A 54,585-nucleotide genomic window follows, 5' to 3' on the forward strand; every position below is an offset into this window, starting at 1 on the left:
GGACCGCACCGGGGCGCCGTGCTAGCGTCGCCGGGCTGTGCCGTGACCGCGCGGGCAGCGGGACCGGCGCCCGGGGCAGAGGAGTTCGTCCAGGTGAGCACAGCGGAACCGACGGAGACGCCGTCCACCGTCACGGACGGCACGGGCCCCGCCCACGGGCCCGCGCCCGCCGCACGGACCGGCACCGACCGTGTGCCGGCGCCACGCTCCGCGCCGCCCGCCGGGCCGGGGACGGAGCCGGGTCCGCCGGCCGGTGCGGAGGACGGGGCGGGCGGCCGCCCGGCGACGGAGCACCCGCGGGCCGCCCGGGTCTCCCGGACCCGCCACGCCGGCCTCGGCCGCCTCGGCCGTCTCCTCCTCCACCCGGTGACCGTCGTCACCGCCCTCACCGGCCTCCTGCACGTCCTGTGGTTCTTCGCGATGGCGAACAGCGGTGGGGACCTGGCGGCGCAGGACGCCTGGGCCGAGTTCGTCGGCCGGCACCCGGACTCGGCCTACAACCTGGCCTGGTACGGCGGCATGCACCCGGTCTCCTACAGCGTGCTGTCGCCCTACCTGATGCACGTCCTCGGCGTGCGGGCCACGATGATGCTCTCCGGCACGCTCTCCGCCGGGCTGCTCACCCTGATCCTCTGCCGCACCCGCCCGGGCCCCGGCCACCGCCAGGTGTGGCCGGCCGCCCTCGCCGGCGTCTTCGGCCTGCTCTGCAACGCGATCTCCGGCCGCGTCACCTTCGGCCTCGGCGTGCTGTTCGCCCTCGCGGCCGTCGCCGGTGTCTTCTGCCTGCCGCTGCGCGGGCGGCCACCGCGCTGGGCGAAGGCGTTGTGGGTGGCCCCGCCGGCCGCCCTCGCCACCATGGCGTCGCCGGTCGCCGGGCTCTTCCTCGGCCTGATCGCCGTCGCCCTGTTCCTCCAGCGCCGTCGTCCCGGGGCGTGGGCGCTGGGGCTGGGCCCGTCCGTCGTGGTCGCCGCCTCCGCCTGGCTGTTCCCGTTCTCCGGGACGCAGCCGATGGGCATCCTGACCGCCGTCCTGCCGGTGACGACGGCCCTCCTGGTGTACACGGTGAGCCCGGCGCGGTGGCGGACCGTCCGGACCACCTGCCTGGTCTACGCCGCCGCGACCCTGCTGGTGTGGGCGGTCAGCTCCCAGATCGGCTCCAACATCACCCGCCTGCCGATGCTGTTCGCCGGCGTCGCCCTGCTCGCCGCGCTGCCGACGACCGCGCCGCGCACCCGGCGGCGGTACGCGGTGCTGGCCTCCTTCACGCTGTTCACCGCCTGGGTCGGCGTCGGCACCGTCACCGACGTGATCAGCATGAAGCCGGACGCCATCTGGGCCCGCGACCTCGCCCCGCTGGTCGACCGGCTGCAGCGCGCCGACACCGGGGCGGGCCGCGTCGAGGTGGTCCCCGCCAGCTCGCACGCCGAGTCCTCCGCCCTGGTCCCGTACGTCAACCTGGCCCGCGGCTGGAACCGCCAGGCCGACCGGGAGCGCAACCCGCTCTTCTACGACGGCACGCTGGACGCCGGGAGCTACCGCGCCTGGCTGCGCCGCTGGGCCGTGCACCAGGTGGTGCTCCCGCTGCACGGGTCGCCGGACGGCGAGGGCGGCCGCCAGGAACGGCAGTTGATAGAGGGCGGCCTGCCGTACCTGGAGGAGGTGTGGGCCGACGACAACTGGCGGCTGTACGCCGTCGTCGACCCCACCCCGCTGGCCGACGCGCCGGCCGAGGTGCTGCGCGCCGACGAGGGCGAGCTGACCGTCCGGGTGCCGCGCGCCGGCCGCTACACGGTGCGGGTGGCGCACTCCCCGTGGCTGGGCCTCTACGACGCCGAAGGGGAACTCCTTCCGGCGCCCGGACCGGACGGCTCGAACACGCACGGCTGCCTGGCGCCCGGTGAGGAGGACGCCTGGGGTGTCGCCTGGACCGTCCTGGACGCCCCCGGCCCGGGGACCTACCACCTCGCCGCCCGCTACCGGATGCAGCGCGGCACGCCGTGCCCCGAGCCGGAGGACGCCCCGCAGAGCCCGTAGGCGTCCGTGGGGCGGACAGCCGGGCGGCCGGGCAGCGTGGTGGTGGCCGTCCGGCCGGGCCGCGGTGGCCACTGCCGTCGGGGTGGAGCGGATCGCTCAGGCCCCCGGCGGCGCCTCCACCGGGTACGCCACGTCGCACACCGGGTCCGTCGGCCCCGCCGCGGACCAGTCCGCGAAGTAGATCTCACGGCACGGCCCGGCGACCCGCAGGTCCCGTTCGGTGATCCACCGCTCCACCGCCTCGAAGGCGTTGAGGATCATCGGCTGGGCCACCTCGGCCTTGGTGATGCGGGCGTACGCCAGGTGCCGCGCGGGTTCCTCGCGCACGCCTACGCCCTTGCCGTGCCCTGCCGCCCACTCCCGTGCCGCCTCCGCGTCCCGCACCGGGACGCACACCTCGGCGGGCCCGTCGCTCTCCTGCGACACCTCCGAGTGGTAGACCACGAACGGCGCCGCCGCGACGCCTCCGCACTCCCCGGCCGCCACCGCGTGCAGCCGGTCCAGGGTGGTCCCGATCCAGGCGGGCAGCTCGCCCACCAGGACGTGCCGCTTCAGGGTGAGCACCGTGCACCCGGGCACGTCCGCCGTCTCCGTCGTGTACCGCTCGCTCATCAGGGAGGTCCTTCCGTCCAGTCGCGCACGGAGGAAGTCCACGAGGGCCCGCTGCCCGGCGAGCCGCGCCTCGACGTCCGCCCAGTACGCGCCGACTCGATCGGCCGCCGCCGGACCGTCCCGGCCCATCAGCTCCACCACCTCGGCGACCGCCGCCAGCGGCATGTCGAGATGCCGCAGGTGCACGATCGTCCGGGCGAGCTCCACCTGAGCGGGCCGGTAGGAGCGGTAGCCGCTCACCGGGTCGACGTGCGCCGGGGGCAGCAGCCCCAGCCGGTCGTACAGCCGCAACGCCTTCGCGGACAGCCGGACCCTGGCGGCGAACACGCCGATGCTGATCAGCTCGTCGTCGCCCGTGTCCATGCCCATGGCCTCCTCCGTCACCGGACCCTCGGCCCGGTGACGGGGAGACTGGGCCTTGACCCAGGGGCAAGGTCAACCACGCGCCCGCGGCCGTTCCCGACGGCCGGCCGCCGCCGGTCTCCGCCCGGCGGCCGCGCCCCTCGGCGGGCTATCGGCCGAGGACCTTCTCGATCGCGGAGACGACCTCGTCGGACTCCGGCTCGGTCTGCGGGGCGAAGCGCGCCACGACCCGGCCGTCCCCGTCCACCAGGAACTTCTCGAAGTTCCAGCGGATGTCCCCGCTGTGTCCCTCGGCGTCCGCGAAGCCCGTCAGCCGCCGGTAGAGCGGGTGCCGGTCCTCGCCGTTGACGTCCACCTTCTCGGTCATCGGGAAGGTCACGCCGTACGTCGCCGAGCAGAACTCCGCGATCTCCTCGGAGGTCCCCGGCTCCTGCCCCATGAACTGGTTGCACGGCACGCCCAGCACGGCGAACCCGCGCTCCGCGTACCGCTCGTGCAGCTTCTCCAGCCCGTTGTACTGCGGCGTGAGGCCGCACCGGGACGCCACGTTCACGATCAGCAGCGCCGTGTCCCCGGCGTACCGGCCCAGCTCCGCGGAACCGCCCGTGAGCGCACCGATCTCGACGTCGAACACCGAACCCTCAGCATTGGTCATGCCACGGAGCCTAACCGGCGGGACGTCGGGGGAGGGCGGCGACGTGAGGGTGCCGACTACGCTGCTCCCGGCGGGGCCAGGGGGGACCGCGCGGGGCGACTTCACGGGGGTGGGCGCGTGGCGGACATCGAGCGACCGGCCGGTCCTGCGACTGGGGCGGGGCGGGCACCGGACCCGGCATCGGCACCGGACCCGGCATCGGCACCGGACCCGGGTCCGGCCGCCGCCGTCGCCGTCACCCCGTCCCGGGCCAGGGCGGCGCTGCTCGCCGCCGACCGGGCCTTCCTCGCCGCGGCCGCCGCGCCTCCGCCGCCGCGGTGGTGGATCCCGTCGACGTCGGTCACCCTGGGCGCCGCCGCGGCCCTGGCCACGGCCTCCCCGCTCCACACCACGGACAGCCGCCCCACCCGTCTGGTCCTCCAGCTCGCGGTCTGCGCGCTGGTGCTCGCCTTCCTCGCCCTGTACGCCACGCGGGTTGCGGGCCGGCGGGTCCACCCACGGCTGCCCGCCGGCACCGCCGCGCAGCGCGTGCTCCGCGACGGCGCGCAGGTGGCCGCCGTGGTCCTGGGCGGCTTCTCCTTCGTCCCGCTCGGCCAGGACGGCGGAGCCCTCGCCCTGGGCGTCCTGATGGGCGCCGCGACGTGGTGGCGGGAGACCTCCGTGGCCGCCGGTCACGCGCGGCTCGCCTCCCGCCCGGCGGAACCGGAGGCGGCGCCCGTGAAGCGGCGCGGAGCCCCTGTCCCCGCCCTCGACGCCCTCCTGAAGGACCCGGTGCGCCTCACGGCCCTCGCCTTCCTCGCCGGGTGCCTCTCGGCGCGGCGAGAGGCGGTCCGTGACCACCTCACGGGGTCCGACGGGCAGACCGACGAGGTGCCCCCGGAGGTGGCCGACGCCGCCTTGGCGGTCCTCCGCGACGCCGGCCACCTCACCGTCCGCGCCTCCGGCGCCCGCACCTGGCTCGCCCTCACCGCCACCGGCCGCACCGCGCTCACCGGCCACCTCGCCGCCCTCCGGGCCCGCGCGCACGCCGCTCGGCCCTCGCCCTGATGCGCGCGGCACCGCCCCCGGTCACGGCGTCGGGGTACTCACCCCGACCTGAGTACGCGCACTCTGCGGGCGGACGGGGGCGGACCTCCACGATGGGCCCATGACCACGCGAACGATCACGTCCTCCGTCCTCCGCCACCTCTTCCCCGCGTTCCTCCTCGCCGCCTCGGCGGCAGCCCTGTGGGCCGCCTGGCTCGGCTGGGACCAGCACCGCGACGTCCACCCGGACGGCTCCATCACCGGACCGTACGAGGCCTGGCAGGTGATCGGCCTGGTCCTGACCCTGCTGCCGCCCGTGCTGTGGGCCGCCTTCCGCCGTCACGCCCCGGCTGCGGTGCTCGGAACGACAGCCGGCCTCGCCGTAGCCGCCTGGTACGACTGGTCGGACGACGCCAGCGGCCTCTTCGCCGTCGGCGTCGCCCTGATCATCGTCGGCTCCCTGGCCGCCACCACCTTCCTCTGCGCCGTCACGGCTGCACCCAGCGGCGCCAAGGCCCACCGCCCCGGCGCGTGAGCGGGGCGGAGCCCCTCCACGGCGCACACACCGAGGTCCCGGACCGTGAGCGGTCCGGGACCTCGGTGTGTGCGGGGCGGCGGCCGGGCGGTTTCTGCCGGGCCGGGCCGGGCCGGCCCGGGCGTCAGGCGGCGGGGCCGGAGCCCCGGCGGCGGGCGTGCGACGGCCGGGGGGAGGGGCGGCGGGCCGTGAGGAAGGTGGAGGACGGGGCGGCCTTCGCGGCCCGGCGGGCCATCGCGCCGGCCCGGCCCGCCCGCTCACGGCACCAGGCCGAGGTGGCGCGGTACGTGGCCGCGGCCTGACCGGGCGGGTTGTGGTGGGGGAGGAGCCGCTGCGGGTCCACCGCGGACGCGCGGGCCGCGAGCTGCTCCCACACCCGCGCCGCGGTCTGCGGGGGCACCGGCCCGAAACGCGTCAGCAGGACGGCGCCCACGCCGATGCCGATGCCCAGACCCACGTAACGCCGCACGGGACGGCCCTGCCGCCGACCGAGGTTCTTCGCCATGCCCGCACGCTACGGCCGCCGTGCAGGCCCTGACATGAGCGCTCGTACTCATGGCCCGTGGGCAGCCGCCCCGCGCCCGGCCCCAGCAGCCCGGCGCCCGGCCCAGCGGCCCGGCGCCCGCCCCCGCCGCGTCACACCCCCGTCGAGAGGGCCACGTGGCGCCACCGGTCGAGCTCGCGTCGCACCAGGTCCAGCTTCGCCTCGACGCGCTCCACCGCGTCCGCGCCCAACTGGAGCCGCAGCGGCGGCTCCTCGGTCTCGGTGAGGTCCACGATCGCCCTCGCCGCCTTCGCCGGGTCCCCCGGCTGGCGGCCGTCGTTCCCGGCCATGGCCTCCCGCACCGGACCCGCGCCGGCCGCGTAGTCGGCGATGGAGGCCGGCTCGACCCGGAGGCTGGAGGCGTTGAGGAAGTCCGTGCGGAATCCGCCCGGTTCGACGACGGTGACGTGGACGCCGAGCGGGGCCAGCTCGCCCCACAGCGCCTCCGTGATCCCCTCGAGCGCGAACTTCGACGCCCCGTACACCCCCACCCCCGGCGCGGTGGCGAAACCGCCGATGGACCCGATGGTGACGACGTGACCCGAGCGCTGCGCCCGCAGCGTCGGCAGGGTCGCCCGCAGCGTGTTGAGCACCCCGAACACGTTGACGTCGAACAGGGCGCGGACCGCCTCGTCGGAGACCTCCTCGACCGCGCCCACCAGGCCGTGACCGGCGTTGTTGACCACGACGTCGATCCGGCCGAACGCGGCCAGTCCCTCCTCCACCGCCGCCGCGAGCTGCTCCGGCGCCGTCACGTCCGCCCGCACCGCCAGCAGATTCTCCGGCCGCACCGGGTACGCCCGCAGCACCGCCGCGGTGTCGCGCGCCGCGGCGATCACGCGGTGTCCCCGCTCCAGCGCCTCCCGGGTGATCTCCGCGCCGAGCCCACGCGACGCCCCTGTCACGAACCACACGCCCATGCCTGTTCCCCGTCCTCTTCCGACGTCCCACCGGCCGGCCGAGAACCGGCCGATGGCCCGACGCTAGAAGTTAGAGTCGGCTCTAGATCAAGGGCCTGGCCGCAGTGATCGACGGAACGGAGGGCCGCTCATGGACCTGAGCATCGGTGAAGTGGCACGACGCAGCGGACTGAGCGTCCACACACTGCGGTTCTACGAACAGGAGGGCCTGTTCGCCAACCCGGTGCGCCGCCTGTCCAACGGCCGCCGGATCTACCACGAGGAAGACCTCGAGTGGCTGGCCGTCTGCACCAAACTGCGCTCGTCCGGCATGGCGCTGGCGCTGATCCGCCGGTACGTCGAGCTGGTCCGCCAGGGCCCCGGCAACGAGGCCGAACGGCTGGAGCTGCTGCGCCGTCACGAGGGACGGGTCGAGGCGCAGATCGGCGAGTTGCGGGAGGCGCTGGACGTCATGCGGTTCAAGGTGCGGATCTACCAGGAGCACCTCGCCCGCGGCGAGGCCGACCGTCTCTGGAACCCGGCCCGTCCGGCGCACGAGAACGCCGCCCCGGCCGGCGACGGGGCGGCGGACGGAGCGGCGGACACGACGGACGCGGTGGTACGGAACGGCGCGGAGGACGCGGCGGTACGGGACGGCGTGGCGACCGGATGAGCCGGTGACCGGGTCGCCGCCCCGCCGTCGTCAGGTCTTGCGGTAGCGCGCGCTGGCGAACGAGAAGCCGCTGAAGGCCACCAGCCCCACGGCGATCACGACCAGCAGCCACGGACCGGCCGAGGTCTGGGCGAAGGAACGCAAGGTGTCGTCGATGCCCTTCGCCTTGTCCGGGTCGAACCGGATCGCCGCGATCAGCGCGAACACCCCGATCGTGCCGAACAGGACGCCGCGCGCCACACCGCCGCAGATGCCGAGCACGTCGACCGTCCGGCGGACCCGCGGGCCCATCTGCGCCGTCTTGAGGTGCTTGCGGAACTTCCGCCGCACCGCCCGGATGAGGATCCAGGCGCCCGCGACGATCACACCGATCCCCACGGCGCCCACCAGCCAGCGACCCGCCGGCATCTCGAGCGCCTTGGCGGTGAAGTCCCGGGACTGCCGGTCGGAGGAGTTGCCGCCACCGCCGCCGCCCCCACCGCCCTGGTGCGCGGCGAAAGCCAGGACCGAGTAGGCCACGAAGCCGTAGAAGACGGCGCGGCAGGCGGAGAACAGACGCTTGCGCGCCTTGTGCCCGTCCGGCCCCGACGCGCCGAAGGCCGCCTCGGAGAGCCGCCACAGCGCCATCCCGGCGGTGGCGATGCCCAGCGCCCACAGCACCACCGAACCGAACGGCTTGTCGGCGATCTCGGCGAGCGCGCCGGAGCGGTCCGCCTGCTTGCCGTCGTCCTCGTGGAACGCCACGCGCAGCGCGATGAACCCGATGAGCAGGTAGAGCACGCCGCGCGCCGCGAAACCGGCTCGGGCCGCACGGTCCATCGCGGAGCTGTTGGCGGCGCGCCGAGCGGTGCTCCGGGCGCGCCACGTCGTCGATATACCCGTCATGCCGCCCGCTTGCCCGCTGCTTCCCCCCGGAAACGGAGCGGTGCGCGCGCCCGGGACGCCGGGCGCCCGGAATCAGCCGCTCCGGCGTGCGGTGCGGTGTGCGGCGCTGTGGGCGGCGCGGCGAGAGCCGTGGGCCGGCCGGGTCAGTGCGGCTGTGGGCAGCCGTCGTCCCGCAGGTGCAGGCGGCGCAGATCCTGGAGCGGGCCCGCCGGGAAGGGGTGCAGCACCCACCTCGCGCGGTAGCCGGCCTCGCCGTGCTCGGCGAGCACGCCCTGCGCCGCGTCCAGCACGGCGTGCGCGAACACCCCGCGCGGATGGGCCGACCGCCACAGCACCGTGCCCTCGGCGTCCGGAAGGGCCGGAACGACGCCCACGTCGGGGAACCGGTAGACGGTGACGTCCACCTCGTCCTCCCCGGCCGCCTCCCCGGCCCGGACCACCCAGCGCAGCTCCTGCGGCTCGGCGTCGAAGAAGAACCGCGCCGTGCGCCGCTCCCCGTACCCGCCGTACAGCAGACCGGCCGCGGAGACGAGGTCCGCCAGCGCGTCCGTGCCGTAACTCACCGTGAGCGAGGTCCGCCGCGATCCCTCGGCCAGATGACACCTGGCCCAACCGTGCTTCCGTAGTTCCCACTTGAGCTGGAAGGCGCCCGTTGACGCCTGATCGACCGGCACGAGGAGCAGGTTAGTGGCAGTGTTCCGGCGCAGCCAGGGGCCGGTCACGACGGGATGCGGACCGCGCGTTCCGGTCTGCCGCGCCCGGTCGCCCACGGCCACGCCCGGCCACGCTGCGTGTACGGCCGTCCCAGCGGAGGCCGGGCCCGAGTTGCACCCGGGATGCGCCGGTGCTGGTCTGGAAGTGGCCGGACGCCCACGGCACTTCGCCGCACGCGCGGGAGGCGGGTGTCCCCGGCAGCCCACCCGCAACGGCAGCCTCACCCAAGGCGCCTCCCGCACGGCAGCCCTTCCACAGGGCAGCCCGCCCGCAACGGCAGCTCCCCGCAACGGAGGCCGACGATGACCCAGGCCGCTCCCCACCGCCACCGCCGCCGCCGGCCGCGCAGGCTCCTGACCGTCCTGGTGACGACGGCCCTGCTGCTCCCCGTCTCCGTGACGGTGACGCTCACCGCGGCAGGCCCGGCCTCCGCCTCGTGCGCCGCGAGCCCGTTCGCGGGCCGGTGGCGGTCGCCCGACCCCCGGCTCAGCCGCATCGACATCTGGCACGGCGAGGACTGCCAGCTCTATGCCAAGGCGTGGTCCCGTTGCGAGCACGACGCGTCGCGCAACTGCAGCTGGGGCTCGCGCGGCAAGGCCCTCCAGGGAGGCGGGGGCCCGTCGTTCCGGTTCTTCTACTACAACTGGAGCGACGCCGACGAGGTCCTCCAGCTGAGGCTGCGGGACGGGTCCCACATCTCGGTCTGGGACCACGTCGACTACCACTCCGGCGCCGACGACAGCTACACGGTGCCGATGACGAAGTCCGCCACCTGAGGGGCGCCCCTGCCGCGCCGGGCACCTCCCGGCCGTCCGCGCGACGCGTCCCCGTCGCCGTCCCCGTCCTCGCTCCCTCCGCATCCGCGCGTGCCCGCGCGGGCGAACCACGCGCGTACGGGCACGTCGCGTACCCGCGCCCGCATTCCCGCCCGCACCCGCGGGCGGAGACGCGGGACGCACCAATCCGCGGTCCTCCCGGCAACGGATCACCCGTGCACGCCCTGCCTTGCCCCGCACCGCCACGCCCACGGGAGACGTATTCGTGAAGGAACCAGTGCACATCGCCACCGGCCGCACCGCGAAACCGGACCTCCAGCAACTGCTGCGCGAGGTGGCGCTGGGCGACCACGAGGCCTTCGCGGCGGTCTACGACGCCGTGGCCGGCTCCGTCCTCGGCGTCGTCCGGGCCGTCCTGCGCGACCGGGCGCAGTCGGAGGAGGTGGCCCAGGACGTCCTGGTGGAGGTGTGGCGCACCGCACCGCGGTACCGCCCCGAGCGTGGCACGGCCGTCAACTGGATCCTGACCCTCGCCCACCGCAGGGCGGTCGACCGGGTCCGGTCGGTGGAAGCCGCGGCGGCCCGCGACACCAAGGCCGCCCTGCTCGGGCACCAGCCCGCCTACGACGAGGTGACCGAGCAGGTCGAGACGCGCCTGGAGCAGGAGCAGGTACGCCGCTGCCTGCGCACCCTGACCGAACTGCAGCGCCAGTCGGTCACCTTGGCCTACTACCGCGGTCTGACCTACCGGGAGGTCGCCGAGGCGCTGGCCCTCCCGCTCGGCACCGTCAAGACGCGGCTGCGCGACGGACTCGTCCGGCTCCGCGACTGCCTGGGGGTGACCGCGTGACCACCACCGACCCGCATGCCCTGACGGGCGCCTACGCCCTGGACGCGCTGCACGACGACGAACGGGCCGCCTTCGAACGCCACCTCGCCGACTGCGGGACCTGCGCGCAGGAGGTGGCGGAGTTCACCGCCACCGCCGCACGTCTCGCCCTCGCCGTGACCGTGCGCCCACGGCCCGCCCTGCGCGAGGAGGTGCTGCGGCGCGTCACCACCGTGCGCCAGGTGCCGCCCGACACCGCGCCCCCGCGGCGCCCGCGCGGCGGCGCGCGGCGCGGGCCGGTCCTGGCCCGGTGGGCGCTCGCCGCCTGCGTGGCCGCCGCGTCCGCCTTCGGCGGCGCCGCCCTGTGGCAGTACGAGCGCGCCCAGGACGCCCGGGACCGGGCGGCGCTGGCGGAACGGCGGGCCGAGGAGGTGGCGGCGGTGCTGGCCGCACCGGACGCGGTGTCGCGCTCGGCGAAGGTGGCCGGCGGGGTGGGCACGCTGGTGGTCTCCGCCGAGCAGGACCGGGCGGTGTTCGTCGCGTCGAGGATGGCGGCGCCGCCGCACGGCAAGGTCTACCAGCTCTGGTTCGCCGACGGCGCCGAGATGCGCCCGGCCGGCCTGATGGACCCCGGACGCGGCAGCCAGACCATGCTCATGCGGGGGCCGGTCGACGACGCCTCGGGCGTCGGCATCACGGTGGAGCCGGCCGGTGGGTCCCGTCGGCCCACCTCGGAACCGGTCGCGCTGCTGGGCGTCCCGGCCTGACGCCCGACGCCCGGCGCACGTCAGAGGGGGAGTCCGGCGGTGACCGGACTCCCCCTTCTGTTCACCCGCTCCGGGCGTCAGCTCGCCGGCATCAGCACCGAGTCGATGATGTAGACGTGGGCGTTCGCCGTCCTCACCCCGCCGCAGACGACCTTGGCGGAGTCGCCGACCGTGAAGGACTCGCCCGAGCCGGAGGTCGTCAGCTTCGACTTCTCCAGCGTCTGGAAGGAGCCGTTCTCCAGGTCGGCGGGCGCCAGCTTCTTGCCGACGACGTGGTACGTGAGGATCTTCGTCAGCTGCTCCTTGTCGTTCAGGACCGCGTCCAGGGTCTTCTTCGGGAGCTTGTCGAAGGCGTCGTTGGTCGGGGCGAACACGGTGATGTCCTGCGCGTTGTTGAGCGTGTCGACCAGGCCCGCCTTCTTCACCGCCGTCACCAGGGTGGACAGCGCCGGGTTGTTGGAGGCCGCGGTGGCCACCGGGTCCATCGCCATGCCCTCGAAGGAGCCGGCGCCGTCCTTCGGGACGGAGGAACAGGCGGGGCCGAACGGCTGGTCCGTGCCGCTCGCGGTCGCCGAGCCGCCCATGCCCTCGTCACCGCCCCTGCCCTCCGCGGCCGACGCCTTCTTCGAGGAACCGGCCGCGTCCGCGTCGCCGCTGTCGCTCGAGCAGGCGCTCAGCGCCAGCGGCAGCACCGCGGCGGCGGCGAGGAGACCGGTGGTACGGCGGATACGGGTGTTCATCGTGTTCTCCTGTCGGAACGGCGCAGCGCTCTGCTGCGTCCGGGGGTGTCACGGAAAGGGCTGTCACGGAAGGTGGTCCGGGAGGGCCGGGACCGGAGCCGGGGGGATCACTGGGGCCGGGGGATCACTGGGCCGGGGGGATCACTCCACGGTCACGACCACGGAATGCCGGCCGGTGGCGCCGTCGGGAAGCGTGCGGGTGCGTCTGCCGGTCTGCACGAGGCCGTCCCGGTCGGTGGCGCGCACGGTGAGGGTGTGGCCGCCCCGGGTGGCCGGCCAGGCGAGGGACCACTGACGCCAGGTGTCACGGGTGGCCTCGGCCGCCAGGTGCGCCTCCTGCCAGGGACCGTCGTCCACCCGCACCTCGACCTTGTCGATGCCCCGGTGCTGCGCCCAGGCGACGCCGGCGATCATCACCGTGCCGGTTCCGAGGCGGGCGAACGGCTTGGGCGTGTCGATCCGGGACTGGGTCTTCACCGGCGCCCTGCGGGCCCAGCCCCGCCTGACCCAGTACGGGTCGTAGCCGGCGAACGTCGAGAGCTCGATGTCCTCGATCCACTTGCAGGCGGACACGTAGCCGTACAGGCCGGGGACGACCATCCGCACCGGGAAACCGTGCGCGAACGGCAGCGGCTCGCCGTTCATGCCGACCGCGAGCAGGGCGTCGCGGCCGTCCATCAGCTCCTCCACCGGGCTGCCGATCGTCATGCCGTCCACCGACCGGGCCACCAGCTGGTCCGCCGGGCCGCCCCCTGACGGCGGCCGCACCCCGCACTCGGCGAGCAGGTCGGCCAGCCGGACGCCGGTCCAGCGCGCGGTGCCCACGTAGGGGCCGCCGACCTCGTTGGAGACGCAGGTCAGGGTGATGTCCCGCTCGATCAGCTCCCGGCGCAGCAGGTCGTCCAGGGAGTACACGGCGGGACGGCTCACGCCCTTGCCGTGCACACGCAGCCGCCAGCGGGAGGCGTCCACCTCGGGCACCACCAGGGCGGTGTCCACCCGGTAGAAGTCCCGGTTCGGGGTGACGAACGGGCCGACCCCGGCGACGCGCAGCCCGGACCGCCTGGGCACGGGCCGCGCCGGCGACCCGGGACGCGGCAGCACGACCGCGGCGCGTGAGGCGGCCGCGCCCTGACCGTGCCGGGCGTTCAGCGCCCGGCCGGCCACGCCCGCCACGCCCGCGCCCACCGCGGTGGACGCGACGGCGACGACGAATCCGCGCCGGCTCCGTCCCGTGGGGGCCGCCGCAGGCGTCGTAGCGGCCGCCGGGGCCAGGCGGCTCACCAGCAGGGACAGGAGCACGGCCCCCGTCGCGGCGCCCACGGCCGAGGGGAGTGCGTCGACGACCCCGGCGGAGTCGGGACGGCCGACGGCGACGGCCGCCCCGACGCACCCGAGGAGCAGGACACCGGCGATCCCGGCCCACCGGTACCGCACCGCCACGACGCCCAGGCCCAGCGCCAGCACCGACACCACGGCGAGGATGCCGAGCTGCAGCACGAGCTTGTCGTCGGCGCCGAACTGGCGGATCGCCCAGTCCTTGACCGCGGCGGGCGTCACGTCGACGGACGCGCCTCCCACCGCGACGACCGGACCGGACCGCGGGCGCCGCACCGCCGCCGCCACCAGCTCGGCCGCCGCCAGCGCCGCGGCGCAGGCCGTCAGCCCGCCCAGCGCCGCGCGTGACCACGGCCCCGGCCGGCCCGGCCCGCCCCGCTGATCCTTCTCCTCGACCCTCACACCGGGAATCCGGTACCGCCCCCGGGGGCGGATTGGTCCCGGACCTGATCAGGTGAAAAGAAATCCCGGACCCATCCCCCTCGCGTTCCGCAACGAATTCCCCGGTTGAGGACCGACGGCCGACGGCCCGCCCGGTCACCCCTGGGACGGGCGGCAGCCCCCGGGACAGGGCGGCAGCCCCGGGGACGGGCGGCGCGAACGCCGAAGGCCGGAGGCGAGTGCCCGCGAGGCGTCACACCTCGCACGCACCCGCCCCCGGCCACGGTTCGACGCTGTCGGCGCCGGGCTCCCGGCGCCGGCGGACGGCACCTCCGGATGCCGCCCCCTAGGACTTCGCGTACCTGTTCGCCATCTGACCGGCGAAGTCGTACACCGTGCAGGGCTCGTCGCCGACGGTCCACGCGTCGTGGCCGGGGGAGCACACGAACACCTCCCCGGGGCCGACCTCCAACTCGGCGCCGTCGTCCATGCGGATGTGCATCCTGCCCTGCACCACCATCCCGTTGTGGTGGACCTGGCAGCTGTCGGTCCCGGCTATCGGCGCGAGGTCCCGCGACCACCGCCAACCGGGTTCGAAAGTGGCCACCGCGCAGTCCAGCTCCGAAAGGTGGACCGCTTCGAGGTGACCGTGCGGGAAGTCCCGGTGCTCGTCCGGCTTACTGGGGGTCTTGACCTCCAACATGACGATGCCTCCTTTGAGCCACACATCCATCGTGTGCACCGTTCGGCCCCATGTGCAACGTCGTGCCGGGTGCGATGGGGGTCGTCCGTCGCGAGGACACGCAGGCACACGCATGTGCACGTAGGTACACGTACTCACGACACGTGCACGGCTCGTCGAAAGCATGGGGAGCGACACTTCCCCGGGGGGACACCATGAACGCTCGCACCCTGATGCGCCTGACCTTCGCCAACCCCGCCTCTGCCGCCTATCTGGGCCTGTTCGGCGCGTCCGTCGCGTTCGAGGTGGCTGCCGCGCTGCTCTCGGACCCGGGCATCGTCGGCATATGGCCCGTCCTCATCGCCGCACCGACCTCCCTGCTGGCGGCGGGGCTCGACGCGGCGATCGGGGGTGCGGATGCGTCGGTCTGGTTCCTGGCCGGCGGGGTCTGCGTCAGCGCCCTGATCCAGTCGTTCGTCCTGGGAGCGTTCCTGGAGTTCCTGCGCGGTCGGCGCCGAGGGCCGGCCGGGCCGAGCCGCGGCTGACTCCCTGCCCGAGCAGCGGCTGACCCGCCGCCCGAGCCGGGCCGCCCCGCTCCGTTCCGCCCACGGCACTCGGCCTCCCGCACGACGAAGGGCCGGTCCGGAAGGCTCTCGCCTCCGCACCGGCCCTCTTGCCCACGCCACCGTCCAGCCGTCGGTCAGAGCCCGTCGACCGGAGCCCGCCGACCAGAGGTGATAGCCCGTCGGTCAGAGTCCGCAGGAGCCGCTGTCGACCTGGAAGTAGCGGCCGTTGGACCAGCGGCACAGCCGCATGCCGACGACGACGCCGACGATGGTCACCAGGGCCGGCAGGTACCCGCCGGCCACCTGGATGATCGGGATCGCGGGGCACCCGCCCGAGATCGCCCAGCCGGTACCGAACAGCACTGCTCCGGGGACCACGCCGCCGTGGATCCGGCCGGGCGTGCGGCGGACCCGCAGCAGGGCGAAGGCGACCGCGATGATCACCACGGCGCCGGCGAAGGACAGGAACATCCGCAGGTCCTGGAAGGTGAACATGCGGTTCAGCTCGGCGTAGTCGCCGAAGCCGATGTTGGCGACGGTGTAGCCGAGGCCCAGTCCGGTGACGACGGTGGCCAGCAGAATCGCGCCCCGGGTACGCATCAGATCACCTTCCACAGGAGGAACGACACCGCGACGGCGGTGCCGAAGAACACGGCGGTCGCCACGATGCTCACCGGGCTCAGCCGGCCGCAGCCGTTGAGCCCGTGGCCGGAGCTGCACCCGCCCGCGAGCCGCGTACCGAAGCCGACCAGCACGCCTCCCACGAACAGCAGGACGGTCATCAGGAGCGGATCGGCGGTCACCAGGTCCCGGAACCCCGGCCCCATGTCGAGGCGGAGTTCGAACCGCCCGGAGGTGACCGCGGCGATCAGCCCGCCGACGAAGACCGAGATCAGCAGGGCGGCCTGGGTGAACAGCGGCGCCGGGCGCCTGCTCGTGGCCGCGGAGGGGTCACTCACCGGCGGCTCGACGTCCGCCTCGTCCACCTGGAGCGTGCCCGGCTGTCCGTACGGGACGTGTGGCGCGGGGGACGGGGCCGGGGACGGGGCGGTGCCGAAATGCTCCGCCGTGGCCGCGGCGAGCGCCTCGACGAGAGCGCGGTCGTCGGCGAACTCCTCGTCCAGCCGCTCCATGCGGCGCTCGCGCCGCCAGTGCACCACGCGGTCCCACGCGGAGGACACACCGAAGGACCGGTCGGTGGCGAGGGCGTAGTAGACGGTGACCAGGGCGAGCCCCACGGCACCCGCCCACCAGGGCCAGTAGCTAGTCATGCGGGTCGGCTCATCCAATCGGTCAGTCGAGCCCACAGGCCGCGCTTCGCGCGGGCCGCCTGCGGCTGCCGGGTGCGCTGGGCGGGCCGGGCGTGCTCCTGTGAGGCGTAGGGGGGCGGTGCCGGCCGGCCCAGCGTGATCGGCATCGCCGGAGCGCCCGTCGCCCACGGAGTGACGCTCTCCGGAGCCGCGACCCGACGCCCGGACGGCGCGGCCGGCCGGACCGGCTGCGGGACCGGCGGTGGCTGGGCCGCATAGGCGCCCTGCGGCGGTTGGGTCGCGTACGAGCCCTGCGGCTGGGTCGCGTAGCTCCCCTGCGGTGGCTGGGTCGCGTACGAGCCCTGCGGTGACCACGGCTCCTGCCGCACTGTCTGCGGGGAGGCGTGCCCCGCGGCGGGTGCGCAGGTCCCACCCGTGTCGGCGGCGTCCTCGAGATGCCGCGCCTGGGCCCCGTTGGGCAGCAGGCTGATCGGCACGCGTTCACCGGTCATCGACATCTTGTAGCGCGCGCAGCCGAGCCACTGGTCGTTGCTGTCGCAGTAGTAGTCGCGCCAGCCCCGCAAGCTCTCTCTGAGCAGCGGGAACAGGGGACACCCTGTGGCGTGCGAGCAACCCACGTCGCTTCCTCCGATCGGCCGCACCGCCTCTGTGAAAAGGGCAGCCGCCGTTCTCGATTTCTTGCCTTCGCCGTCGCGGCGGCGACCGTGAACTCGAAGCGACGCCGTGACGGCCTGTCATGCAACGGAGGGGCGCCTCCGTTTCTCCGACCGGGCGTGATGGAATCACCGTTCCGCATTCCAGGCAACTTTCCAGCAATTCATCGAGCCGGAGCCGATCGATATTGCCGAGTGAGTGGTGCCATGCGCCCGCCCATGCCCTTTTGTCTTCCCATGTCAGGACATTCAGGGGCGACGGAAACGCCGCCGAGAGTGTCACGCGGCATCACTGACTGCTTTCGTGTCGATGCTGCACCCATTGTTTGCGGGGACGGTGAGCGCACGGAATGCCTTGTGGTGAAAGCGTGAATGCGCGTGTGGAGAAATTGTCAATTTTCCATGCCCCCGGTGCGGGCGCCGCTCATCGGGAAACGCCGATCGCGGCACGTCCGAGTCGCCGCTCATCGGTCAGCCCTTCCAGTGGCGCGCGTGCGCGCCGTCGAGGAGAGAACCGCCTCCCTCCTCCGGCCGGCGCACCGCCCGACTGCTACCGTCCGCCCCCATGTGGGCTCAAGGAATCGTGGCCGGCCGAGCGGCGTGGCGGCACACCCCCTCCGACGTGGTCTTCCGCGCCGTTCCCGGTGGGACCTTCCGGATGGGCCTGTCCGACGAGGAACTGATCGCCGCCCGCGCCCTCGAGTGGATCGGCGAGGCCGATGAGAGCCTCGCTTGCTTCTTCGCCGCCGCGGGCCAGGCCCGGCCGGTGCGGGAAGTGCGGGTCGAGCCGTTCCTGATCGCCCGGCATCCGCTGACGGTGGCGCAGGCACGGCACTGGCTGCCCGAGTACGAGGACGCCTTCGCCGAGTCGGACACGGAGACGGCTCGTCTCGACGACGACCTGGACGACCTGCTCGAAGCGCTGCCCTTCCGGCTGCCCAGTGAGGCGGAATGGGAGTACGCCGCCCGCGCGGGCACGACCACCCTGACCTTCCGCGGCAACGTCAGGCCGGACGAGGACCAGGTCCTCGGCGACTTCGCCGACGAGGAACGCGTCGCCGCGAACGAGAACGCCTTCGGGCTGGCGGCGATGGGGTCGGCCAACGAGATCTGCGCCGACGTGTGGATCCCCCACTTCACCGACGCCCCGGCGGACGCCCGTCCCCGCACCGGGGACGGACCGAGGGTGGTGCGCGGAGGCGGCGGCGACCTCTCCCCGTGGCAGGGCTGCGACGAATGGACGCTCCTGTTCTCCGCCACCCGCGGCCCCGAGCAGGACTTCACCGCGGTCCGCCCGGTCGCCCCCGTCCCGAGCGGTTGACAGGGCGGCGCGGGGAGCCGCTGTCCGGCAGACCGTGAAGGCGCCGGGCACGACCCGGCAGCGTAGGCGGACGGAGATTGCCCGGTCCCGGCATGGTCAGGCACCCCCGGTTCCCGCGACGATGTCGGTGTCTTCAGGCCCGGGCGTGATGTGCGTTCCGGAGCCTGTCACGGCTCGGAGCGGAGCAACACCATGGCATGGGTAGTGGGAACGGGCGCCTTCTTGGGGCTGCTGGTGATCGCGGCGGGAATCGTCACACTGCGGACAGGGTGGATCGTGCCTACGGCGCGCCGCCACGTCGCCAGGCCCCGGCTTCACGGCCTCGGCGCCCTGTTCACGGGCAGCTCCGTCGTCCTGCAGAGCCTCTTCTACTTCCGCGTCCTGCCCGGCGTCTCCTGGGACGTCCGCTTCTTCGGCGGGAACGCGATCCTGCTCGCCGGGCTGCTCCTGATCGGCCTCAGCCAGGTGCTGCCGCTTCGCGGAAACCCGGATCACGCCGACGCCTCAGCCACCTGAGGCGTCCGGCGCATCACGGCAGCCGGACTGGAACGGCGAACGGCCCCCGACCGGGCAAGACGGTCGGGGGCCGTTCTCCGTGGGTGTGACTCCGGGGCGTGCGGGACACGCCCCGGCCGGACTACTGGTGCTGGACCGTCTTGAGCGACTCCAGGTGGGGGTCCGCCCCCGTCGGACCGCTGCGGGCTACCGTGGCGGGCTGTCCGCCGTTGGTGCGGGCCGCGTAGGCGCTCTGCCGGGAGGCCGTCGTGATGGCGCCGTCGTAGTACGGCTGGTACACGAACTGGCTCGCGCTCGCGCTGATCGCCGCGCCCGCGGTGTCCAGCGCGGCCTTGGAGACCGAAGCCGTGCCGCCGAAAGCGGTCACCGAGTTCGTCCCCGCCGACCCACGCAGCAGGTAGCTCTTGGCCTCACCGGAGAGGCTGTCCTTGGAGGTCCACAGGACGGGGCCGAACACGTTCATGGCCGCGCCCGCGGAGACCCCGCCGCGCCAGGATTCGGTGTAGGCGAGCGCCGCCGTGCTCGGCGCGCTCCACCAGAACTTGGCGACGGCGACCGAGGTGGCCTCGTGGGTGGAGGCCGTGATCGGGTAGTACGAGTACGTCGACGGCCAGTTGGAGAACTGCGTGTGCGTCAGCGCGTACTTCGCCGAGGAACCCACCGTGATGATCATGGTGTTGTTCGGGTTCAGGCTGTTCAGGTACGACTTCACCGACGACGACAGCGAGTTGCCGTTGTTGAGCACGACGCTGCCGGCACTGCTCGTTCCGTCAGCGCCGGCCGCGGAGGCGGCCGCGAGCGCCGAGTGGTAGTCGGTGCCGGTAGCCAGGAAGACGTACTTCGGGCTGCTCGTCACCGACTTGGCGACGGCGACCGAGGTGGCGTAGCGGTCGGCCCCGGACAGCCGCTTCGGGGTGAAGCCGAGCGACGTGACCTGCGAGGAGACCGTGCTGGTCAGGATGGACGTGCCACCGATGAGGTAGACGGCCGAGCCCGGCTTCAGGGTGCGCTTCAGCTCGTTCTTCACCGCGGTCGTCAAGCCGCTCTTGCTGGTCCCGAGCACCGGGCCGTGCTTCTTGCCGGCCAGGGCGGGCGCGGTGAGCGAGTACGACGGGGAGTCCCGGTTGATCAGAACGGCGGCCTTGGCATCCATCAGGCCCGGGACCTTGGTGCCGCCGTAGGTGTTCCACGTCCAGCGCGAGGACGCGATGTTGCTGGCGTAGACGTCGGAGCCCCAGACGCGGCCGGCGGTGTTCTTGCGCAACGGCTGCCAGCTGGGGTTGCTGCCCTGCGGCGTGCCGGGGACCGCGGTCGTCACGCCGGTGGCCACGTCGACGTACTCCGTGGTGTGCACGTCGGTGCTGTCGCCGGAGGTGTGGACGTCGGTGATGATCCGGGCGCCGGTCGGCGACCAGGACGGGTTCGCGTAGCCGCGCCCGTCGGTGGTGATCTGCTGGGCGTCGGTGCCGTCGGCGTTCGCGACGAAGAGCTGGCTGAACCCGCCGCCGACGTGGCGGACGAAGGCGAGCTTGGTCCCGTCCGGGGAGAACGCGGGCTGCGCGGCGTCGGTGATGACACGCTTGACCGTGTTCGCGGACGAGTCGTAGACCCAGACGCCGTCGTTGTCGTAGCAGCCGTAGTTGATGCGGCGGGAGAAGGCCACCAGGCCGCTCGGGCTGACCGTCGGGTCCTCGTCGCAGACGGTGGCCGGCTCCTGGGTGGCCGACAGCAGGGGCTTGGGAGCCCACGAGGCGTCGGAGGGGCCGTAGACGAGCTGGCCGCCGGTGGAGTAGACGACGTACCGGCCGCCCCACCAGAAGGTGATGTCCTTCTGCTCGGCGCTCGAGCGCACGCCCTCCGCCCAGGGGAGGGTGAAGCGTGAGCTGCCGTCGGGCCGTTCGCTGGCGAGCTCGCCCCATTCGGAGACGACACGGCTGCCGTCGGGGGCCCAGGCGGCGTAGTACCCCCCGTGGCTGCCCACCGGGGTGGCGGTACCGGTGGCCGGATCGACCAGCGTCGGACCGTCGGTGAGGATCTTGCCCTCGGTGCCGGGCCAGGGCCCGGCGTCGTTGGCGGCGGCTCCAGGAGCGCCCGCCAGGATGCCCACCGCGGCGAGCGCCGCCGCGGTCGCGAGCGCCGCGGCACGGCGGCGCGTGAACAGTCTCAAGGTGTCGACCCCCCAGGATCACGAACACAAGCCCCACACGGGGCTGAGCAACTGTAGATCCCCCCGCGACGCAGGGGAACAGAGTTCCGGAGCGCGCAGCAACATCAGTGGTCGTCGGCAGGGGGAGCCGCCGGGCCTCTCACCAGGCAACTTCCCGAAGCCAGGGAGACGAGGCGGGCTCTGGACGGGGGCGGCACGGTGCGTGTTCGATGCGATCCGTGACGAGCGAGAGTGAAACCACCGCGGCTGGCGCGCCGCTTGTGCGGATCGTCCACGCCGAGGCCGGGGAGGGCGTTGTCGGGGTGCTGGTGGGCATGGCCGCGAACGTGGTGCTCTTTACGACCATGGACGACCTGGGCCTGTCGGGCACGGGAGGACGCCCTCAGACCGCCGTGGCTGTTTTCCTGCTGCTGCTGTGGGCGGTCAATCTGCTGGCCACACGACCGCGTCAGCTGTGTGCCTTCGGCTCCGCCGTGGCGGTCGGTGAAGCGGCGGTGTCGCGGCAGAGGGAGGAGCGGAACCGGCACCTTCGACGTGGCAGCCTCCGCATGGCAGCCATCGGCCCCGTCATGCTGCTGATCGCCTACGGCTTTCACGCGCCTTTCAGCGCCGCGGGTCTCCAGCTGATTCTGGTCCTCAACCTCGTGTACACCTGGAAGACCGCGAGCTGGTGGGAGAGGCAGCACGGGGTCCATCTGTGGAAGCCGCCGCTGTCCGCCGTGGGACGTGAGGCCTACCGCGCATCCCCCGTCTACGTGACGCCGGCCGCGGTCGGTGACCGAGGATCTCCGACCCTCGCGGAGCGATGATCCGCCGTGCGGACGGTGACGGACCAACCTGAGGTCCGTGGAACGGCGACTGTCACGACGAAGGGCCAGTTCGCGAGGCTTCCGCCTCTGAACTGGCCCTTCTTGCTGTGCCCCAGGCAGGATTCGAACCTGCGACACCCGTTTTAGGAGATCCCTCCGGGCGAGGCTGTGACCTGGGTAAATGGTCGCCGATGCCTGTTTGACCTGCAGAAATGCGCCTCGCCATTTCTCAGCCGTTCGCAGTAATTCCCGGCCTCATGTGTGCTGTAGGTGTGCTGCGGACGATCCGGTCAGGCCGACCGCCGTTCAGTCTGCCGACGGGCCGGTCCCTGGCTGCGGGAGGTGGTGTGGCTCTCGGAAGAGCTGAGCGAACGGACCGGACGCCGTTAACCTGGGACCCTAGAAGCACACGGCGCGATACAGCGGAGGGGATGCCGATGACCACCGCCCCGAGCGAGGTTCCTCACCCGCCGCAACCGACGGCGCACCCGTTGCGGACCATCCGTGACATCCGGGAGTCCCTGCCGGATGACCAGCGCCGGCACTTCGATGCGGAGCTTGCCGACACGGAGATCGAGGCTCTGCCCGAGATGCTGAACCGCTGGGTGGCCCTGAGCAACGACGGCTTCGAGGAGTTCCTGCTGTCCCGGCCCTTCGAGGGCATGGAGTTCGGAGCCCGCTCCTACGACGAACAGCCGGACGCCGTGTGATCACCATGGCCGAGATCGAGGCAGGCGTGGACGCCACGACGGACCCCGTGCGCAAGGCCCGCTACGCGCAGGCGCTCGCCGCCGTACGGCACGACTACGCCGGGCGCATCGCACCGATCGGTGAACCGGAAGCAGCCGCGTACCTGAGCATCCACAAGGCGCTGAAATCAGCCGGCGCCGGCATCGACCCACCGGACGCACTGATCGCCGCCACGGCCCTGGCCAACGGCTGGACGGTGGCCACCCGCAACATCAAGCACCTGGCCCGGACCGGTGCCATGGTGATCAACCCATGGGAACAGTTGGTCTGACCAGGGCGTGAGGGACCGTAGGCGTGCACTGCAGAGGCCGCCCAGGGAAGTTCCTGGGCGGCCTCTGCAGTGGTGCCCCCGGCAGGATTCGAACCTGCGACACCCGCTTTAGGAGAGCGGTGCTCTATCCCCTGAGCTACGAAGGCAGGAGGCCTGGCCGAGGGCCGGACCGCCGGGGGTCAGTGTAGCGGGTGAGGGCTCGTGGGTGAGGGGAGTATGCGGCGTGAGCTGCGGTCGTCGGGGGTGTGGGCCACGGGGGCCGGTGGGCCTAGGCTCCGCGGCATGGACAAGGAGCCGAGGGGCGAGCGGTGCGGGCAGTGCGGGGCCGGGGAGCTGGAGCCCGGGTTCGTGGAGGACGCGGGGGAGGGGTCACGGGGATTCGCGCGGTGGGTGGCCGGGCCGTTGGAGCGGGGGATCTTCGGGGGCGCCAAGCGGTTCGGGCGGGAGCGGTGGGAGATCGAGGCGTTCCGGTGCGTGGGGTGCGGCCACCTGGAGTTGTACGCGCGGCACCGCGCGTAGGGGCGCCTCCGGGCGACCTTGAGGGGTGAGGCGCGGGGACCTGCGGACGTAGGGGTGCGCGGCAGCGACTCGGGGACCGTGTGGCCGAGGTGCGGGAGGTCGGGCGTGGAGGGGTGGGCCGGAGCCGCGCCGGGGACCGTGAGGCCCGGCGTGGTCAGTCGCGGGTGACGCGGAGGCGGTAGGTGTCGCCGGGGCCCTTGGCGAGGACGCGGAGGCGGATGCCGTTGTCGCGGTCGGTGAAGGTGTCGCCGGGGGTCAGGGTCGCGTCGGAGAGTTCGGCGTGGACGTTGGGAGCGTGGGTGCAGCCGCCGCTGTCGCGCCGGTGGTCGTGGACGGTGACGGGCCCCTGGCCCGTCTCGACGCCCGCCTCGACGCGGTAGACGAGGACACCCGGTCGGCAGACCAGTTCGTCGTTGCCCTCCTGGGTGCGGACCTCCACGGCGTAGCTGGAGTCCTCGTCGAGCGGCAGGACGACCAGTTTGGGGCCGCCGGCCCGGGCCAGCGGGGTCAGCACGTGGTCGGAGGTGGAGTCGGAGCGTGCCGCGCAGCTGACCTGGCCGGCGTCCAGCCAGCCGAGTTTCCACTTGTGCCAGCCCAGCAGGTCGTTGTTGGCCCCCCAGTCCTCGCTCATGATGTCCCAGTGGCCGGCCGCCCCGCCGCCGTCGTGGGTGTAGAGGTCGGGCAGCCCGAAGACGTGGGCGTTCTCGTGGGGGAGGACCCGGTAGCCGGTGCGGCCGTAGCTGCCGGAGCCGTCATCCTGGCGGGAGTAGACGAACGAGGCGTGCGAGACGGGGACTCCGTCGGCGACCGGGGCCTCGGTGTTGGCGGCGAAGGTCACCGAGAGCACGGTGTCCAGCGCGGAGGGGCCGGCGTTGGGGGTGACCAGGATGTTGAGCAGGTCGTAGCGGCGGAAGTCGACGTCCGCGTCGGCCTCGTCGACGATGTCCTCGACCAGCCCGCGGTAGGACGGGTCGAACGGCGCGCCGCGCTCTATCCCGTACTCGTCGAAGTCCTTGGGCATGCGCAGCCACCGTTTCACCGGGGCGTCGGCGCGGTAGTCGAGGCGGCCGTAGGAGCTGGTGCGGAACCAGTCCTGGGTCTGCGGGAAGAACTCGGCGTACCGGTCCATCGCGTCGCCCTCGCCGTGGGCGTCGGGGAAGTCGACCATCAGGGTCAGGGCGCGGACGGTGCCGGTGGCGGAGGAGTAGCCGGCCGGGGTGGGCACGCCTTCGGACATCTGGGCGTCCAGGCCGCCGCTGATCATGCAGGGGGCCAGCCCCACGGCGGCGCGGGCCGGAGGGACGGGGCCGGCCGTGGTCGGGTCCTCGGTGCGTTCGTTCACCGCGGAGGTGCACACGGCGAGGCTGAGGGCGCACAGGGCGGCCATCGAGGCGATCCGACGGGAACGGGTGAGGCCCGCCCCGTCGCCCGGTATGGAGCGGCGGTACACGCTGCGCGGCATGCTCGGCCTCCCACTCCGCCGTGGCGGCCGGTCGGTGCTCCGGGCCGCCCCTGCGATCACCCTCGGCCGAGCCGGTGACCGTCGCTCGCTGGGAGGGGCCGGTCGGGGGTTTTCGCGGAGAAGAGGTTTGGCGGAGGGCGCGGGCGTCGCGAGGCGCCGAACCTGCGGAGAAGGCCCGCGGAGAAAAGGGCCGAGCCCCGGACGTCCACGGGGGGAGAGGACGCCGAGGCTCGGCGGGCGGGACCCGATGCCGGGGGGAGTGCACCGGGGCCCGGTATGGGAGGGGCGGCCTGTAAGGGGCCGGCCCAGTTGTTGTGCCCGCGCTGGGGAGCTTCACGCGGTCGTTTTCCGCCGTTGCGCGAGGGCCGCAACGGCGGGATCACGGCGGAAAAGTCACGCTGCGGCGTCGAACCCGGTGTCGCGGGCCAGCTTCTTCAGTTCGAGCAGGGCGTGCTTCTCGATCTGCCGGATGCGCTCACGGGTGAGGCCGTGTTCCTTGCCCACCTCTGTCAGCGTACGCTCCCGGCCGTCCTCGATGCCGTAGCGCATCTTGATGATCGAGGCCGTGCGCTGGTCGAGGTGGTTGATGAGGCCGTCGAGCTCCTCGCTGCGCAGCAGCGTGAGCACCGACTGCTCCGGCGACACCGCGGAGGTGTCCTCGAGGAGGTCGCCGAACTGGGTCTCGCCCTCGTCGTCCACCGACATGTTCAGCGAGACGGGGTCGCGCGCCCAGTCCAGCACGTCGGTGACGCGCTCGGGGGTGGCGCCCAGCTCCTCGGCGATCTCCCTGGGCTCCGGGTCGCGGCCGTGCTCGCGGTTGAACTCGCGCTGCACACGGCGGATGCGACCCAGCTCCTCCACCAGGTGGACGGGGAGCCGGATGGTGCGGGACTGGTCGGCTATGGACCGGGTGATGGCCTGACGGATCCACCAGGTCGCGTAGGTCGAGAACTTGAAGCCCTTGCGGTAGTCGAACTTCTCCACCGCGCGGACCAGACCGGCGTTGCCCTCCTGGATCAGGTCCAGCAGGGGCAGCCCGCTGCGCGGGTAGCGGCGGGCGACCGCCACGACCAGACGCAGGTTGGACCGGATGAAGACGTCCTTGGCCCGCTCTCCCGCTTCCACCAGAGCCTCGAGCTCCTCGCGGGTGGCGTCGGACTTCGACTCCGCCTCGCCGCCGAGGATCTGCTGGGCGAAGACGCCCGCCTCGATCGTCTCGGACAGCTCGACCTCCTTGGCGGCGTCGAGCAGCGGCGTACGCGCGATCTCGTCCAGGTACATGCCGACCAGGTCGCGGTCCGCGATCTCGCCGCCATGGGCGCGAACGCTGCGTGCCGCGTCGGACGTCCCGCCGGAGGTGGCGGACTTGCGACGGGCGACGGCACGGGTTGCCATGCGTGTGCTCCCTAACGATGGTGGGCGGACGTTTTCCAGCTGTGGACGCCGGCCTCCCGGGCGGCCGTGAATCACCCCCGGCGGGCTCGGCGTGACGTTGAAGCGTGTGAGCCTCACTGTCACCGGGTGCCCGGCATCCGTGGGATACAACGACCGGAAATGGGACAGAATTCCCGCGCGGTCCCACGAGTCCCTCCCGCATGCAGTACCCTGCCCGCCCGCACCGCGGAGACGGAGGAACACGGTGGGTGAGGAAGTACAGGTCAGGGCCGGTGCCGAACAGGACCTCGGGGCGTTGACGGCCATCTACAACCACTACGTGTGTGAGACGCCTTACACGTTCGACACGGAAATCTTCACTCCCGAGGAGAGACGCGCCTGGCTGGCCTCGTATTCCCCGGAGGGGCCGCACCGCCTGCTGGTGGCGGAGGACGCGGGGACGGGGGAGGTGCTCGGATACGCGACCTCCGGCCGGTTCCGCCCGAAGCCCGCGTACCTGAGCTCGGTCGAGTGCACGGTCTACCTGGCGCCGGGCGTGACCGGCCGCGGGGTGGGAGGCCGGCTGTACGGGGCGCTGTTCGAGGCGCTGGCGGACGAGGACGTGCACCGGGCCTACGCGGCGATCGTCCCGCCCAACGAGCCGTCCGAGCGACTGCACCGGCGCTTCGGCTTCGAACCCGTCGGGGTGTTCCGCGAGGTCGGGTGGAAGTTCGGGCGGTACTGGGACGTGGCCTGGTTCGAGAAGGCTCTGTAAGGGATCGAGGAGATCGAAGGGGTCGAGGGGATCTGATCGGGCGGGGCCGGACCGGACGGTTCGGCCCGCGCCGGGCCGGCGGGCCGGCGGTGCGGCCGTACCGCTGGGGGCGGTCGTTACGGCTCGACGCGACGTTCCATCGCGGCCCGCGCCGCCGCCTCGGTCGGGTAGACCTCGCACATGTGGCGTCCGTCCGGCGTCGCCGTGTGCTCGACCTCCCACAGGGAGGTACGGCGGCCGCCCGGCAGCAGGAAGGCGTGCTCGTACAGGGACAGGCACAGCCCCGTCCCGGTGCGGCACGGCGGTCCGAAGGCCTGGATGATCTCGTGCGCGTACGCCGCCCGCAGGGCCGCCGCGGCGTCCGGGCCGGGGCGGTCCGGGTTCTCCGCGCGCCGCAGCAGCCGGCGCAGGTGGTCCGCCGAGTCGGCGGGCGCGTACGGCGGCGCGAAGCCCGTCAGGGGAGGCAGCCGCACCGGAGGCAGGCGCAGCGCGTCCATCGGCGCCAGGGCCGGCTCGTCGGACGGCAGGGGGAGCCGGCCCGTGGCCGCGGACAGCTCCTCCAGGTCCGCGTAGACCTCGTGCCGCACCAGGCCGCCCGCCGCGGTGTTGTGGACGAGCTCCCACAGCGTGAGCACGGAGCCGTCGGAGAGCAGCCAGGTGTGCCGGTGGGTCTCCCGGTACAGGCCCGCGCTGTGGTGGGCGGAATGGAGCGAGCCGTCGTACGCCAGCGCGGAGTGCAGCCGCGTCAGGACCTCGTCGGGCAGTTCGAAGGAGTTCAGGGCGCGGCCCAGGAGCCGGTCCAGGTGCTCCTCCGGGTACGCCGCTGTCTCGTACGGAACGCTCAAGGCTGCTCCCAGCGTCGCTGCTTGTCACCTTGTGGGTGCATACCGTAGCCCCTCGCTCGGACATCATGTCCGGGAACCGAGAAAACGTACGGTTGTTGAGACGCGTACTTCCCCTGGGAGGTTGCCCTGAGGCGGAGGCGTACGCCGGTCGTACGCTTGAAGGATGAGTTCCTCCTCCGACGACGCCGCGGCCGACGCCCAGGCCGACCCTTCGGCCGACGCCCAGACCGGTACCCCAGGCGGCACCGGCAGCACGCCGTCCGGCCCCGCCGCCGACGCCGCCCCGGCCCCCGCCCACGCGGCCGCGCCCCGTCGGCCCAAGGCCGCGCTGGTCTTCGACGACCCGCTGGACCAGCAGTCCTCCGACGACACCGACCGTGGCTGGGGCGAGCGTCCGCGCGGTGGTGGGGACGCCGCCGCCGACCTCCGCCGCTTCCTCGACGAGAAGCCGCCGCACCACCTCTGAGCCACCGGGCCCGCAGCCACTTCGTCCGCGGCCAGCCGCCGTGCCGGCGCCGTTCAACGCCCGCTCCGGAAGGCCACCGTGAGCCGGTCCTCCGGCGCCGTGCCGAGCAGGCGCACCGCGGCGGTGCGGGGCGCGGAGAGCACCACGAGCGCCCCGCCGGTCGCGCCGCCCGTGTCGAGGTCCGCCGGTCCGGGCGGCCCCGGCGGTCCGGGCAGCCGGGCGACCCGCACCCCGCGCGCCAGCACCCGCGGACGGCCTCGCGGCCCGGCGGCCACCACGTCGACCAGGTCCCCGCGGCGCAGCAGCGCCGCGACGGCCGGATCCGCGAGCCGCACCGGCGCCTCCACCCGCTCCCCGCCCGGCGGTGGTACCCCCTGAGGCGCGCCCCCTGCCCCGCTCCCGCCCGCGCGGGCCGACGGCACCGAGGTCTCGGAGGACGCCGAGGACGCCGCCGGTGCGGCAGGAGTGGCCGGCCCCGGGGCGAGGGCGGTCACCGCCACGGCCGTCAGTGCGGCGGCGAGCACCCGGGGCGCGGCGCGGACCGGCCGTCCGCCGCGCAGGCGCCCGCCGGGCACCCGCAGCGGGGCGAAGAGCGGGACGCTGCCCGGGGCGGGCACCCCGCCCGGCCCGAGCCGCCGCAGCGGGGCGTCGGGGGAGCCGGCGGCGCCGGAGCAGCCGTGGGCACAGGCGTCCCGCCAGGGCGGGGTGGCGGTGTGCGCGGTCGGGGTGCGCCTGGCCGCCGCGCGAGTAGGGGCGCAGGTGTTCGTGACGTTCACGTTCATGGGCCCACGCTGACCCATTTCCGCAACCCCTGCCGGAGGCTGTGGACAACCCTCGGCGAACCCTCGTCCACAGCTCACTCGGGAGAGTGAAGACCGGGGAGAAGACGCCAGGGCCACGGGGCTGAGGAGCTATAGGGCCAAAGGGCTCCAGAGCTACAAGGCCCCAGAGCTACGGGAGGGCGAAGCCCGGGTCCTGGGCGCCCAGCGCACCGGCGCAGAGGCAGGTGCGCGCGTCGGACGCCGGGAGCGCCGCCACCGCGTCGAACAGGACGTCCCGCATGCGGTCCACGTTGGCGCCGAACACCTGGAGCACCTCCTCGTGGGAGACGCCCTCACCGGTCTCGGCGCCCGCGTCCAGGTCGGTGACCAGGGTCAGCGAGGTGTAGCAGAGCTCCAGTTCGCGGGCGAGCGGGGCCTCGGGGTGCCCGGTCATGCCGACCACGGACCAGCCCTGGGCGGCGTGCCAGCGGGACTCGGCGCGGGTGGAGAAGCGGGGCCCCTCGATCACCACCAGGGTCCCGCCGTCGACGGCCTCCCAGTCGCGACCGCGCGCCGCCTTGAGGGCGACGGCCCGTCCGGCGGGGCAGTAGGGGTCTGCGAGGGAGACGTGGACGACGTTGGGGACGGTGCCGTCGGGCAGCGGGAGCCCGTCGAAGTAGCTGCCGGCCCGGGACTTGGTGCGGTCCACCAGCTGGTCGGGCACCATCAGCGTGCCCGGCCCGTACTCGGGCCGCAGGCCGCCGACCGCGCAGGGGCCGAGGACCTGCCGGACGCCCACCGACCGCAGCGCCCAGAGGTTGGCCCGGTAGTTGATGCGGTGCGGCGGCAGGTGGTGCCCGCGCCCGTGCCGGGGCAGGAACGCCACCCGGCGGCCGGCGATCTCGCCGACGAACAACGAGTCGCTGGGCTGCCCATAGGGGGTCTCGACCGCGACCTCGGTCACGTCGTCGAGGAACGAATAGAAGCCGGACCCGCCGATCACGCCGATCTCGGCGCTCACCGTGTTCACCATGGCCCGAACCTTAGGCCCTTCCTCGCGGGGACCGACACGGCCCGGCCACCGCAGCTCACCGTCCGGCCCCGCACACCGCCCCCCTGCGCTGCCCCGCACACCGCCCCGGACCAGCCATGCCCTCATGACACGCGAAGGCCCCGCCTCCTCCCGGTGACGACCGGGAGCGGAGCGGGGCCCGCGAGGTGTGGGTCAGGCGGCCGAGCTGCTGCTCGACGAGGAGGTCGAGGCCGGCGCCGACGAGGCGGCGGGGGCCGACGTCGACGACGTGGACGAACCCGACGTCGAGGAGGAGGACGAGGCCGACGAGCTCGAGCCGCTGCTCGAGGAGCCGGACTTCGCGGCCGGGGAGCTGCTCGACGAGGAGCCGCGGCTGTCGTTGCGGTAGAACCCGGAGCCCTTGAAGACGATGCCGACGGCCGAGAACACCTTCTTCAGGCGGCCCTGGCAGTTCGGGCACTCGGTCAGAGCGTCATCGGTGAACTTCTGCACCGCCTCGAGGCCCTCGCCGCACGCGGTGCACTGGTACTGGTAGGTCGGCACTGTCTTCCTCCTGGCACTCTCACTCAATGAGTGCTAACGACGATCCATCTTGACGCATTCCTCGCCGTCAGTCCACTGCCGCACCCCGTCCGGTGACCGAAACCACTGCGCGGACCACCGCGGAAAGCGCCGCGATCCCCGCGCGGACCACCGCGGGAAGTGCCACTATCCCCGCGCGGACCACCACGGAAAGCGCCACGGGCACCACCCCGGCCCCCCGGTCCGCCGCGGCCGGAGTTACCGGGCCGCCCCCGACGTACCCAGCCACCCGGCCAGCTTTCCGCCCCGGGCCACCGCCCGCAGGCGCCGCTCGGCGGCGTCCTGCACCTGGTCGGTGGCGATCACCAGCAGCTCGTCGCCCCGCTGGAGCACCGTGGCGGGCGACGGCACGAAGGAGGCGCCGGCCCGGACCACCAGGGTGACCGAGGCGCCCACCGGCAGCCGGAGCTCGCCGACCTCGACGCCGTGCATCCGGGAGTCCCTGTCCACGGTCAGCGAGAGCAGGTGCCCGCGCAGCCGCTCCAGCGGCGCGGACTCGATGCCCAGGTCGGAGGCCTCGCTGTCGTCGCCCAGGCGCAGCTTGCGGGCCAGCCAGGGCAGTGTCGGCCCCTGGATCAGCGTGTAGACCACGACCAGCACGAAGACGATGTTGAAGATCCGGCGGCTGCCCGTCACCCCGGCCACCATCGGGATGGTGGCCAGGATGATCGGCACCGCGCCCCGCAGACCGGCCCACGACATCAGCGCCTGCTGCTGCCAGGGCACCCGGAACGGCGACAGGCAGGCGATCACGCTCAGCGGCCTCGCCACCATGGTCAGGACCAGGCCGATCACCAGCGCGGGCAGGATGTCGTCGCCCAGCTCCCGCGGGTTGACCAGCAGGCCGAGCAGCACGAACATGCCGATCTGCGCGATCCAGCCGAGCCCGTCGGCGAAGCCGCGGGTGGCCGGGTGGTGCGGCAGCCGGGCGTTGCCCAGCACCATCGACGCCAGGTAGACCGCGAGGAAGCCGCTGCCGTGCGCGATGGCGCCCGCCGCGTAGGCCGTCACCGCCATCGCCATCACGGCGATGGGGTAGAGGCCGGAGGCGGGCAGCGCGACCCGCCGCAGCCCCCAGGCGCCCAGCCAGCCGACCGCCAGGCCCACGGCCGCGCCGATCGCCAGCTCCATCGCCATCTCCGCCAGCAGCAGGTACCAGTGCTCGAACGGCCCGGCGGTGGAGAAGGAGACGACCAGGATGACCACCGGGGCGTCGTTGAAGCCCGACTCGGCCTCCAGGGTGCCGGTGATGCGGGACGGCAGGGGGATGCGGCGCAGCACGGAGAAGACCGCCGCCGCGTCGGTCGAGGAGACCACCGCGCCCACGATGAGCGCCTGCCGCCACTCCAGCCCGGCCAGGTAGTGGGCGGCCATGGCGGTGACTGTCACGCTCACCGCGACGCCGGCCGAGGCCAGCACGGCGGCGGACGGCAGCACCGGTTTGATCTGGCCCCACTTGGTGCCCAGTCCGCCCTCGGCGAGGATCACGACCAGGGCCGCGTAGCCGATGACCTGGGTCAGCGCGGCGTTGTCGAACTCGATGCCGGCGATGCCGTCGGAGCCCAGCCCGATGCCGATGCCTAGGTAGATGAGGAGGCTCGGAAGTCCGCTGCGTGAGGACACGCGCACGGCGGCCACGGCCACCAGGAGGACGAGCGAGGCGCCGAGCAGAAGCTGGTTGAGGTGGTCGACAGACAGTTGGCGCCCCTTCCCTTCCCTCCGAGGTGCTGCGAACGGCCCCGTGTGCGCACGGGACGGCATCGGCAGGTCTTTCGTTACCTTACCTAACTCTTGACGTTTTCTTGACGCGCTTTCGCCACTCCGCGCCCCGGCGAAGGCTCCCGCCGGACGCCGCATCGGGACGAACGGGACACCCTGGACACCCCGCTCGCCTGATGCCACGGCTTCACAGACGCCGCGTCAAGCCGCCGCGCCCCGTGCGCCTATCGTTGCTCCAGCGCGACGTCGGGCCACGCCGCCGCGCCCAGAACTGACCACCGCCCGCCCCGCCGCTCGCGTGAGGACAGCAAGGACAGCGATGCCCCCCAACACCACCGCCTCTTCCGGTCAGCAGCCCGGCAAGTCCGGCAGGAAGAAGGGGCGCAAAGCCCGACTCCTGGTCCTTCTCGTCGTCCTCGCGCTCATAGGCGGCCTGGTCTACGGCGGGTACTGGACGGTCAGCACCGTCCGTGCCTCGTTCCCGCAGACCAGCGGGTCGCTGACCCTCAAGGGCCTGTCCGGCCCGGTCGAGGTCCGGCGCGACGGCCAGGGCGTGCCGCACGTCTACGCCGACTCCGAGGAAGACCTGTTCATGGCGCAGGGATTCGTCCAGGCGCAGGACCGGTTCTACGAGATGGACGTGCGCCGCCACCTGACCGCGGGCCGGCTCTCCGAGATGTTCGGCGCGAGCCAGGTCGGCACCGACGCGTTCCTGCGCACCCTCGGCTGGCGCCGCGTCGCGCAGCAGGAGTACGACAAGGAGCTGTCGGCCTCCACCAAGAAGTACCTGCGGGCCTACACCAAGGGCGTCAACGCCTACCTCGGCGACCGCGAGGGCGACGAACTCTCCCTGGAGTACGCGGCGCTCGCGCTCACCGGCGACTACACGCCGGAGCCGTGGACCCCCGTCGACTCGGTGGCCTGGCTCAAGGCGATGGCCTGGGACCTGCGCGGCAACATGCAGGACGAGATCGACCGTTCGCTGATGACCAGCAGGCTCGACGCGAAGCAGATCGCCGACCTGTACCCGGGCTACCCGTTCGAGCGGAACCGGACGATCGTGCAGGAGGGCGCCTACGCGCAGGCCACCGGCACCTGGGACCAGAAGGCCACCGCGAGCGAGCAGGCGCAGGGCGGCGCCGGAACCCTCCCGGGGGTCGCGGCGGAGGACCAGGCCGGGCTGCAGAGCCAGCTCGCCGGGCTCTACGGCGCCCTGGACGAGCTGCCCACCGCGGTCGGCGTCAACGGCAACGGCATCGGCTCCAACTCCTGGGTGGTCGCCGGATCGCACACCGTGGGCGGGGCCCCGCTGCTGGCCAACGACCCGCACCTGTCGCCCGCGCTGCCCTCCGTCTGGTACCAGATGGGCCTGCACTGCCGCACCGTCTCCGCGAGCTGCCGCTACGACGTCTCCGGCTACACCTTCTCCGGCATGCCCGGCGTGGTCATCGGCCACAACGCGCAGATCGCCTGGGGCATGACCAACTCCGGCGTGGACGTCAGCGACCTGTACCTGCAGAAGGTCAGCCGCGACGGCTACCAGTACGACGGGAAGACCGTCCCCTTCCGGACCCGTGAGGAGACCATCAAGGTCGCCGGCGGGGCCGACAAGAAGATCGTGGTGCGCGAGACCAACAACGGCCCGCTCCTCTCCGACCGCGACGACGAGCTCGTCCAGGTGGGCAGGAAGGCCGGCGTGAAGGCCGCCGCACCCGACCGGGGCGACGGCTACGGGGTCTCGCTGCGGTGGACCGCGCTCGACCCGGGCAGCACCATGGACGCCGTCTTCGCCATCAACACGGCGCGCGACTGGAAGGAGTTCCGGGAGGCCGCCCAGCTGTTCGAGGTGCCCTCGCAGAACCTCGTCTACGCCGACCGGAAGAACATCGGCTACCAGCTGCCGGGCCGCATCCCGGTCCGCGCCGAGGGCTACGACGGCGCGCTCCCGGCGCCCGGCTGGGAGCGTGCCGCCCGCTGGACCGGCTGGATCGACCAGGACGAGCTGCCCTACGAGTTCAACCCGGAGCGCGGCTACATCGTCACCGCCAACCAGGCCGTGGTCGACGAGGACGCCTACCCGTACCTGCTGACCGGCGACTGGTCCTACGGCGCCCGCAGCCAGCGGATCAACGACCTGGTCAAGGCGAAGATCGAGGGCGGCGGCAAGGTCTCGACCGAGGACATGCGCGAGATGCAGACCGACAGCAGCAGCGAGATCGCCAAGCTGCTGGTGCCCGAGCTGCTGAAGATCGACCTCGAGGACGACGACGTCCGCGACGCGCAGGAGCTGCTGGAGAGCTGGGACCGCACCCAGACCCCGGACTCGGCGGCGGCCGCGTACTTCAACGCCGTGTGGCGCAACATCCTGAAGCTGGCGTTCGGCAACAAGCTTCCCAAGGAGCTGCGGGTCGAGGGCCAGTGCCTGTGGGTGGAGCCGGTGAACACCACCGGCCCCGCCGAGGAGGCGGACAAGGTCCGCGAGTGCGGGCAGCGCAGCGCCACGCAGGCCCAGCCGGACGGCGGCGACCGGTGGTTCGAGGTCGTGCGGAACCTGATGGCGGACGAGGACAGCGAGTGGTGGACCACCGGCAAGTCGCTCAGCGGCCGTGAGGGCGCGACGAACGACCGGGACGCCCTGCTCGAGCGGGCCATGGTCGACGCGCGCTGGGAACTGACGGCGAAGCTCGGCAAGGACATGGACAGCTGGAGCTGGGGCCGGCTGCACACGCTGTACCTGAAGAACCAGACCATGGGCACGGCCGGTCCGGGCTTCCTCCAGCACATGCTCAACCGCGGGCCCTGGGAGCTCGGCGGCGGCGAGTCCACCGTCGACGCGACGGGGTGGAACGCGGCCGGCGGGTACGGGGTGGTCTGGGTGCCGTCCATGCGGATGGTGGTGAACCTCGACGACTTCGACAAGTCGAAGTGGATCAACCTCACCGGCGCGTCCGGGCACGCGTACAGCTCGCACTACGTGGACCAGACGGACGCGTGGGCGAAGGGAGAGCTGTACGAGTGGCCGTTCTCCGCGGCCGCGGTGAAGCGGGCCACGGAGGAGACGCTCACGCTGAAGCCGTGACGGTATGCCCGCCGGGCCCACCGCACCGGGGCGGTTCCCTCACGGGGGAGCCGCCCCGGCGGCCTTCCCGGACGCGGGGGTCAGCCGAAGCGGTGGAGGCCCGAGGGGGTCACCGCGGCGGTGACCGGGCGGTCGTGGGATTCGGCGGGGACCGTGTCGCGCAGCTCGGTGTCGTGCAGGAGGACCACCAGCGCCGGGGCGGCGCCCGCCGCGTCGAGGCGGGCCAGGACCCGGTCGTAGGAGCCGCCCCCGCGGCCGAGCCGCAGCCCGCCGCGGTCCACCGCGAGCCCCGGCAGGAGGACCACGTCCGCGGCGAGCACCGCCTCGACGCCGCCGGTTGCGCCGCCCGGCTCCAGCAGTGTCATCCGCCCCGCCCCCAGCGGCCGTGCGACCAGCGCGTCCGCGCCGCGGTAGTCCCCCCAGTCCAGGTCGTCGTCCTCACGCAGCACCGGGAGCAGCACCCGCACGCCTCGTCCGCGCAACGCGTCCAGCAGCGCACGGGTCTCCGGCTCCGAACCCACCGAGACGTACGCCGCGACCGTCCGCGCCCGCGCCACCTCCGGCAGCTCCAGGGCTCGCGCCGCCAGCGCGCGCCCGGCCGCACGGCGCTCGTCGTCCGTCAACCTTCTCCTCGCACGGAGGATCTCCGCCCGCAACCTTCGCTTGGCATCCTCGTCAGTCACTGTTGTCTCCCACCGCGGTGTCTCCCACAGCTTCCCGGCCGCACGATCGGTTCAGTTTTCCGCCCGAATGCAGCCATATGACGTGGAATCGAATGGAGCTCCCGATTCCGTACAACCCAATGGATATGGTTGCGAACATGATGAAGGCACATCCTCGGATCAGTAAGGCTGTCATCCCGGCGGCCGGTCTCGGCACGCGGTTCCTTCCGGCCACCAAGGCGACGCCCAAGGAGATGCTCCCGGTCGTCGACAAGCCGGCGATCCAGTACGTCGTCGAGGAGGCCGTCCAGGCCTGCCTGCGGGACGTGCTGATGGTCACCGGCCGCAACAAGCGCCCGCTCGAGGACCACTTCGACCGCAACTACGAGCTGGAGAACGCCCTCGAGCGCAAGGGCGACAACGACCGGCTGGCCCGCGTGCAGGAGCCGACCGACCTGGCCACCATCCACTACGTCCGCCAGGGCGACCCCAGAGGCCTCGGCCACGCGGTGCTCTGCGCCGCCCCGCACGTCGGCGACGAGCCCTTCGCGGTCCTCCTCGGCGACGACCTGATCGACCCGCGCGACCCGCTGCTCTCCCGCATGATCGAGGTCCAGGCCGAGTACGGCGGCAGCGTCGTGGCGCTGATGGAGGTCGACCCGGCCCAGATCCACCTCTACGGCTGCGCCGCCGTCGAGTGCACCAAGGACGCCGACGTCACCCGGGTGACCGGGCTGGTGGAGAAGCCCGAGCCGGCCGACGCCCCGTCCGCCTACGCCGTCATCGGCCGCTACGTCCTCGACCCGGGCATCTTCGAGGTGCTGCGGCACACCGCGCCGGGGCGCGGCGGCGAGATCCAGCTGACCGACGCCCTCCAGCACCTGGCGGCCGACGAGAACATCGCCGGACCGGTCCACGGCGTCGTCTTCAAGGGCCGCCGCTATGACACCGGAGACCGCGGCGACTATCTGCGTGCGATTGTCCGACTGGCATGCGAACGTGAGGACCTGGGGCCGGACTTCCGGACCTGGCTCCGCCGATTCGTAGCCGAGGAGATGTAACGGACTTGAGCACCACCGCACCCCGCAGCACCGCGTCGCCGTCGCAGGAGGACCGCCTGTGGACGGTGGAGGAGCACCTCGAGGACATCCTCTCCACCGTCCGCCCCCTCGAACCGATCGAGCTGCAACTGCTCGACGCCCAGGGCTGCGTCCTGGTCGAGGACGTGACGGTGCCGGTCTCCCTGCCGCCCTTCGACAACAGCTCGATGGACGGCTACGCGGTGCGCGTCGCGGACGTGACGGGTGCGAGCAGGGAGTTCCCCGCGGTCCTCGAGGTGGTCGGGGACGTGGCGGCCGGTCAGGCCCCCGGACTGAAGGTGAGTCCGGGGCAGACCGCCCGCATCATGACCGGCGCGCCCCTGCCGCCCGGCGCCGAGGCGGTCGTGCCCGTCGAGTGGACCGACGGAGGGCTCGGGGGCGGGCCGGCGACCGGGATGAAGGCCCGCAGCAAGGCGCCCGAGGGCGCCACCGGGCAGGTCAGGGTCTACCAGGGCGCCGAGGCCGGGGCGCACGTCCGCCGGGCCGGCAGCGACATGAAGGCGGGGGACCGCGCCCTCGCCGCCGGCACCGTCCTCGGGCCTGCCCAGCTCGGACTGCTCGCCTCCGTCGGCCGGGCCACCGCGAAGGTGCGGCCCCGGCCGCGGGTCGTGGTCCTCTCCACCGGCAGCGAACTCGTGCCGCCCGGCGAGTTTTTGAAGCCCGGGCAGATCCACGACTCCAACAGCTTCGCCCTCACCGCCGCCGCGCGGGAGGCCGGAGCGATCGCCTACCGGGTGGGGGCGGTCGCCGACGACGCGGAGACGCTGCGCACCAGCGTCGACGACCAACTGGTGCGCGCCGACCTGCTGGTGACCAGCGGAGGCGTCAGCGTGGGCGCCTACGACGTGGTCAAGGAGGCGCTCACCGCGCCCGAACCGGCAACGCTCGAGGCCGAGGACGGCGAGGACGGTGACGGCGAGCCCGGCGGCGAGGGTGGCGGCGAGCAGCCGGCCGCCGGCGTCGACTTCCGGCGCGTCGCCATGCAGCCCGGCAAGCCGCAGGGCTTCGGGATGATCGGGCCCGACCACACGCCGGTGCTCACCCTGCCGGGCAACCCGGTCTCCTCGTTCGTCTCCTTCGAGATCTTCGTCCGCCCGGTGATCCGCGCCCTGATGGGCCTGCCCGAGGACCAGCTCCACCGGCCGCGCACCCGGGCGTCCCTGGACGCCGGCAAGGCGCTCTCCTCGCCCCGGGGCCGCCGCCAGTTCCTGCGCGGCCGCCTCGACGGCGACCGGGTCACCCCGGTGGGCGGCGCGGGCTCCCACCTGGTCGGCGCGCTGGCGCAGGCGAACGCGCTGATCGTGGTGGGCGAGGACGTCACCTCGGTGGAGCCCGGCGACGACGTCGAGGTGGTCCTGCTCGGCTGACGGGCGGATCCTGGCGGTACCGTGTCGCGCATCGCCGTGCACATCTCGCGCGGCAGCGCACGGCAGCAGCCCTGAACGACTAAGGACGCCTTCCGCATGGGTACGCAGGACCGACTGACCCACATCGACGAGGCGGGCGCCGCCCGCATGGTCGACGTCTCCGGGAAGGACGTGACCGCCCGCACCGCCCGCGCCAGCGGCCGGGTCCTCGTCCACCCGCGCGTGGTGGAGCTGCTGCGCGGTGAGGGCGTGCCCAAGGGGGACGCCCTCGCGACCGCGCGGATCGCCGGGATCATGGGCGCGAAGAAGACGCCCGAGCTGATCCCCCTGTGCCATCCGCTGGCCCTCTCCGGGGTGAAGCTCGACCTCGCCGTGGCCGACGACGCCGTCGAGATCACCGCCACGGTGAGGACCACCGACCGCACCGGGGTGGAGATGGAGGCGCTGACCGCCGTCACCGTCGCCGCGCTCACCGTCGTCGACATGGTCAAGGCGGTCGACAAGGGCGCCGTCATCACCGACGTGCGGGTCGAGGAGAAGACCGGCGGCAAGTCCGGCGAGTGGAGGCGGGCGTGAGCGGTCCCCAGGGGCACGGCACCCAAGGACCCGGGACCCAGGGCTACCGGGCGCTGGTCGTCACCGCCTCCAACCGTGCCGCCGCCGGGGTCTACGAGGACCGCGGCGGCCCGCTGCTGAAGGCGGGTCTGGAGGCGCTCGGGTTCGCCGTGGACGGGCCCGTGGTGGTCCCCGACGGCGACCCGGTGGAGGCCGCGCTGAGGGACGCCGTCGCGGCCGGCTACGACGTGGTGCTCACCACCGGCGGCACCGGTGTCTCGCCCACCGACCGCACCCCCGAGGCCACCCGCCGGGTCGTGGACCACGAGGTTCCCGGCATCCCGGAGGCGATCCGCGCGTACGGCCGGGAGAAGGTGCCCACCGCGGCGCTCTCGCGGGGGATCGCGGGCGTCGCCGGGCACACCCTGGTCGTCAACCTCCCCGGCTCCACGGGCGGGGTGAAGGACGGCCTCGCCGTCCTCGGCGACCTGCTCACGCACGCCGTGGACCAGCTCCGCGGCGGGGACCACCCCTCCTCCGCGCCGTCGGGGGGCCCGTCCTCCGGGGGTGCGAGCTGAACGGCCTGCTCTGGCCCGTGGTCCTGGAACACGGCGACGTCCGGCTGCGGCCGATGCGGATGCGCGACCAGGGCGACTGGCGCGAGGTCAACCGGCGCAACCGCGACTGGCTGCGCCGCTGGGAGGCGACCATCCCGCCCCCGATGCCGGGCGGCCCGGTCACCCACCGGCCCACCTTCCGGCAGATGGTCCGTCACCTGCGCTCCGAGGCGCGGGCCGGGCGGATGATGCCCTGGGTCGTCGAGTACCGGGGGCGCCTGGCCGGGCAGTTGACGGTCGGCAGCATCACCTGGGGCTCCATGTGCTCGGGGAACATCGGCTACTGGGTGGACCAGGCGGTGGCCGGCCGCGGGGTGATGCCGACGGCGGTCGCGCTCGCCGCCGACCACAGCTTCCGCTCGGTCGGACTGCACCGGCTGGAGGTCTGCATTCGCCCCGAGAACGGCCCCAGCCGCCGCGTCGTGGAGAAACTCCGATTCCGCGAGGAAGGGCTGCGGCCGCGCTATCTGCACATCGACGGGGACTGGCGCGACCACCTCGTCTACGCGCTCACCGCGGAAGAGGTCCCCGAAGGGATGATGACGCGTCTGTCCAGGCTGAGGGGCCGCACGCCCTGACAGAAGCCCGGGAAGGCGCCCTGTCCCCGGTAATTGAATAAGTGTTCGAATTTGGGTCCGTTGCGCTCACGTTTGGGTGCAGGAATTCATGCTTCCGGCGGTCTGTGATCACATCGGTCGCCTAAAAGGCTCGAAATATCAGCCAGATCGTGCGACACACCGTGTGAATTGGCAGATGGCCTCACCCAAACCGCTCTACCGTGTGACCGTGAGCAGCAGCGGCCTCATCTACGCAGTCATTGTCGGGGCCTGGGCCGCCTACTTGGTGCCGATGTGGCTCCGTAGGCAGGACGAGCTGAACGAGGCCCGTCCGACGGAACGCTTCAGCACCGCCATCCGGCTGCTGTCCGGAAGGGCGGGGATGGAGCGCCGTTACGCCAAGGACCTCGCGCGCTCCTCCGACGAGGCGGAGCCCGCGGCCGACACGGTCGACCCGGACGCCGTGACCGACTCGGTCGACGTCCGGGCCTTCGCCGTACCCCCGGACGATCCGCGCCCCACCGGGCCGGAGCAGCGCCGCGGTGAGGCTCCCGGCGCCCGGCGACGGGGCGACGGCCCTGTGCCGGGCAGGCGCCCCGGCCCTGAGGCGGCCCCGGGCGATCCGGCGCCGGGCGCGCAGCGGACCGACCGCCCGGACCACGCCGGGCAGCCGGACCACGCCGGCCATCCGGCACGCGTCGAGCACCCCGCCCGCACGGAGCGGCTGGAGCGGCCGGACCGTCCCGACCGCCTCGACCGGGCCTCCCGGGCGGCCGCGGAGCGGAAGGCGGAGGCGGCGCGGGCGAAGATCGCGCGCTCCCGGGTGATGGCCCGCAGACGGCGCACCATCACCCTGCTCTTCGTCGCCTTCAGCATCGGCGCGGTCGCCGCCGCGGTCGGTGGTGTCGCCTTCCTCTGGGCGCCGGCCCTGCCGGCCGTGCTGCTCAGCGTCTACATCGCCTACCTCCGCACCCAGGAACGCCGCCGCTTCGCCTACCGCATGGACCGCGGTCAGGCCGAGGAGGCGGCGCGGCGCGTGCGCGAGCGGGGCCGGGAGCGGGAGCGCGGCGGGCGGCGCCGTCCGGGGCCGTCGCCCGCGGCGGACCCCGAGCGCGGCACCGAACGCCTTCCGCGCGGACCCGAGCGGGACCTCGCCGTCCAGCGGCCCGCGGGCCGTCCGGGCGACGGCGCGCCGGAGCCCGAGGGCCACGACCCCGGGCCGGCCACGCTCTCCTCGCTCGCCGCCGACCGGCTCGCCCTGATCGAGCAGACCGACCACGCCGAGTGGGTCGACCAGCAGCGTGAGCCCGAGCGGGACGCCGGTCCCTCCGACAGCTGGGAGCCGGTGCCGGTCCCGCTGCCGACCTACGTCACCGCGCCGGTGGCCCCGCGCACCACCTCCGACGTCGACCTCACGGACGACGCCTGGAGTTCCGCCCGCGCCGCCGTCGGCGCGGACCGCCACGACCAGCCCGCTGAACCGCAGGGGGCCCAGGAGGCCGAGGGGTCCGAGGCGTCCGCGTCCGAGGAGCCCCAGGCCCACCCGGAGCCCCGCGGCCGCTCCGGAGCCCGCCGCGGCCGCGGCCGGGGCCGCACCCCGCTCTTCGACCAGTACGCCGAGGGGGACCGGGACCGGCCCCGGGCGGCCAACGAGTGACCTGCCGGGTGGACCGGCGTCCGGCCTGCGGGGATCGCGCGGAACGGATTACCGACCACCCGGATGGGGATGCTAGAGTTTCACTCGTTGCAAGGGCCTGTGGCGCAGTCCGGTAGCGCACCTCGTTCGCATCGAGGGGGCCAGGGGTTCGAATCCCCTCAGGTCCACCTGCACGACAAGATCCCGACGATCTCACGATCGGCCGGGATCTTCGTCGTTTCCGGGGGCCCACGCACCGGCGTCCCGAGCCGGGCGGGAGCTCCGCCCGGCTCGGGGTGGGTCAGAGTACGTGGCGGGCGCCGGGGAGGGCCTCACTGAACCTGAGGTCCGAGTACCGGCGGGTGATGGTGCTGGGCCCTGACCGGGAATCCGGCCGAGGGTGACCAGGCCGGCCTCGCCTGACCCGTGCACGTGTATGGTGCATGCCAAATTTCACCGCAGCCGGGGGAGGCTCCCTTGGACATGCTCGTGACGCCGGCCGGCCGGGGCGTCTCTCCTCAGGAGTGGGCGGTCGTGATGCTGGTCGGGGGAGCCATCATGACGTCGACGGGCGTCATCCTCGTGCTCAGCCCCTCGGTCTCGGCGGACTGGCAGGTCCAGCAGCAGCAGGACCGGTACGACGCCTACGGGCGTGGAAGGCCGCCGACGTTCGACGACCGGGAAGTGCAGGAGGTCATGACGCGCGTGGTGGGGGGCGAGTTCGCGGTCGTGGGACCCGTCCTGCTGATCGCGGGGATCGTGCGCCTGGTCACGCGGTAAGGGTCGCGGCGGGCCGGTCCCGTGGCGGACCGGCCCGCGGTCACGGCTTGCGCAGCCGCCGGTCCAGGGCGAGGGACAGCTCCGCCTGGACCACGCTGCGGGCCAGCGGGCGCAGGCGCTGGGCGTCCTCCTCCGGGGCGTGGGCGCCGACCAGGTCGGCGAAGAGGTCCGCGATGGCGTCGGCGTGCTCGCGCACCCGCCGCCCCGCCTCGAGGACCGCGGCGAGCGGGATGCCCTCGCGCACCAGGGCGGAGGAGACGTCCAGCAGGTTGCGGCTGATGTGCACGAACTCCTCGCCGTCCACGGCGACATAGCCGAGCTCCATCGCCGTGACCAGGTTCTCCGGGGACACCTCGCCCGCGAACCGTTCCGCCAGTTCCTCCGGCGAGAGCCGCACCGGTGTCTCCTCGGTGGGGGCGACGCCCAGCAACTCGCCGACGCCCCGGCCGTGTTCGAAGGCCTCCGCGAGTTCGGCGATGCCGCTCAGGGTGTGGCCCCGCTCCAGCAGGGCCGCGATGGTGCGCAGCCGCGCCAGGTGGCGGTCGTCGTACCAGGCGATCCGCCCCTCCCGCCGCGGCGGCGCCAGCAGTCTGCGCTCGCGGTAGAAGCGGAGGGTGCGCGTGGTGATGCCGGCCAGTCGCGCCAGTTCCTCCGCGCGGTACTCCCGCCGCCCGTCGTCGTGTCCCACGGTCTCCGCCTCGTCCGTCACGCGGATCACCCTAGGCCGTACCGCCGGTAACTTTCCTCGCCCGGACCCCTACCCATCAGTACGTCACTGCCCTACGCTCCCAACAGTGCCAGTGAACACTGGCAAGGTTCGCGGGAAGCCCGCGCGGACCGCGACAGCAGCACGGCACGGCACGGCACATGGACTCGGCACGACACCAGCAAAAGCCAGACACAGCGCGGGAGGCGGCGGGATGGCCGACTACGAGCACGAACACGTACGAGTGGCGGTGATCGGCGCCGGGTTCGGCGGACTGGGCGCCGCGGTCCGGCTCCGCCGGGAGGGCGTCACCGACTTCGTCGTCCTGGAACGCGCCTCCGCCCTCGGCGGCACCTGGCGCGACAACAGCTACCCCGGGTGCGCCTGCGACGTCCCGTCGCACCTGTACTCGTTCTCCTTCGCGCCCAACCCGGACTGGCCGCGCGCCTTCTCCGGCCAGGAGCACATCCACGCCTACCTCGAGAAGGTGGCCGACACCTTCGGCCTGCGCCCCCACCTCCGCTTCGACTCCGAGGTCGAGCGCATGACCTGGGACAACGAGGCGCTGCGCTGGGTGATCGAGACGAAGAGCGGCAGCCTCACCGCCGACGTCGTGGTCAACGCCACCGGCCCGCTCTCCGACCCCAAGCTGCCCGACGTGCCCGGCCTCGACTCGTTCCCCGGCAAGGTGTTCCACTCGGCCCGCTGGGACCACGACTACGACCTCACCGGCAAGCGCGTCGCCATGGTCGGCACCGGCGCCTCCGCCATCCAGATCGTGCCCGCGATCCAGCCGAAGGTCGGCCGGCTCACCGTGCTGCAGCGCACGCCCCCGTGGGTGATGCCCCGCGCCGACCGCCCGATCGGCGGCCTGGAGCGCACGGTCCACCGCGCCGTCCCGCTCACCACCAGGATGCGCCGCGGCGTCCTGTGGGGCATCCGCGAGCTCCAGGTGCAGGCGTTCACCAAGCGCCCCGACCTGCTCGGCGTCGTCGAGAAGCTCGCCAAGGCCAACATGGCCAAGGCGGTCAAGGACCCGGAGCTGCGCCGCAAGCTGACCCCGGACTACCGGATCGGCTGCAAGCGCATCCTGCTCTCCAACACCTACTACCCGGCGCTCGCACAGCCGAATGTGGACGTGGTGGCGAGCGGCCTGGCCGAGGTCAGGGGCTCCACCCTGGTGGCCTCCGACGGCACCGAGGCCGAGGTCGACGCGATCGTCTTCGGCACCGGCTTCCACGTCACCGACATGCCGATCGCCGAGCGCGCGGTCGGCGCCGACGGGCGGACCCTCGCGGAGACCTGGAAGGACGGCATGGCGGGCCTGCGCGGCACCACCACGGCCGGCTTCCCCAACTTCCTGCTGGTCATCGGCCCCAACACCGGGCTCGGCAACTCCTCGATGATCCTGATGATCGAGGCCCAGCTGAACTACCTCGCCGACTACCTGCGCCAGCTCGACGTCCTCGGCGGCCGCGCCGCCCTGGACGTGCGCCCCGAGGCGCAGGACGCCTGGACCCACCGCGTCCAGGAGCGGATGAAGCGCACCGTGTGGAACACCGGCGGCTGCACCAGCTGGTACCTCGACGCGAACGGGCGCAACACCACCGTCTGGCCGGGCACCACCTCCGAGTTCCGCAAGGCCACCCGCCGGGTCGACCTGCTGGAGTACGACGTGGTCCGCCCCGCCCCCGCCGCAGCCGAGGCCGCTTCCGGGCCCGGCGCCACCGCCGCCGTGGAGGCCGCCGCATGAGCACCCTGGACCACCTGACGGCGCTGGGCCGCTACCAGCCGCCCGCGCCCGCCCGCGAACTGACCGCCTTCTCCGCGGACGGCGCCCGCATCTCCGTCGAGGTGCACGGCCCCGAGGGCGCCCCCGCCGTCGTGCTCGCGCACGGCTGGACCTGCTCCGTCGCCTTCTGGGCGGCGCAGATCCGCGACCTGTCCGAGAGGTTCCGCGTCATCGCCTACGACCAGCGCGGACACGGCGGCAGCCCGCTGCACGCCCCCGTCGGCACCCAGCAGCTCGCCGACGACCTCGAGGCGGTGCTGGCCGCCACCCTCGCCCCCGGCGAGAAAGCGGTGATCGCCGGACACTCCATGGGCGGCATGACGATCATGGCGGCCGCCGGACGCCCCGGCTTCCGCGAGCACGCCGCAGCCGTCCTGCTCTGCTCCACCGGCGCCTCCGCCCTGGTGCCGGAGTCCACGGTCCTCCCGATCAGGCGCGGGGCGGTCCGCACCTGGCTCACCGGACAGATCCTCGGCTCCCCGCTGCCGATCGGCCGCCGGCCCACCGGCTTCAGCCGCAAGGTCCTCAAGTACGGCACCATGGGCGCCGCTTCGACGCCGCAGATGGTGGAGGCCTGCGCACGCGTGGTGCACGCCTGCCCCACCAAGGCGCGGCACGCCTGGTCCCACGTCCTGTCCACCCTCGAACTCACCGAGGGCGCACGGCTGCTGGACCTCCCCACCGAGGTCCTCGTGGGCACCGCGGACCGGCTGACACCACCGGTCCACGCCCGTAACCTCGCCCAGGAAATCCCCAACTGCCTCCGGGTGACCGAACTTCCGGGCCTCGGCCACATGACCCCGATCGAGGCGCCGGACGTGGTCACCGACCGCATCAGGGCGCTGGCCGCCGCCCACCTCGCCGACGGCGCCGCGGCCGACGCGCGCACCGGGAACACCGAGGGCACCGACAGGACCGGCACGACCGGCACGACGAAGGAGAGCGCCGCATGAGCAAGATCAACCTGGAGGGACGGGTCGCCGTCGTCACCGGCGGCGCGCGGGGCGTCGGCGAACTGCTCGCCCGCAAGCTGTCGGTGCGCGGCGTGAAGGTGGCGCTGGTGGGCCTGGAGCCGGAGCGGCTCAAGGAGGTCTCCGGCCGCCTGTACGCCGAGAGCGACTGGTGGCACGCCGACGTCACCGACCAGGACGCCATGAACCAGGTGGCCGCCGAGGTCAAGGAGCGGTTCGGGCGGATCGACATCGTGATCGCCAACGCGGGCGTCGCCACCGGCGGTCCACTCGTCAGCTCCGACGCGGACGCCTGGCGGCGGGTGATCGAGGTCAACCTGATCGGCTCGGCGGTCACCGCGCGGGCGTTCCTGCCCGCACTGCTGGAGACCCGCGGCTACCTGCTGCAGATCGCCTCGCTGGCCGCGCTCACCCCGGCCCCGATGATGTCGGCGTACTGCGCCTCCAAGTCCGGCGTCGAGGCGTTCGCGCACTGCCTGCGCGGCGAGGTCGGCCACAAGGGCGTGGACGTGGGCGTCGGTTACCTGTCGTGGACCGACACCGACATGGTGCGCGGCGCCGACCAGGACGACGTGATGCGCGAGCTGCGCAAGCGGCTGCCGTGGCCGACCAACAAGACCTACCCGCTCGGCCCCGCGGTGGACCGGCTGGTGGACGGCATCGAGCGGCGCTCCGCGCACGTCTACGGGCAGTGGTGGCTGCGCGGCATGCAGTCGATCCGTGGCGCGCTGCCCACCCTGATCGGCACCGTCGGGCCCCGCGAGGTACGGCGGTTCGACGACCGTCTGGACCAGGTCCGGCCCGGTCTGGTGGGCGCCGGAGGCGCCGCCGACGAGCAGGAACGGACGTCCCAGCACAGCGGGTGATGATCGAAATGCGCTGTGTGCACGGCCGTGTCACGCTGGTCGAGCCCCGATCCCCTCACCACTCATTGGAGTGACACACATGGGCATCAAGGACCAGTTCCAGGACAAGGCCGAGCGTCTCCAGCAGGAGGCCGACCAGCGCATGGGTCAGAACCGTCAGCAGCAGCAGCGGGACGAGCGCCCGTCGCGCGACCGCTCGTCCTCGCCGCAGCACGAGAACGACCGCCCGCGTCGTTCGTCGTCCGAGGACGACATCTACGACGAGGACACCATCTGACGCAGGCCCCGGCAACGCGCGCAGCCTGATCCTGTGACGAGGGCGCCCCCTTTCCGAGGGGGCGCCCTTCGCCCGTCCGGGCCCGTGTGTCCGGGAACCGTGTGTCCGAGGCCGCGCCGGCCGTTGCGGGGCCGACGCCCCGGTGTCGCCTAGAGGTCGTAGACGACCGTCACCGGCGCGTGGTCCGACCAGCGCTCCTCGTGGGTGGCGGCCCGCTCCACGAAGCCCTTGAGAGCGCGGTCCGCGAGGCCCTTCGTCGCCGTTTGAAGGTCGATGCGCCATCCGCTGTCATTGTCGAAGGCGCGGCCGCGGTAGGACCACCAGGAGTACGGCCCCTCCGTCTCCGGGTGGAGGGCGCGGACCACGTCCACGTAGCCGCCGTCGCCGGGCGAGAGCACCCGGGTCAGCCACTCGCGCTCCTCGGGGAGGAACCCGGAGCTCTTGCGGTTGGCGCGCCAGTTCTTGAGGTCGGCCTCGGCGTGGGCGATGTTCCAGTCACCGCAGACCAGCACCTCGCGCCCGTCGGCCGCGGCGCGCTCGCGCAGTGCCTTCAGGTACACGAGGAACTCGTCCATGAACCGGTACTTCTCGTCCTGCCGCTCGGTGCCGACCTCGCCGGAGGGCAGGTAGAGGCTGGCGACGGTGACGCCCGGCAGGTCCGCCTCCACGTAGCGGCCGGTGGCGTCGAACTCCGCGGACCCGAACCCGACGCGCACCGCGTCCGGCTCCCGGCGGGTGTACAGCGAGACGCCGGCCCTGCCCTTGGCGGCGGACGGCGCGTGGACGGCGTGCCACCCCTCGGGGGCGCCGGCGGCCTGCGGGAGCTGGCCCGGCTCGGCCCGCACCTCCTGCAGGCACAGCACATCGGCGGAGGTCTCCGCCAGCCACTCGACGAAGCCCTTCTTGGCGGCGGCGCGGAGCCCGTTGACGTTGACGGAGGTCACAGTAAGCACCGGAGCACAATACCGGCACACTGGACGGACCCGCCCATCAGTTCGCCGAACAGCACGGAAGTACGATCCCCGCCATGAACATCCGCACTGTCCCGTTCGACCACCCCGACGCCGTGAAGCTGAACGACGAGGTCCAGGAGGAGTACCGGCGCCGCTACGGCGACGGCGGCGACGCCACCGTCCTGCACCCCGACGACTTCCGCCCGCCGAACGGACTCTTCCTGATCGCCTACGACGAGCAGGACCGCCCGGTCGCCACCGGCGGCTGGCGCGCGCAGGACGAGAACGACGAGGGCAACCAGGACGGCGACGCCGAGCTCAAGCGGATGTTCGTGATCGAGCAGTGCCGCGGCCTGGGCCTGGCCCGCCGCATCCTCGCCCTGCTCGAGGAGGACGCCCGCGCCGCCGGCCGCACCCGCATGGTCCTGGAGACCGGCGACCAGCAGCCCGAGGCCGTCGCCCTCTACGGCTCCTCCGGCTACGACCGCTGCGGCAAGTTCGGCTACTACCGCTTCCACGAGAACAGCATCTGCATGGCCAAGCGCTTGTGAGCGACACGGGCACGGGGAACGTGCTCCACGGCACGCTGCACCACGTCGAGCTGTGGGTCCCCGACCTCGCGGAGGCCTTCTCCTCGCTGGGGTGGCTCCTCGAACGGCTGGGGTACGCGCCTCACCAGAGCTGGGACACCGGCCGCAGCTGGCGGCTCGGCCCCACCTACCTGGTCGTCGAGCAGTCATCCGCCCTCACCACCGGGCAGTACGACCGGTGCCGTCCCGGCCTCAACCACCTGGCCTTCCACGTCGTCGGCCGGACGGCGCTGGACGCCTTGACCGCCGAGGCCGCGGACCACGGCTGGCGGCTCCTCTTCGCCGACCGGCACCCGCACGCGGGCGGCCCGGACCACTACGCGTCCTACCTGGAGAACCGCGACGGCTTCGAGGTGGAGCTGGTGGCGCTCGACCCGCCCGGGTGACACACCTCGCGCGCCGCTCACGACCTCGGCGGCAGAGGCGGCCTGGTGCGGTCGGGGATGGCGTCGTGGGAGGGCGGGGTGGCCGCCGGGTGCTCCGAGAGGAGGTCGAGGGCGATGCGGACGGCCTCCTCGAGGCCGGTGAGGCGGCCCTCGGCCCAGTCGAGGGGGGTGCGCAGCGCCTCGACGTCCGGTTCGACGCCGTGGTTCTCGACGGACCAGCCGTACGCGTCGAACCAGGCCGCGTTCATCGGGACGGTGATGACCGTGCCGTCGCCCAGGCGGTGGCGGCCGGTCATGCCGACCACGCCGCCCCAGGTGCGCTGGCCCACCACCGGGCCGAGCTCCAGCAGCTTGAACGCCGCGGTGATCATGTCGCCGTCGGAGGAGGTCGCCTCGTCGGCGACGGCCACCACCGGCCCGCGCGGGGCGTTGGAGGCGTAGGAGACCGGCTCCGCGTGGCGGGTGACGTCCCAGCCGAGGATGGTGCGGGTCAGCTGCTCGACGACGAGTTCGCTGATGTGGCCGCCCGCGTTGCCGCGCACGTCGACGATGAGGGCGGGCCGGGAGACCTCCATCCGCACGTCGCGGCTGAACTGGGCCCAGCCGGAGCCGCCCATGTCGGGGATGTGCAGGTAGCCGCACCTGCCCTCGCTCAGCTCCCGGACGATCTCGCGCCGCTCGGCGACCCAGGTCTGGTAGCGCAGCGGCCGCTCGTCGACCAGTGGCAGCACGGCGACCCGGCGGGTCGGCCCGCCGCCGGGGGCCGCGAAGGTGAGTTCCACGGTGGTGTCCCCGGTGCCGGCCAGCAGCGGGAAGGGGCCGGCGGTGACCTCCACCGGGCGGCCGTTCACATGGGTGAGCACCGCGCCCTCGCGGATGCCGGTGCCGGCCAGCGGGGAGCGGGCGCGTGAGTCGGAGGAGTCGCCCGGCAGGATCCGCTTGACCTGCCAGCCGGCCGGCGTGCGCACCAGGTCCGCGCCGAGCAGACCCTGGCGGCGCTGGTAGTGCGGCGGGCCCTCGTTGCGCCGGGCCGGGGTGACGTAGGCGTGCGAGGTGCCCAGCTCGCCCAGCACCTCGCGCAGCAGGTCGGCGAACTCGTCGGGGGTGGCGACCCGCTCGACCAGCGGCCGGTACTGGGCGAGGACCGCGTCCCAGTCGATGCCGCACATGCCGGGGTCCCAGAAGTAGGCCCGGGTGAGCCGCCCCGCCTCCTCGAAGGCCTGCCGCCACTCGGCGCCAGGGTCCACCCGGTGCGAGATGCGCCGCGCGTCGATCCAGACCGTGGTGTCCAGGTCGCCGGGCTCGGTGGCGGGCAGCGCCCGCAGCTCGCCGTCCTGGACGACGACCAGCCGGCTGCCGTCGCCGCTGACGCCGAACCACTCCAGGTGGTGGACGAGTTCGGTGCGCCGCGCCTTGGCGATGTGGAAGTGCTCCAGGGAGGGCCGGTCGCTCGGGTCGTCCGGGTTGGCGAAGGTCTCGCCGAGCGCCCCGGAGATCGGCCAGCGCAGCCAGACCAGGCCGCCGCCCGCCACCGGGGTGAGCGAGGAGTACTTGGATGCGGCCACCGGGAACGGGGTGACCCGGCTCTCCAGCCCTTCCGTCTCGATGGAGACCACGCCGGGCTCGTCGGACCCCTCCAGCTCCAGCCCGCCCGCCGCCGGGCGGCCCTCGGGGGAGAGGGCGAACGGCGACGGCGTGGCGGAGGACAGCGGCACCAGATAGGGGCGCGAGCCCAGCGGGAACGACAGGTCGCCGGTGTGCACGTCGTACACCGGGTCGAAACCGCGCCAGGACAGGAAGGCCAGGTAGCGGCCGTCGCTGGTGAAGACCGGGCTCTCGTCCTCGAAGCGGCCGTTGGTGACGTCGACGATCGTCCCGTCCTTGATCCGGGCCAGCTTGATCTTGCGCAGGGTCCGTCCGACCGTCGGGTGCGACCAGGTCAGCCAGCCGCCGTCGGGGGAGAAGGCGAGGTCGCGGACGGGGCCGTTGCCGGAGCGGACGAGTTCGGTGACCGAGCCGTAGGCCTCGGTGTCGGAGCCGGCGTCGTCCGAGACGGTGATCAGCATCAGCCGGCCGTCGTGGGAGGCGACCGCCAGGCGGTTGCCGTCCGGGTCGGCGGTCATCTCCAGGACCCGGCCGAGCCGGCCGGAGGCCAGCCGGTGCGGGGCGCGGTCGCCGGTGGCGCGGGGCAGGTAGGCGATCTCGACGGCGTCCTCGCCCTCCGCGTCGGTCACGTAGGCGATGCGCCCGCTGCCGCCCAGCATCTCCGGCAGCCGCACGCGCACGCCCGGCACGTCGGTGATGGTCCGCGCCGGGCCGTCGCGGTGCGTGAGCCAGTACAGGCTGCCGCGTACCACCACGGCGCTGGCCCGGCCGGTCTCGTCCACCGCGATGCCGCCGACGTGCTGCGCGGCCGGCACCTGGTGGACGCGGCGGCCGGCGCGCGGGCCGGAGGTGCGCACGTCCAGCCGGCGCGGCGCGGAGTCCGCCGTGAGGTCGTCGACGATCCACAGGTCGCCGGCGCACTGGTAGACCACCCGGGTGCCGTCGCCGGAGGCGTGGCGGGCGTAGTACTCGGCGTGGTCGGTGTGGCGGCGCAGGTCGGTGCCGTCCAGGGCGCAGGAGTAGAGGTTGCCGACGCCTTCGTGGTCGGAGAGGAAGGCGATCCGGTCGCCGACGAACTGCGGGGAGTCCAGGTGGCCGCCGAGGTCGGCGAGCAGCCGCCGCCCGTCCAGCCACAGGCGTCCGGCGGCGCCGCCGCGGTAGCGCTTCCAGGAGGCCGGCTCGTGCGGGGGCGTGCCGGTGAGCAGGAGGGTGCGCCAGTCGTCGCTCGCCTCGCCCTGGGCGGCTGCCCTGGGGTCGGCGGTGAGGTCGATGTCGGAGACCGGGCCCCAGCGCAGCGGCGCGCCGGGGCCGCCGTCCAGCGGGACGGCGTGGGAGAAGGTGATCGGGAACGGCTGTCCGTGCGAGGAGACGGCGAGGATGTCGCTGCGGCCGCCGAGGTCCGGGTCGGGCGGCGTCCAGCCGCACACCCGGGCGTCCGGGCCGCCCCAGTAGGTCAGCCGGGTCGACTCGCCGCCCTCCACGGGCAGCACGTGGACCTCGGGGACCAGGGTGTGCCAGGAGGTGTAGGCGATCAGCGTGCCGTCCGGCGAGAAGCGGGGGTGGCCGGTCTTGGTGCGGTCCGAGGTGAGCCGCCAGGCCCGGCCGCACTCGCCGCCCTTCTCCAAGGGCGCCAGCCAGAGGTCGTCCTCGGCCACGAAGCACAGCAGGTCGCCGCGGATGTGGGGCAGGCGCAAAAAGGTCACCCCACCATGCTTCGGCGGGCCCGGCGGGCGGGCAACTCGGGCGGGCGGACGGCGGTGCGGTCCGTGAGGTGAAACGGGTTCGCGCCGTGGCGGGGGAGATCACTAGCGTGCGGTCATGAGCATCGAGCAGCACACGCATGACAGCGCCGGGGGCGACGAGGGCGAGGGCGCGGGCGGGAACCCGGGCGCGGGCGGGAACCCGGGCGGGGGCGCGGACGCGGCGCACCCCCGGTTCGCGGCCGCGCTGCGGGAACAGGGGCTCGAGGCGCTGCTGGCGGGTGTCCGCCGGTACCCGGACGCGGTGCGGACCGCGGCGGAGGCGGCCGCGGCGGTCGCGTGCGAGCTCTCCCAGATCTGCAAGTCGCTGATCTTCGCCGTCGACTCCGAGCCGGTGCTGGTCCTGATGGACGGGGCCGGGCGGGTCGACGTGGAGGCGGTGCGGCGGGAGCTGGGCGCGCAGGAGGTGTCCCGGGCCCCGGCCGCGCTCGTGCGGGAGGCCACCGGTTACGCCATCGGCGGCGTGCCGCCGTTCGGGCACCGGACGCGGACCCGGGTGCTCGCCGACCGCTCGCTGCTGGACCACGCGGTGGTGTGGGCCGCGGCGGGCACGCCGCACAGCGTGTTCCCCGTCGCCCCCGCCGACCTGATCGCCCTGGCGGGTGCGACGGTCGTCGACGTCCGCGAGCGGGCCGCGGGACAGGGCGCGTGACGCCCCTGGTCGTGGCGGCGGTGGTGCTGGCCGCCGTCGCGCACGCCTCGTGGAACGCGCTGGCGCACGGGATCACCGACAAGCTGACCGGCTTCACCCTGATCGCCGGGGGCGGGGCGCTGATCGGCGTCGCCGCGATGCCCCTCGTGCCCGTCCCGGCGGCCGGGGCCTGGCCCTACCTGCTGGGTTCCGGCGTGCTGCACGTCGTCTACTACGCGCTGCTGATGCGCTCGTTCAAGCTGGGCGACTTCGGCCAGGCCTACCCGATCGCCCGGGGCACCGCGCCCCTGGTGGTGACGGTGCTGGCGGCCGTCTTCGCCGACGAGGTCCCGGACGGCTGGGCGATGGCGGGCGTGGCGGTGTCCTGCCTGGGCCTGACCGCCGTGGCTCTGTGGGGGCTGCGGGGGAGGCGGCCGGACTGGGCGGCGATCGGCGCGGCCTTCGCGACGGGGCTCGCCATCGCGGCGTACACCGTGGTCGACGGGCTGGGCGTCCGGGCGGCGGGGTCGGCGCCCGGGTACACCGCGTACCTGATGGCGCTGGGCGGACTCGGCGTTCCGCTGTTCGCCGTGCACCGGCTGCGCGGGCGGACGCTCGCGGTGCTCCGGCCGCACGCGGCGCTGGGGCTGCTCGGCGCGGGCCTGTCGGTGGCGGCGTACGGGCTGGTGCTGTGGGCGCAGACGCGGGGGGCGATGGCGCCGATCGCGGCGCTGCGGGAGTCCTCCATCATCGTGGGGGCGGCGATCGGGGCGGTCTTCTTCAAGGAACGGTTCGGGATGCCGCGGATGGTGGGGGCGGTCCTGATGGTGGCGGGACTGGGGCTGATGCTGCACGCGGGGTGAGAGCCCGCACCACCGCGACGGCGCGTGCGGAAACGCGTTGTCGCGAGTGCTCCGGGCGGTGACAGGATCGCGGCATGCTGATTCGTGAGGCGGACCAGGCGGACTGGGGCGGGGTGTGGCCGTTCTTCCGGCGCATCGTGGAGGCCGGGGAGACGTACCCGTACCCGCTGGACCTCGGTGAGGAGGAGGCCCGCGGCTGGTGGTTCCTCCCCGCGCCGGACCGCACGGTCGTCGCCGTCGACGACGGGGGACGGATCGTCGGCTCCGCGAAGATGAACTGCAACATGTCCCGCACGGGGAACGCCGCGCACATGGCGAGCGCCAGCTTCATGGTGGACCCGGACCACGCGGGCCGCGGCGTCGGCCGCGCCCTGTGCGAGTACGTGATCGCGTGGGCGCGCGAGTCGGGGTTCCGGGCGATCCAGTTCAACGCGGTGGTGGAGACGAACACCCGCGCGGTGAAGCTGTACGAGTCGCTCGGGTTCCGCGTGGTCGGCACCGTTCCGGAGGGCTTCCGCC

General features: G+C 73.4%; 57 protein-coding genes and 2 tRNA genes (1 of these 59 only partly in view). 34 read left to right on the forward strand and 25 right to left on the reverse strand.

Going from position 1 to position 54,585, the window contains the following annotated elements; genetic code table 11:
- Positions 1–93 precede the first annotated feature (93 nt).
- Positions 94–2,034 (forward strand): MFS transporter, encoded by a 1,941-nt coding sequence (locus ACFRAV_RS03200; protein WP_382551135.1) that lies wholly within the window; start codon positions 94–96, stop codon positions 2,032–2,034.
- A gap of 96 nt (positions 2,035–2,130) precedes the next feature.
- Here ACFRAV_RS03200 and ACFRAV_RS03205 read toward each other — a convergent pair whose 3' ends face one another.
- Together ACFRAV_RS03205 and ACFRAV_RS03210 are read right to left on the reverse strand one after the other, a co-directional pair.
- On the reverse strand, positions 2,131–3,015 hold the full coding sequence (locus ACFRAV_RS03205) for a MerR family transcriptional regulator (RefSeq protein ID WP_382551137.1): 885 nt from the start codon (positions 3,013–3,015) through the stop codon (positions 2,131–2,133).
- 142 nt (positions 3,016–3,157) lie between these two features.
- Positions 3,158–3,664 carry a glutathione peroxidase gene (locus tag ACFRAV_RS03210; protein WP_382551140.1) on the reverse strand — a complete coding sequence of 169 codons (507 nt, stop codon included), beginning with the start codon at positions 3,662–3,664 and terminating at the stop codon, positions 3,158–3,160.
- 117 nt (positions 3,665–3,781) lie between these two features.
- On the opposite strand from ACFRAV_RS03210, the gene ACFRAV_RS03215 reads away from it, so the two are divergent.
- Together ACFRAV_RS03215 and ACFRAV_RS03220 are read left to right on the forward strand one after the other, a co-directional pair.
- On the forward strand, positions 3,782–4,711 hold the full coding sequence (locus ACFRAV_RS03215) for a hypothetical protein (RefSeq protein ID WP_382551143.1): 930 nt from the start codon (positions 3,782–3,784) through the stop codon (positions 4,709–4,711).
- A 100-nt stretch (positions 4,712–4,811) separates the two neighbouring features.
- Positions 4,812–5,225: a hypothetical protein gene (locus ACFRAV_RS03220; protein WP_382551146.1), complete on the forward strand. Its 414-nt coding sequence runs from the start codon at positions 4,812–4,814 to the stop codon at positions 5,223–5,225.
- Positions 5,226–5,349: 124 nt separating this feature from the next.
- Here the strand turns inward: ACFRAV_RS03220 and ACFRAV_RS03225 are convergent, their stop codons facing one another.
- Together ACFRAV_RS03225 and ACFRAV_RS03230 are read right to left on the reverse strand one after the other, a co-directional pair.
- On the reverse strand, positions 5,350–5,730 hold the full coding sequence (locus ACFRAV_RS03225) for a hypothetical protein (RefSeq protein WP_382551148.1): 381 nt from the start codon (positions 5,728–5,730) through the stop codon (positions 5,350–5,352).
- 131 nt (positions 5,731–5,861) lie between these two features.
- Positions 5,862–6,689, reverse strand: coding sequence for an oxidoreductase (locus ACFRAV_RS03230; RefSeq protein ID WP_382551150.1), 828 nt, complete (start codon positions 6,687–6,689; stop codon positions 5,862–5,864).
- A 130-nt stretch (positions 6,690–6,819) separates the two neighbouring features.
- Between ACFRAV_RS03230 and ACFRAV_RS03235 the strand changes: the two genes are divergently transcribed.
- Positions 6,820–7,341 (forward strand): MerR family transcriptional regulator, encoded by a 522-nt coding sequence (locus ACFRAV_RS03235; RefSeq protein WP_382551152.1) that lies wholly within the window; start codon positions 6,820–6,822, stop codon positions 7,339–7,341.
- 30 nt (positions 7,342–7,371) lie between these two features.
- Here the strand turns inward: ACFRAV_RS03235 and ACFRAV_RS03240 are convergent, their stop codons facing one another.
- A complete protein-coding gene (locus ACFRAV_RS03240; protein WP_382551155.1) occupies positions 7,372–8,226 on the reverse strand; it encodes a DUF1206 domain-containing protein in 855 nt (284 codons plus the stop codon).
- A gap of 143 nt (positions 8,227–8,369) precedes the next feature.
- The gene (locus tag ACFRAV_RS03245; RefSeq protein WP_382551158.1) at positions 8,370–8,900 is read right to left on the reverse strand and encodes a hypothetical protein; all 531 of its coding nucleotides are present in this window, start codon (positions 8,898–8,900) and stop codon (positions 8,370–8,372) included.
- A 342-nt stretch (positions 8,901–9,242) separates the two neighbouring features.
- On the opposite strand from ACFRAV_RS03245, the gene ACFRAV_RS03250 reads away from it, so the two are divergent.
- The 3 genes from ACFRAV_RS03250 (at position 9,243) to ACFRAV_RS03260 (ending at position 11,312) form a co-directional block, all read left to right on the forward strand.
- Positions 9,243–9,716, forward strand: coding sequence for a hypothetical protein (locus tag ACFRAV_RS03250; RefSeq protein ID WP_382551161.1), 474 nt, complete (start codon positions 9,243–9,245; stop codon positions 9,714–9,716).
- Between the two features lie 265 nt (positions 9,717–9,981).
- The gene (sigK, locus tag ACFRAV_RS03255; RefSeq protein WP_382551164.1) at positions 9,982–10,566 is read left to right on the forward strand and encodes an ECF RNA polymerase sigma factor SigK; all 585 of its coding nucleotides are present in this window, start codon (positions 9,982–9,984) and stop codon (positions 10,564–10,566) included.
- A complete protein-coding gene (locus ACFRAV_RS03260; RefSeq protein WP_382551167.1) occupies positions 10,563–11,312 on the forward strand; it encodes an anti-sigma factor domain-containing protein in 750 nt (249 codons plus the stop codon). The genes sigK and ACFRAV_RS03260 overlap by 4 nt, the downstream gene beginning before the upstream one ends.
- 77 nt (positions 11,313–11,389) lie before the next feature.
- Here the strand turns inward: ACFRAV_RS03260 and ACFRAV_RS03265 are convergent, their stop codons facing one another.
- The 3 genes from ACFRAV_RS03265 to ACFRAV_RS03275 all read right to left on the reverse strand — a co-directional run bounded on the left by ACFRAV_RS03265 (position 11,390) and on the right by ACFRAV_RS03275 (position 14,474).
- Positions 11,390–12,052: a fasciclin domain-containing protein gene (locus tag ACFRAV_RS03265; protein WP_382551170.1), complete on the reverse strand. Its 663-nt coding sequence runs from the start codon at positions 12,050–12,052 to the stop codon at positions 11,390–11,392.
- Positions 12,053–12,193: 141 nt separating this feature from the next.
- Positions 12,194–13,726: a molybdopterin-dependent oxidoreductase gene (locus ACFRAV_RS03270; protein ID WP_382551405.1), complete on the reverse strand. Its 1,533-nt coding sequence runs from the start codon at positions 13,724–13,726 to the stop codon at positions 12,194–12,196.
- A gap of 391 nt (positions 13,727–14,117) precedes the next feature.
- Positions 14,118–14,474 (reverse strand): cupin domain-containing protein, encoded by a 357-nt coding sequence (locus ACFRAV_RS03275; RefSeq protein ID WP_382551172.1) that lies wholly within the window; start codon positions 14,472–14,474, stop codon positions 14,118–14,120.
- 194 nt (positions 14,475–14,668) lie between these two features.
- On the opposite strand from ACFRAV_RS03275, the gene ACFRAV_RS03280 reads away from it, so the two are divergent.
- On the forward strand, positions 14,669–14,998 hold the full coding sequence (locus ACFRAV_RS03280) for an SCO4225 family membrane protein (protein WP_382551174.1): 330 nt from the start codon (positions 14,669–14,671) through the stop codon (positions 14,996–14,998).
- A 204-nt stretch (positions 14,999–15,202) separates the two neighbouring features.
- Here ACFRAV_RS03280 and ACFRAV_RS03285 read toward each other — a convergent pair whose 3' ends face one another.
- From ACFRAV_RS03285 to ACFRAV_RS03295, 3 genes are read right to left on the reverse strand one after another with little or no spacing between them, the layout of a single operon-like run.
- Positions 15,203–15,619 (reverse strand): YeeE/YedE thiosulfate transporter family protein, encoded by a 417-nt coding sequence (locus ACFRAV_RS03285; protein ID WP_382551177.1) that lies wholly within the window; start codon positions 15,617–15,619, stop codon positions 15,203–15,205.
- On the reverse strand, positions 15,619–16,290 hold the full coding sequence (locus ACFRAV_RS03290; protein WP_382551180.1) for a YeeE/YedE family protein: 672 nt from the start codon (positions 16,288–16,290) through the stop codon (positions 15,619–15,621). The genes ACFRAV_RS03285 and ACFRAV_RS03290 overlap by 1 nt, the downstream gene beginning before the upstream one ends.
- Positions 16,287–16,907: a hypothetical protein gene (locus ACFRAV_RS03295; RefSeq protein WP_382551183.1), complete on the reverse strand. Its 621-nt coding sequence runs from the start codon at positions 16,905–16,907 to the stop codon at positions 16,287–16,289. The genes ACFRAV_RS03290 and ACFRAV_RS03295 overlap by 4 nt, the downstream gene beginning before the upstream one ends.
- Positions 16,908–17,526: 619 nt before the next feature.
- On the opposite strand from ACFRAV_RS03295, the gene ACFRAV_RS03300 reads away from it, so the two are divergent.
- A complete protein-coding gene (locus ACFRAV_RS03300) occupies positions 17,527–18,264 on the forward strand; it encodes a formylglycine-generating enzyme family protein (RefSeq protein WP_382551185.1) in 738 nt (245 codons plus the stop codon).
- A 192-nt stretch (positions 18,265–18,456) separates the two neighbouring features.
- Positions 18,457–18,780, forward strand: coding sequence for a hypothetical protein (locus tag ACFRAV_RS03305; protein ID WP_382551188.1), 324 nt, complete (start codon positions 18,457–18,459; stop codon positions 18,778–18,780).
- Positions 18,781–18,901: 121 nt separating this feature from the next.
- Here ACFRAV_RS03305 and ACFRAV_RS03310 read toward each other — a convergent pair whose 3' ends face one another.
- Positions 18,902–20,947 (reverse strand): cell wall-binding repeat-containing protein, encoded by a 2,046-nt coding sequence (locus ACFRAV_RS03310; RefSeq protein ID WP_382551190.1) that lies wholly within the window; start codon positions 20,945–20,947, stop codon positions 18,902–18,904.
- A 218-nt stretch (positions 20,948–21,165) separates the two neighbouring features.
- On the opposite strand from ACFRAV_RS03310, the gene ACFRAV_RS03315 reads away from it, so the two are divergent.
- From ACFRAV_RS03315 to ACFRAV_RS03325, 3 genes are all read left to right on the forward strand, one after another.
- On the forward strand, positions 21,166–21,756 hold the full coding sequence (locus ACFRAV_RS03315) for a hypothetical protein (protein WP_382551193.1): 591 nt from the start codon (positions 21,166–21,168) through the stop codon (positions 21,754–21,756).
- 437 nt (positions 21,757–22,193) lie between these two features.
- Positions 22,194–22,466: a hypothetical protein gene (locus ACFRAV_RS03320; protein ID WP_382551196.1), complete on the forward strand. Its 273-nt coding sequence runs from the start codon at positions 22,194–22,196 to the stop codon at positions 22,464–22,466.
- 5 nt (positions 22,467–22,471) lie between these two features.
- Positions 22,472–22,777, forward strand: coding sequence for a PIN domain-containing protein (locus tag ACFRAV_RS03325; protein WP_382551199.1), 306 nt, complete (start codon positions 22,472–22,474; stop codon positions 22,775–22,777).
- 70 nt (positions 22,778–22,847) lie between these two features.
- Here ACFRAV_RS03325 and ACFRAV_RS03330 read toward each other — a convergent pair.
- Positions 22,848–22,923 (reverse strand) — tRNA-Arg (locus ACFRAV_RS03330).
- A gap of 136 nt (positions 22,924–23,059) precedes the next feature.
- On the opposite strand from ACFRAV_RS03330, the gene ACFRAV_RS03335 reads away from it, so the two are divergent.
- Positions 23,060–23,296, forward strand: coding sequence for a hypothetical protein (locus ACFRAV_RS03335; RefSeq protein WP_382551201.1), 237 nt, complete (start codon positions 23,060–23,062; stop codon positions 23,294–23,296).
- A gap of 154 nt (positions 23,297–23,450) precedes the next feature.
- Here the strand turns inward: ACFRAV_RS03335 and ACFRAV_RS03340 are convergent, their stop codons facing one another.
- Both ACFRAV_RS03340 and ACFRAV_RS03345 read right to left on the reverse strand, forming a co-directional pair.
- Positions 23,451–24,758: a M6 family metalloprotease domain-containing protein gene (locus ACFRAV_RS03340; RefSeq protein ID WP_382551203.1), complete on the reverse strand. Its 1,308-nt coding sequence runs from the start codon at positions 24,756–24,758 to the stop codon at positions 23,451–23,453.
- A gap of 393 nt (positions 24,759–25,151) precedes the next feature.
- The gene (locus tag ACFRAV_RS03345) at positions 25,152–26,153 is read right to left on the reverse strand and encodes a sigma-70 family RNA polymerase sigma factor (RefSeq protein ID WP_351113364.1); all 1,002 of its coding nucleotides are present in this window, start codon (positions 26,151–26,153) and stop codon (positions 25,152–25,154) included.
- 244 nt (positions 26,154–26,397) lie between these two features.
- Here ACFRAV_RS03345 and ACFRAV_RS03350 point away from each other — a divergent pair, with 244 nt between their 5' ends.
- A complete protein-coding gene (locus tag ACFRAV_RS03350) occupies positions 26,398–26,907 on the forward strand; it encodes a GNAT family N-acetyltransferase (protein WP_382551205.1) in 510 nt (169 codons plus the stop codon).
- A 116-nt stretch (positions 26,908–27,023) separates the two neighbouring features.
- Here the strand turns inward: ACFRAV_RS03350 and ACFRAV_RS03355 are convergent, their stop codons facing one another.
- The gene (locus tag ACFRAV_RS03355) at positions 27,024–27,752 is read right to left on the reverse strand and encodes a DUF6227 family protein (protein WP_382551208.1); all 729 of its coding nucleotides are present in this window, start codon (positions 27,750–27,752) and stop codon (positions 27,024–27,026) included.
- A 163-nt stretch (positions 27,753–27,915) separates the two neighbouring features.
- Here ACFRAV_RS03355 and ACFRAV_RS03360 point away from each other — a divergent pair, with 163 nt between their 5' ends.
- A complete protein-coding gene (locus tag ACFRAV_RS03360; RefSeq protein WP_382551420.1) occupies positions 27,916–28,218 on the forward strand; it encodes a hypothetical protein in 303 nt (100 codons plus the stop codon).
- Positions 28,219–28,271: 53 nt separating this feature from the next.
- Here the strand turns inward: ACFRAV_RS03360 and ACFRAV_RS03365 are convergent, their stop codons facing one another.
- The 4 genes from ACFRAV_RS03365 to ACFRAV_RS03380 form a co-directional block, all read right to left on the reverse strand.
- Complete coding sequence (locus ACFRAV_RS03365) at positions 28,272–29,000, reverse strand: hypothetical protein (RefSeq protein WP_382551211.1); 729 nt, start codon at positions 28,998–29,000, stop codon at positions 28,272–28,274.
- 169 nt (positions 29,001–29,169) lie between these two features.
- The gene (locus ACFRAV_RS03370; protein ID WP_382551214.1) at positions 29,170–30,012 is read right to left on the reverse strand and encodes an S-methyl-5'-thioadenosine phosphorylase; all 843 of its coding nucleotides are present in this window, start codon (positions 30,010–30,012) and stop codon (positions 29,170–29,172) included.
- A 192-nt stretch (positions 30,013–30,204) separates the two neighbouring features.
- Positions 30,205–30,555, reverse strand: a complete 351-nt coding sequence (locus tag ACFRAV_RS03375) for an FmdB family zinc ribbon protein (protein ID WP_351113370.1) — start codon at positions 30,553–30,555, stop codon at positions 30,205–30,207.
- Positions 30,556–30,792: 237 nt separating this feature from the next.
- A complete protein-coding gene (locus ACFRAV_RS03380) occupies positions 30,793–32,355 on the reverse strand; it encodes a potassium/proton antiporter (protein WP_382551217.1) in 1,563 nt (520 codons plus the stop codon).
- Between the two features lie 277 nt (positions 32,356–32,632).
- Here ACFRAV_RS03380 and ACFRAV_RS03385 point away from each other — a divergent pair, with 277 nt between their 5' ends.
- Positions 32,633–35,392, forward strand: coding sequence for a penicillin acylase family protein (locus ACFRAV_RS03385; RefSeq protein ID WP_382551221.1), 2,760 nt, complete (start codon positions 32,633–32,635; stop codon positions 35,390–35,392).
- 80 nt (positions 35,393–35,472) lie between these two features.
- Here ACFRAV_RS03385 and ACFRAV_RS03390 read toward each other — a convergent pair whose 3' ends face one another.
- Entirely contained in the window at positions 35,473–36,015 is a 543-nt protein-coding gene (locus ACFRAV_RS03390) for a 5-formyltetrahydrofolate cyclo-ligase (protein WP_382551223.1), read from the reverse strand.
- A 197-nt stretch (positions 36,016–36,212) separates the two neighbouring features.
- On the opposite strand from ACFRAV_RS03390, the gene galU reads away from it, so the two are divergent.
- The 8 genes from galU (at position 36,213) to ACFRAV_RS03430 (ending at position 42,666) form a co-directional block, all read left to right on the forward strand.
- Positions 36,213–37,115, forward strand: coding sequence for a UTP--glucose-1-phosphate uridylyltransferase GalU (galU, locus tag ACFRAV_RS03395; RefSeq protein ID WP_382551226.1), 903 nt, complete (start codon positions 36,213–36,215; stop codon positions 37,113–37,115).
- A gap of 5 nt (positions 37,116–37,120) precedes the next feature.
- Positions 37,121–38,521 carry a gephyrin-like molybdotransferase Glp gene (gene glp, locus ACFRAV_RS03400; protein ID WP_382551228.1) on the forward strand — a complete coding sequence of 467 codons (1,401 nt, stop codon included), beginning with the start codon at positions 37,121–37,123 and terminating at the stop codon, positions 38,519–38,521.
- 96 nt (positions 38,522–38,617) lie between these two features.
- Positions 38,618–39,097, forward strand: coding sequence for a cyclic pyranopterin monophosphate synthase MoaC (moaC, locus tag ACFRAV_RS03405; protein ID WP_108951687.1), 480 nt, complete (start codon positions 38,618–38,620; stop codon positions 39,095–39,097).
- The gene (locus ACFRAV_RS03410; RefSeq protein WP_382551231.1) at positions 39,094–39,654 is read left to right on the forward strand and encodes a molybdenum cofactor biosynthesis protein B; all 561 of its coding nucleotides are present in this window, start codon (positions 39,094–39,096) and stop codon (positions 39,652–39,654) included. Before moaC ends, ACFRAV_RS03410 begins: the two co-directional genes overlap by 4 nt.
- Before the next feature lie 53 nt (positions 39,655–39,707).
- Positions 39,708–40,271 (forward strand): GNAT family N-acetyltransferase, encoded by a 564-nt coding sequence (locus ACFRAV_RS03415; protein WP_382551407.1) that lies wholly within the window; start codon positions 39,708–39,710, stop codon positions 40,269–40,271.
- Between the two features lie 208 nt (positions 40,272–40,479).
- Positions 40,480–41,907 (forward strand): gephyrin-like molybdotransferase receptor GlpR, encoded by a 1,428-nt coding sequence (gene glpR, locus ACFRAV_RS03420; protein ID WP_382551234.1) that lies wholly within the window; start codon positions 40,480–40,482, stop codon positions 41,905–41,907.
- 93 nt (positions 41,908–42,000) lie between these two features.
- Positions 42,001–42,074 (forward strand) — tRNA-Ala (locus ACFRAV_RS03425).
- A gap of 289 nt (positions 42,075–42,363) precedes the next feature.
- Entirely contained in the window at positions 42,364–42,666 is a 303-nt protein-coding gene (locus tag ACFRAV_RS03430) for a hypothetical protein (RefSeq protein WP_382551237.1), read from the forward strand.
- 40 nt (positions 42,667–42,706) lie between these two features.
- Here the strand turns inward: ACFRAV_RS03430 and ACFRAV_RS03435 are convergent, their stop codons facing one another.
- Entirely contained in the window at positions 42,707–43,375 is a 669-nt protein-coding gene (locus ACFRAV_RS03435) for a MerR family transcriptional regulator (RefSeq protein WP_382551240.1), read from the reverse strand.
- A 211-nt stretch (positions 43,376–43,586) separates the two neighbouring features.
- On the opposite strand from ACFRAV_RS03435, the gene ACFRAV_RS03440 reads away from it, so the two are divergent.
- From ACFRAV_RS03440 to ACFRAV_RS03455, 4 genes are all read left to right on the forward strand, one after another.
- Positions 43,587–45,125, forward strand: a complete 1,539-nt coding sequence (locus ACFRAV_RS03440; RefSeq protein WP_382551243.1) for a flavin-containing monooxygenase — start codon at positions 43,587–43,589, stop codon at positions 45,123–45,125.
- Entirely contained in the window at positions 45,122–46,117 is a 996-nt protein-coding gene (locus ACFRAV_RS03445) for an alpha/beta fold hydrolase (RefSeq protein WP_382551246.1), read from the forward strand. Before ACFRAV_RS03440 ends, ACFRAV_RS03445 begins: the two co-directional genes overlap by 4 nt.
- Complete coding sequence (locus ACFRAV_RS03450) at positions 46,114–47,001, forward strand: SDR family oxidoreductase (RefSeq protein ID WP_382551248.1); 888 nt, start codon at positions 46,114–46,116, stop codon at positions 46,999–47,001. Before ACFRAV_RS03445 ends, ACFRAV_RS03450 begins: the two co-directional genes overlap by 4 nt.
- Positions 47,002–47,080: 79 nt before the next feature.
- A complete protein-coding gene (locus ACFRAV_RS03455; RefSeq protein ID WP_382551251.1) occupies positions 47,081–47,278 on the forward strand; it encodes a hypothetical protein in 198 nt (65 codons plus the stop codon).
- Between the two features lie 149 nt (positions 47,279–47,427).
- Here the strand turns inward: ACFRAV_RS03455 and ACFRAV_RS03460 are convergent, their stop codons facing one another.
- Positions 47,428–48,231 carry an exodeoxyribonuclease III gene (locus ACFRAV_RS03460; RefSeq protein WP_382551253.1) on the reverse strand — a complete coding sequence of 268 codons (804 nt, stop codon included), beginning with the start codon at positions 48,229–48,231 and terminating at the stop codon, positions 47,428–47,430.
- A gap of 74 nt (positions 48,232–48,305) precedes the next feature.
- Here ACFRAV_RS03460 and ACFRAV_RS03465 point away from each other — a divergent pair, with 74 nt between their 5' ends.
- Both ACFRAV_RS03465 and ACFRAV_RS03470 read left to right on the forward strand, forming a co-directional pair.
- A complete protein-coding gene (locus tag ACFRAV_RS03465; protein ID WP_382551254.1) occupies positions 48,306–48,782 on the forward strand; it encodes a GNAT family N-acetyltransferase in 477 nt (158 codons plus the stop codon).
- Positions 48,779–49,207: a VOC family protein gene (locus ACFRAV_RS03470; RefSeq protein ID WP_382551256.1), complete on the forward strand. Its 429-nt coding sequence runs from the start codon at positions 48,779–48,781 to the stop codon at positions 49,205–49,207. The genes ACFRAV_RS03465 and ACFRAV_RS03470 overlap by 4 nt, the downstream gene beginning before the upstream one ends.
- Positions 49,208–49,224: 17 nt before the next feature.
- Here the strand turns inward: ACFRAV_RS03470 and ACFRAV_RS03475 are convergent, their stop codons facing one another.
- Complete coding sequence (locus tag ACFRAV_RS03475; protein ID WP_382551257.1) at positions 49,225–52,515, reverse strand: S41 family peptidase; 3,291 nt, start codon at positions 52,513–52,515, stop codon at positions 49,225–49,227.
- Between the two features lie 115 nt (positions 52,516–52,630).
- Between ACFRAV_RS03475 and ACFRAV_RS03480 the strand changes: the two genes are divergently transcribed.
- From ACFRAV_RS03480 to ACFRAV_RS03490, 3 genes are all read left to right on the forward strand, one after another.
- On the forward strand, positions 52,631–53,224 hold the full coding sequence (locus ACFRAV_RS03480; protein WP_382551258.1) for a YbaK/EbsC family protein: 594 nt from the start codon (positions 52,631–52,633) through the stop codon (positions 53,222–53,224).
- Positions 53,221–54,066, forward strand: coding sequence for an EamA family transporter (locus tag ACFRAV_RS03485; RefSeq protein ID WP_382551260.1), 846 nt, complete (start codon positions 53,221–53,223; stop codon positions 54,064–54,066). Before ACFRAV_RS03480 ends, ACFRAV_RS03485 begins: the two co-directional genes overlap by 4 nt.
- Positions 54,067–54,140: 74 nt before the next feature.
- Positions 54,141–54,585: the 5' portion of a GNAT family N-acetyltransferase gene (locus ACFRAV_RS03490; protein WP_382551262.1), read on the forward strand. Its footprint extends 50 nt past the window's final position; 445 of the gene's 495 nt are visible here — the first part of the coding sequence; its start codon is at positions 54,141–54,143; its stop codon lies off the right edge, out of view.

The sequence above is a fragment of the Streptomyces sp. NPDC056600 genome (genome assembly GCF_042792855.1).
Lineage (GTDB): Bacteria > Actinomycetota > Actinomycetes > Streptomycetales > Streptomycetaceae > Streptomyces.

Excerpts from the sequence above, each read along its gene's own strand:
- ACFRAV_RS03450 (WP_382551248.1), top strand. The coding sequence starts at position 46,114 with ATGAGCAAGATCAACCTGGAGGGACGGGTCGCCGTCGTCACCGGCGGC.
- ACFRAV_RS03370 (WP_382551214.1), bottom strand. The coding sequence starts at position 30,012 with ATGGTGAACACGGTGAGCGCCGAGATCGGCGTGATCGGCGGGTCCGGC.
- ACFRAV_RS03265 (WP_382551170.1), bottom strand. The coding sequence starts at position 12,052 with ATGAACACCCGTATCCGCCGTACCACCGGTCTCCTCGCCGCCGCCGCG.
- ACFRAV_RS03235 (WP_382551152.1), top strand. The coding sequence starts at position 6,820 with ATGGACCTGAGCATCGGTGAAGTGGCACGACGCAGCGGACTGAGCGTC.
- ACFRAV_RS03210 (WP_382551140.1), bottom strand. The coding sequence starts at position 3,664 with ATGACCAATGCTGAGGGTTCGGTGTTCGACGTCGAGATCGGTGCGCTC.
- ACFRAV_RS03275 (WP_382551172.1), bottom strand. The coding sequence starts at position 14,474 with ATGTTGGAGGTCAAGACCCCCAGTAAGCCGGACGAGCACCGGGACTTC.
- ACFRAV_RS03345 (WP_351113364.1), bottom strand. The coding sequence starts at position 26,153 with ATGGCAACCCGTGCCGTCGCCCGTCGCAAGTCCGCCACCTCCGGCGGG.
- ACFRAV_RS03205 (WP_382551137.1), bottom strand. The coding sequence starts at position 3,015 with ATGGGCATGGACACGGGCGACGACGAGCTGATCAGCATCGGCGTGTTC.
- ACFRAV_RS03230 (WP_382551150.1), bottom strand. The coding sequence starts at position 6,689 with ATGGGCGTGTGGTTCGTGACAGGGGCGTCGCGTGGGCTCGGCGCGGAG.
- ACFRAV_RS03250 (WP_382551161.1), top strand. The coding sequence starts at position 9,243 with ATGACCCAGGCCGCTCCCCACCGCCACCGCCGCCGCCGGCCGCGCAGG.
- ACFRAV_RS03445 (WP_382551246.1), top strand. The coding sequence starts at position 45,122 with ATGAGCACCCTGGACCACCTGACGGCGCTGGGCCGCTACCAGCCGCCC.
- ACFRAV_RS03455 (WP_382551251.1), top strand. The coding sequence starts at position 47,081 with ATGGGCATCAAGGACCAGTTCCAGGACAAGGCCGAGCGTCTCCAGCAG.
- ACFRAV_RS03380 (WP_382551217.1), bottom strand. The coding sequence starts at position 32,355 with ATGCCGTCCCGTGCGCACACGGGGCCGTTCGCAGCACCTCGGAGGGAA.
- ACFRAV_RS03340 (WP_382551203.1), bottom strand. The coding sequence starts at position 24,758 with ATGCCGCGCAGCGTGTACCGCCGCTCCATACCGGGCGACGGGGCGGGC.
- moaC (WP_108951687.1), top strand. The coding sequence starts at position 38,618 with ATGGGTACGCAGGACCGACTGACCCACATCGACGAGGCGGGCGCCGCC.
- galU (WP_382551226.1), top strand. The coding sequence starts at position 36,213 with ATGATGAAGGCACATCCTCGGATCAGTAAGGCTGTCATCCCGGCGGCC.
- ACFRAV_RS03320 (WP_382551196.1), top strand. The coding sequence starts at position 22,194 with ATGACCACCGCCCCGAGCGAGGTTCCTCACCCGCCGCAACCGACGGCG.
- ACFRAV_RS03440 (WP_382551243.1), top strand. The coding sequence starts at position 43,587 with ATGGCCGACTACGAGCACGAACACGTACGAGTGGCGGTGATCGGCGCC.
- ACFRAV_RS03290 (WP_382551180.1), bottom strand. The coding sequence starts at position 16,290 with ATGACTAGCTACTGGCCCTGGTGGGCGGGTGCCGTGGGGCTCGCCCTG.
- ACFRAV_RS03335 (WP_382551201.1), top strand. The coding sequence starts at position 23,060 with ATGGACAAGGAGCCGAGGGGCGAGCGGTGCGGGCAGTGCGGGGCCGGG.
- ACFRAV_RS03360 (WP_382551420.1), top strand. The coding sequence starts at position 27,916 with ATGAGTTCCTCCTCCGACGACGCCGCGGCCGACGCCCAGGCCGACCCT.
- ACFRAV_RS03240 (WP_382551155.1), bottom strand. The coding sequence starts at position 8,226 with ATGACGGGTATATCGACGACGTGGCGCGCCCGGAGCACCGCTCGGCGC.
- ACFRAV_RS03325 (WP_382551199.1), top strand. The coding sequence starts at position 22,472 with ATGGCCGAGATCGAGGCAGGCGTGGACGCCACGACGGACCCCGTGCGC.
- ACFRAV_RS03225 (WP_382551148.1), bottom strand. The coding sequence starts at position 5,730 with ATGGCGAAGAACCTCGGTCGGCGGCAGGGCCGTCCCGTGCGGCGTTAC.
- ACFRAV_RS03465 (WP_382551254.1), top strand. The coding sequence starts at position 48,306 with ATGAACATCCGCACTGTCCCGTTCGACCACCCCGACGCCGTGAAGCTG.
- ACFRAV_RS03365 (WP_382551211.1), bottom strand. The coding sequence starts at position 29,000 with ATGAACGTGAACGTCACGAACACCTGCGCCCCTACTCGCGCGGCGGCC.
- ACFRAV_RS03220 (WP_382551146.1), top strand. The coding sequence starts at position 4,812 with ATGACCACGCGAACGATCACGTCCTCCGTCCTCCGCCACCTCTTCCCC.
- ACFRAV_RS03305 (WP_382551188.1), top strand. The coding sequence starts at position 18,457 with ATGGCATGGGTAGTGGGAACGGGCGCCTTCTTGGGGCTGCTGGTGATC.
- ACFRAV_RS03285 (WP_382551177.1), bottom strand. The coding sequence starts at position 15,619 with ATGCGTACCCGGGGCGCGATTCTGCTGGCCACCGTCGTCACCGGACTG.
- ACFRAV_RS03385 (WP_382551221.1), top strand. The coding sequence starts at position 32,633 with ATGCCCCCCAACACCACCGCCTCTTCCGGTCAGCAGCCCGGCAAGTCC.
- ACFRAV_RS03480 (WP_382551258.1), top strand. The coding sequence starts at position 52,631 with ATGAGCATCGAGCAGCACACGCATGACAGCGCCGGGGGCGACGAGGGC.
- ACFRAV_RS03280 (WP_382551174.1), top strand. The coding sequence starts at position 14,669 with ATGAACGCTCGCACCCTGATGCGCCTGACCTTCGCCAACCCCGCCTCT.
- ACFRAV_RS03415 (WP_382551407.1), top strand. The coding sequence starts at position 39,708 with ATGCGGATGCGCGACCAGGGCGACTGGCGCGAGGTCAACCGGCGCAAC.